The sequence below is a fragment of the Arthrobacter sp. SAFR-044 genome, from assembly GCF_059414985.1.
The window spans coordinates 1-57,671 of record NZ_JBPFDN010000016.1 but is presented as its reverse complement, the minus strand read 5'-3'; the positions used below and the strand labels follow the sequence as shown (position 1 = coordinate 57,671).

Sequence of the window (57,671 nt, the reverse complement as noted above, 5' to 3'; positions counted from 1 at the left end):
TGCTGGCTGCGGGCCTGCAGCGCAGCGGCCTGCCGGTTGTCGGAGGCGCCGGCGTGGCCACCCTCCAGGGCCTCGTGGAACCACACGTTCGGGATGCCCATGGCCAGCATCCGGGCGGCCATCTTCCGCGCCTGTACAGGGCCTACCCGGTCGTCGGAGGTCGCAGTCCAGATGAAGGTCTCCGGGTACTCCACGGCGTCCTTGAGCAGGTGGTACGGCGAGAAGGTCCTGATGTACTCCCACTGTTCGGGAACATCAGGGTCTCCGTACTCGGCAATCCACGAGTGCCCGGCGGAGAGCCTGGTGTAGCGGCGCATGTCCAGCAGCGGAACCCCGCAGGAGACGGCCCGGAACAGTTCCGGGTAGCGGGTGAGCATGTTTCCCACCAGGAGTCCGCCATTGGAGCCGCCTACGCAGCCCAGCCGCCGCGGCGAGGTGACACCGCGGGAGATGAGGTCCCGCGCCACTGCTGCGAAGTCCTCGTAGGCGCGGTGCCGGTTTTCCTTCAACGCGGCCCGATGCCAGGCCGGGCCGTATTCGCCGCCGCCCCGGATGTTCGCCACCACGTACACCCCGCCGCGTGAGTGGGGGGCCTTCCCGTCGCTGCCGTCCGAGAGCGTGGTCCGCCGCTCCAGCCAGGCCCGGCCCACGGTGCCGCTGTAGGCGGGCGTCCGCGACACCTCGAACCCGCCATAGCCGGACAGCTGGGTGGGGTTCTGCCCGTCCAAAGCCAGCCCGCGCGGCGCCACCTGGAAGTACGGGACCCGGGTGCCGTCGTCGGACACGGCGAAGTGCTGCTCCACTTCATAGTCACGGTCGGCAAAGAACGACGGCGAGGTCTTGACCACCGCGTGCCGGCTCACCACGCCGGACGTCCCGGCACTGCCGTCCTCCCCGGTGCTTGGCTCAAACGTGCCGCGTTCCAGCGTTCCGCGCATCAGCGTGGTGGGGGTGGTGAAGCCCGTGGCGATGAGCCAGAAATCATCGCCCGCGCCGCCGTCGGCCGGCCCCTCATCCTCGTCATCCACGGCGTAGGCGTTCACATCATGCAGCGGCGGGCAGGCGTCCAGGACGCTAGCCGCCCAACCGCCATCCGCGCCGGAAGGCCGGGACGGGTCCAGCACCCGGATCTCGGAGGAGACGTCCTTGAGGAGGTTGAGCACGAGGAAATCCCGGGTCCAGCTCCAGGACTGCAGGGAGGTGTGCGCATCGGGGGTGAACAGGACCGTGAGGTCGCGGCTGCCGGCGAGGTAGTCCTCGAAGTTGGCGGCAAGCAGGGACCCGGAAGGATACGTGGTGCCGTCCAGGACCCAGTCCTGCTGCGGACGGAAGAGCACCCATTCCCGGTGGGCGCTGACGTTGACGTCGGTGGGAACGTCGATCTGTACCCAGGATCCGTCCCGCAGCACAAAGTTGGTGCGGTTGAAGAAATCGATGTAGTCCACGGCGAAGGTCCGCTCAAAGCCGGGCGTGGAGTCGTGCGCTGCCACCGCCATCATGTGGTCTTCCGCCACCTCGAACAGGCGTGGCGCCGCAGCCAGGGACTCTCCGCGCTTGAGCGTCACTGCCGTCCGCGCGTAGGAGGACGCGGTCTTGGGCAGCCCGTCCGCGGTGGAGGCAACCAGCAGGGTCTCGGCATCCAGCCAGGACACGTTGCCTTTGGCGGTGGGGAGGTCAAAGCCGCCGCGCGCCGGATCAACAAAGCCGCGCGCCTCGACGTCGAACTCGCGGTAGCGGTTGGCGTCACCGCCGTCGGGGGAGAGGGCAAGCAGCGCGAGGCGGTAGGGCTCGCCGGATGCGGGGCGCAGGAACGTGGCGCCGTGGAACACCCACTCCTCGCCTTCGGTGCGGGACAGCTCGTCGACATCCAGCAGGACGTCCCATTCCGGGGAGTCCGTGCAGTAGCTTTCCCAGGTGGTCCGGCGCCACAGGCCCTTAGGGTTCTGCTGGTCGCGCCAGAAGTTGTAGTACCAGTCGCCGCGCTTGCCCACCATGGCGATCCGGTCAGTGGAGTCCAGGACTTCCAGGATGCCGGCCTCCAGCTCCGCGTAGCCGTCGTCTCCCAGCAGGTCCTCGGTGCGGGAGTTCTGCTCCTTGACCCAGGCCAGCTGTTCCTCGCCGTAGATGTCCTCCAGCCACACATTCTCGTCGACGGGTTCCGGCGCTGTTTCCCGGGCATTGGTGCCGGAGGTGTCCCGGCCGGGACCGGGAACGGACGCTTGATCAGCTGCTGTGGTGGTCATGCGCCCCATCCAAACAACATCCCCCATGGCTGGCAAGTCAAGCGGCCGGGCGCGCACTCCGCTTCCAGCCCGTACGCTGTATGGCGTGGAATTATCGCAGAGCAACCGGGCTGTCATCATCGGTGCCGGCCCCCGTGGCACCAGCGTGCTGGAGCGGCTGCTCGCCCACACTGCCGTCCCCGGCAACCAGAATGCACGGCTGCACATCGACGTCGTGGACCCCTACCCGGCAGGCCCCGGCCACGTGTGGCAACCGGGTCAGTCCCGGCTGTTACTCATGAACACCCAGTCTTTCTACCCCACCCTGGTTCCCGAGGATCCGTCCCTTCCCCCGCCGATTGCCGGCACCACGTTTGACCAGTGGCGGGCCAGGCAGCAGCGGGACCCGCTGCCGGCCCTCACAGCCGGGGAACGGGCGGAGCTGGCGGTACTGGGATCGAATGATTTTCCCAGCCGCGCCCTCTACGGCCGCTACCTGCGCTGCACACTGGAGGAATTGCTGGGCACGGCCCCCGACGGCGTCACGATCGAATTCCACGAAACGTCCGCACTGTCGGTGCGTCCCGTGGGGGACGGAATGTTCGACGTCGGCCTGGCCACCGGGGCGACCATCCGCGCCAGGTCCGTGGTGCTGGCCCTGGGGCACATCCCCTCCCGGCTGAATCCTGAACAGCGGGAGCTGCAGGCCGCCGCCGGACAACTGGACCTGCAGTACTTTCCCCCCGCCATCCCGGCGGACGTGGACTGGTCCCGGATCCCTGCCGGCGAGCCGGTCCTGGTCCGCGGCATGGGCCTGAACTTCTTCGACACCATGGGCCAGCTCACCGAAGGCCGCGGCGGCAAGTTCGTGTCCAACGGCAAAGGCCTGGAGTACGAAGCCTCCGGCCAGGAACCCCTGATCATCGCAGCCTCCCGGCGCGGAACCCCGTACCGGGCAAAGGCTGCACTGGACGGCTACTACGCTTCCTCCATCACGCTCCGCTACCTCACCGAGGCCGCCATCGAACGGCTGGCGAAGGCCGGGATCCGCCCTTCCTTCGACCACGACCTGTGGCCGCTGCTGCACCGCGACGCCCTGTGGGCCTACTACACAACACTGGTGCGCTCGCAGCCCGGCGCGGTGCCCGATGCGCCCGCGTTCCTCGCAGCGCTGGAGGAGGCCCTGCGGCCGCACGCGCACAGCGCCGCGAACTGGGAGGACAGCGTCGAGAGCGTCCTGGCCGTCCACGTAGGGCCCCGGCACCGCCTGGACCTGCCAGGGCTCGCGGCTCCACTGGCAGGGCGTTCCTTTGAGTCCCGCAGGGTGCATGATGCCGCCGTCGTGGAGTTCCTGCTTGATGATGCGCGCCGCTCGGCACTGGGCGAGGACGACCCGGTCAAGATGGCCATCGGCGCACTGCACCACGGGCGCGCCGTCCTGAAGACGGCAGTGGCCGACGGCGGCATCACCGACGAGTCATGGGTCGCCGGCCTGCGTGGCTGGTTTGAGTCGTTCGTGGAAGGCCTGGCCAGCGGACCCCCGGCGCTGCGGTCCGAGCAGCTCGCGGCCCTGGCAAGGGCCGGGGTGGTCAGCTTTGTGGGGCCGGACCCTAAATTCCGGGTGGACCGCAAGTCCGCGCTGTTCACGGCTTCCTCGCCGTGGGTGGCGGGCCCGCCGGCCACTGCGCGGACCATGGTGGAGGCGCTGGCCCCCGGCAACCGGGTCTCGGCCAACGATTCACCGGTATTGGAGCAGCTGCTGTCCGATGGGCTGGTGCGGCCCAAGCTCATGATGACCGCCGAAGGTGCCCCGGTCGAGTCCACCGGCCTGGACGTGGAACCGCACCCGTACCGCCCGGTTGCTGCCAACGGGTCGGTGACCGAGGGCCTCTTCGCGCTGGGGCTGCAGTTGTCGTCGGCCCAGTGGGGTACCGCCATCGCCGCCGAGGCTGTCCAACCCGGCGGGCCCGCGTACCGCAGCGGCCAGCGCACCCTCCGCGACGCGGACGAGATCGCGGCCGCGATCCTGCAGCGCTGACCAGACGCCCGCTCACCTTTGACAGGTAGAACAGCAACGCCCGCTCACCTTTGGCGAACGGGCGTTGCTGATGCGGCGCCAGGGTGGCAGTGCCACCGCGTGCCGTTGATTAGCCGCGCAGGCAGGCGCGGTAGGCGGCCATGGCCTGGCCGTAGTTCGCCTGGCCCCTGACGTCAGCGGGACGGGTGGGCTTGACCGGCGGAACACAGATCGGCTGCGCCGGCGTAACGGCCCCCACCAGTACGGCCACCTTCACCACGGTGCCGGACTCGACGGCGGTGAGCACCAGGGTTGCCGTACCCTCCGCCGCCCCGGCCGGGACGGCCAGGTTCACCGAGGCTGTACCGGCGGCCACCGGTACTGTGCCCAGCGGGGTGACCTTGCCCGCGGCGTCGGTGAACGAAGCCTCCAAGGCCGTGTTCACCGGGCTGCCGAGGGAGGTCAGGTCAAGTTTGGAGACGGCCAGCGTGATTGCTTCGCCGGGCTTCACCCCGTCTGGCGTGGTGTTGGTGACCGCCACCGAACGCCGTGCGAAGTCCGGAGACACAGGGCCGCTCTTCTGGAGGTAGCCGATCCACGCGTCCCGGTCCACCAGTCCGGAATCCCGGGTGTTGGTACCCTCCGTGAAGATCCGGAAGTTGTCGCCGCCGGTTGCCAGGAAGCTGAACGTGCCTACCCGGTAGGACCTGGCCGGGTCCAGCAGTTCACCGTTCACCCGAACCGAGGTGATGCGGTCCCCGGCGGCCCGGGTGCCGTCGTAGGTGTAGTTCACGTTCTTCGACAGGCCCAGCTGCAGGTACGCGCGGCTGGGAACCGTGCCGTCCGGGTTGGTCTGCCACTGCTGCTCCAGCAGGGTCTTGAACTGCGCACCGGTCAGGGACGTGGTCCACAGGTTGTTCACAAACGGCAGCACCGCATTGGCCTCGGCGTAGGTGATGGTGCCGTCCGGAGCGTAGTACAGCTCGTTGCGCAGGCCGCCGGGATTGACGACGCCGATTTCCGCGCCGCCGAGCTCAGCCGGCTGCAGGGAAGAGAGCAGGGAGTCGGCCACCAGGTTGCCCAGGGTGGATTCGCTGCCGCGGTCATCGCGCTTTGGGGTGCCGGTGGCATCGGTGGTGAAGGCCGTGGTGATGTCCTTGGTGACCGATCCGATGGGCTGGTTGCCAACCACGGCCGCGTCCGCCAGGGCCTTCTTGACGATGGCATCGACGGCGGCCACGCGCGGGTACGCGGCGACCAGGCCAGCGGCGGCGTCCGTGGTGCGTTTGACGTTACCGGCCTTGTACGCCGTCACCTCCTTGCTGGCGCTGTCCACGGTCAGCTGGATCTGGCCCACATTCTCGCCGTAGTTTCCGGTCTGCACGATGGGACGGGTCTTGCCCGCTGCGCCGGGAACGGGTGCCTCCCAGGCGTATTCCTTGTGCGTGTGGCCGGTGAAGATCGCATCCACCTCGGGAGACGTTTCGGTGACCAGCTTCGCGAACGGGCCGCCGGCTGCCACTTCCTGCTCCAGTGTGGCGCCTTCCACCACACCTGAGCCGGCGCCGTCGTGATCTTCCACGATGATCACGTCGGCCAGCTTGTCCGCCGTGATCTTTGCGGCCACCCGGTTGATGGCGTCCACCGGGTCCCCAAAGTCGAGGTCGGCGATGCCGGCCGGTGTCACCAGGGACGGGACCTCCTGGGTGACGGTGCCGATCACGGCGACCTTGACGCCGTTCAGGTCCAGCACCGTGTACTCGGGCAGCACCGGTTCGGTGGTGCCCTTCCTGTAGACGTTCGCACCCAGGTAGGGGAACTTGGCGTTGGTGCCACCCGCGACGACGCGGTCCCGCAGGTCCGCCCAGCCGCCGTCGAACTCGTGGTTGCCCACGGCAGACGCCTTCAGTTCCAGTGCATTGAGTACATCGATGGTGGGCTGGTCCTTGGCAACTGCCGAGGCGAACAGGGAAGCGCCGATGTTGTCACCGGCGGACAGGAACGCGGTGGCGCCGGGGGCGGCCGCGGCCCGCAACTTCTCGATGGTGCCGGCGAACTGGACCGTGTTGGTGTCGATCCTGCCGTGGAAGTCGTTGATGTTCAGGAGGTTGAGGTCAACGGTCGCAGGTGTGGACGCCAGGTCCAGGCCGACCACCACGGGGTCGTGGTCGCTGGCACGGAACTGGTCCGGGGCGTAGTAGTTGGTGATGTTGCTGTTGTAGCGGCTGTATTCCAGCGCCACGGATTCCACGGAGTTGATGTTCCAGATGTCGGCCCCGGTGACCACGGCATTGGCTGCCGGAGAGGCAAGAATGTGGTCCAGGGACCCCACCAGGCCGCCGAACAGGTAGGAGTGCTTGGCTGAGCCGTCGGCGTTGCGGGCCTTGTCGTCCTGGTTGACATAGCCCGCGGCGGTCAGGACGTTGATCGGGTCTTCTTTGCCGTAGGAGTTGAAGTCGCCGGCCAGGAACACCTTGTCGGTGCCCTTGGACTTCTGCAGTTCGTCGGAGAAGGCAAGCAGGGACTGCGCCTGCGCAGTGCGGGCAAGGTTCGAGGCGCCCTGGCCCTTGTCGGTGTCGTCCGGGGTAGCAGCCGAGCCCTTGGACTTGAAGTGGTTGGCGATGGCGATGAATTCCGTGCCGGCTCCGCCGCCCACAGGCTTGAAGACCTGGGCCAACGGCTTGCGGGCGCTCGCAAAGGCAACGGTGTCGTTGTGGATGACGGATTCACCTACGGGTTCGGCCACGGCCTTCTTGAAAATGAACGCGGTGCGGATCATGTCCTCGTCAGCCAGCGGCGGAGCGTTGGCGGGGGAGCGGACGTAGTCCCAGATACCAGGGCTGGGGATGTTGAGGGCTTCCACCAGCCTGGCCAGGGCAGCGTCCCGGTTCTTGCCGAACTGCGCGGAGTTCTCGACTTCCATCAGGGTCACGACGTCGGCGCCGGACCTGGTGATGGCGGAGACGATCTTGTCCTGCTGGCGCTGGAAGTTCTCGGCGTTGGCAGCCCCGCGGGCGTCACAGCCGCCGCGGACCGTGATCGGGTTGCCGTCCCGGTCCTCGTAGAACGTGCAGCCCGACAGGGTGTCCCCGGTGGTGGGGAAGTAGTTCAGGACGTTGAAGGAGGCGATCTTGACGTTGCCGCCCACGGGTGCCGGACGGAGCCTCCGTGCGGGTGGCGCCGAAACTGGCCGGCTGCACCGTGGCCTTGTTGGCGTCGGTCAGGTGGGTCAGCGGCTGCAGCTTCCAGGAGTTGTTGGCATAGCCGAGCACCACGTTGGTGGTGAACGTAGCGGGCGAGCCGACGCGGACGTGGTCCGTTGTGGTGAGGTACGGCAGGATCTCGGCCTTGGTGGCGGCGTCCTTCAGGAAGTTGGTGCTGGACCCGTCGTCGAGCTTGATGCCGCGGGCAGCGTTGTCAGCCACGGCGGCGGTGTATTCGGCGGAGCCGAACGGTGCCACAGCGGTGGGCTGGACCAGGGGAGTGGTCCCGCCGGCAAGGCCAATCTCCCCAAACTGGTTCAGGCTGTAGTTGTCGCTCACCGTCATGGGGCCCTGGGGTGCCAGCAGCATGCCTTCCAGCGATTCGCGGAAGGTTTCCGTGGCGGGGAGGGTGAAGATGGTGGGCTTGACCTCGGGGGCGGCCTCGGTGGGCTTGGTGAGGCCCTCCGCCGCCGTGACGTTGAGTTGTGTCATGCCGTAGTACTCGGCCACGGTGCCGGTGACCTGCACGTAGTCGCCGGCCTGCACCGAAGCAACGGTGGCGGGGGAGTAGACGAAGAGGCCGTCGGATGCGGCGTGGTTGGTGGCCGTCAGGTCGCCGCCGGAGCCCGCGGTCTGGAGGTAGTAGCCGTTGAGTCCACCCGTGGGGAAGGCTGCGGTGACTTTGCCCTTGGTGGTGACGGTGGCTCCGGCCAGCGGGCTTGCCGTCCCGGTGCCCTGGATCTCCGCGATGGTCCGGGCAACGGGATCCGGCGATGGTGTGGGGTCGGGAGCCGGAGCTGTGCCGCCTGACGGGGTTGGCGTGATGGCGCCAAGGAGCGTGAAGTCTGCGGCGTTGTTGTTGCTGTCCGTCCCGGCGGCCCGGTTGAGGCTCTTCACATCGGTGTTTCCGGCAGGTGCCGCGGCAGCCTGGGTTTCAAAGGTGTTGGACGTGCCGTAACCCAGGAGGTCCGCCACGCCGGCGGTTTCCACTACGGAACCGGTGGAAAGCGCGACGGCGGTGGGCTGCTTGGCGAGCACGATGGTTCCCGTTGTGCCGCTCGGGTTCAGGGTGGTGGCAAGGTCAGGCTTGGGGAGGTCGGCGCCATTGGTTCCGTTGCTGCTGCCCTGCACCAGGTAGTAGCCCTTGGCCGGGATGGAACCGGACAGCGGCGCGACGCCGGAGGGCGCACCCGTGCCGGTGGCTGAGCGGTACTGAACGGACCAGCCGTCCAGGGATACCGGGGCATCCGAAGTGTTGTACAGCTCCACGAATTTGTTCTTGTAGGCGGCGCCGCTGCTGCCGCCGCTCAGGTAGGCCTCGTTGATTACAACGGGGGAGGTGCCTGCCGCGGTTGAGACCTCCGCGGCTGTGCTGTCCGCTACCGCGGGCACAGCTGCCAGCGGAGCTGCGATGAGCCCCGCGGACAACGCTGTGCCCAGCGTCGACTTCCATTTATTCAGATGCATCCGCTCTTACTTTCATCGAGGTGTCCCGGGTGGGTGGCCCGGTGGAGTGCGCCAGGAGCAGGATCCGGACCCAGCCCGGATCCTGCTCCTGGTCAAGTGGGTGTCAGGCATATGACAACAGCACTGAATGAACGCAAAGTTGCTGGAGCGTGCATTCGGCGGGACGTTCCCCAGCGGAGCGGCCCGCACTGCGGCCCAGGCTTCCCTAGCCCGGGCCGGAAGTGCTGTTGGCGGGAGTGATGCTGCCGGCTAAAACGCAAATGTGCCGGCAGTCACAAACATTACCCGCGGGTAGCTTTGGGGCCAGGGTTTGGCGAGGGGTTACTCCAAAGAATTTACGTCCGCGCAACACGGCAGGGCGTGGGGGCGTTAAAACAAAAAACCCCTGGCGGCCGGTGCCGGCTGCCAGGGGTTCCCTTGCGGAAGGTAAGAGATTCGAACTCTTGGTACGGGGTTACCGCACACTGGTTTTCAAGACCAGCTCCTTCGGCCGCTCGGACAACCTTCCTCAGCTAGTAGTGTTTCATAGGCACTTGCCTGCAACAAAACAGGCCCGGGGAAGCGCCCGGTGCACACTGGATGCAGTCAGGATTTAAGTCAGGAACGGGAGAGGTCCATGAAAGCCGTCTATATATCGGAACCGGGCGGCCCGGAAGTGCTGGAAGTGCGGGACGTGGACGCCCCGGTGCCCGGCCAGGGCGAAGTGCTGATCGATGTGGTGGCTGCGGGGCTGAACCGGGCCGATGTCCAGCAGCGCCGGGGGTTCTACCCGCCGCCGCCCGGCGCCTCCGAGGTTCCGGGACTGGAAGTGTCAGGCCGGATTGCCGGCTTCGGGCCCGGCGTGAGCAAGCCGTTCTCGTTGGGGGACAAGGTAGTGGCCCTGCTCGCAGGCGGCGGCTATGCCCAGCAGGTGGCGGTCCCGGCTGAGCAGGTGCTGCGCGTCCCCGACGGCGTTGACCTGGTCACCGCCGCGTCGCTGCCGGAGGTGGCCGCAACGGTCTACTCCAACCTCATCATGACGGCGCAGCTGCAGCCGGGCGAAACGGTCCTCATTCACGGCGCCACCGGCGGGATCGGCACCATGGCCATCCAATTGGCCAAGGCGTTCGGCGCCAAAGTTGCCACCACGGCCGGGACTGAGGAAAAGGTCAGCACCGCCAAAGCCTTCCTCGGGGCGGATATCGCCATCAATTACAAAGAGGAAGACTTTCCGGAGAGCCTTCGGCGGCAGAATGGCGGCAAGGGGGCGGACGTCATCCTCGACGTGGTGGGGGCCAAGTACCTCCCCCAGAACGTGGACGCCCTGGCCGACTACGGGCGCCTGGTGGTGATCGGCCTGCAGGGCGGAACCAAGGGTGAACTGGACCTGGGGCTGCTGCTAAAGAAGCGGGCGGCCGTGGTGGCCACCGCCCTGCGGCCCAGGCCGGTGGCGGAAAAAGGTGCCATCATGACCGCCGTCCGGGACGCCGTGTGGCCGCTGGTGGCTGACGGCAGGATACGACCGCTCGTTGCCAAGACGTTCCCCCTTGACCAGGTGGGTGACGCCCACCGGTATTTCGACAGCGGCGATCACGTCGGCAAGGTCCTCCTGGTGATGTAGGAGCCCCACCATACATACCCGGTATTGCGCTTCGGGATGCTTCCGGTTTAGGCTTCGTATACGCGGTATGCACGGGTCTTGGGGGCCTGTGCATACCGGTAAATGACTAAGCCCGGGGGAGCCATATGTCGATTCGTCACAGCCTCCTCGCCCTGCTGCAGGACCAACCCCGCTATGGGTACCAGCTGCGGGTCGAGTTCGAGAACCGCACCGGAGCCACTTGGCCCCTGAACATCGGGCAGGTTTACACCACGCTGGACCGGCTGGAACGCGATGATTTGGTGGCCAAGGAAGGCGACGACGGCGAGGGCCACGTGGTGTACAGCATCACTCCTGCCGGCAAGGCGGAGGTGCGGAGCTGGTTCGCTGCCCCGGTGGAGCGAAACAACCCGCCCCGCAACGAGCTCGCCATCAAGCTCGCGCTCGCCGTCACCCTGCCGGGGGTGGATGTCCAGGCCATCATCCAGGCCCAGCGCGTCGCGTCCATCAGGGCCCTGCAGGACTACACCAAGGCCCGGCGCGACACGGCCGCGAACCAGCGGGCCACGGATACCGCCTGGCTGTTGGTGCTCGACTCCTTGATCTTCCAGACCGAAGCCGAAGTCCGCTGGCTGGACCTCTGCGAGGCCAGGATGGTCCAGCAAGCACAGGCCTCCGCCACAGGTCCTGCCCGGAAGGCGTCCAACGGGGCCACGGAAGACGCCTCGCTCAACGCGGACAGCCACCGGTGAGCGGGCACGGCCGCCGGTGAGCGTATAGGGTCCGCAGCGGGTCCACTATCCGTTCCCCCCTCATTCGTCGCCGCGTCGCTGCCGCTCACCGCACGGCCCGGCGCCGCGCCGCCGTCGGCCGCTGAAGCGGCGACGGGCGTTGGTAGGGTGCCCAGTAGGAAAAGTGGGAAATCTCTCAAGGAGGAGACATGGCCGGAGTGCCTGACCAACGGAAGAACGGATCCCGGGCGGAGGGCGGACTGGCCACGGACCCGAGTCTTCCCCCGCCCGCCGTGGACGAGGCCCGGCTCGAAGCCGAAGACCGGAAATGGACCCCGGCGAAGATCGCGCTCTGGGCGGCGATTGCGCTGCTGGGCGGCGTCGCCTGGTTCATGCTGGCCATCGTGCGGGGTGAGACCGTCAACGCCATCTGGTTTGTTTTCGCCTCCGTGTGCACGTACCTTATCGGTTACCGCTTCTACTCCAAGGTGATCGAACGCTACATCACCAAGCCTGACGACCGCCGTGCCACCCCCGCCGAATACAAGGCGGACGGCAAGGACTACGTCCGCACGGACCGCAACGTGCTGTTCGGCCACCACTTCGCCGCTATTGCCGGCGCCGGCCCGCTGGTGGGCCCGGTCATCGCGGCCCAGATGGGCTACCTTCCCGGCACCATCTGGATCATCGTCGGCGTGGTCCTCGCCGGCGCCGTCCAGGACTACCTGGTGATGTTCTTCTCCATGCGCCGCGGCGGCCGCTCCCTTGGCCAGATGGCCCGCGAGGAACTCGGCGTCATCGGCGGCACCGCCGCCCTGGTTGCCACCCTGCTCATCATGGTGATCATCGTGGCCATCCTGGCGCTCGTCGTCGTCAACGCCCTGGGTGAAAGCCCATGGGGTGTGTTTTCCGTGGGCATGACCATCCCCATCGCCCTCTTCATGGGCGTCTACCTCCGCTACCTCCGGCCCGGCAAGGTCATGGAAGTCTCCATCATCGGCTTCGTCCTGCTGATGGCAGCCATCATCGGCGGCGGCCTGGTGGCGCAGACCCAGTGGGGTGCAACCGTGTTCCACCTGGACAAGGTGACCATCGCCTGGGGCCTCATCATTTACGGCTTCATCGCGGCGATCCTGCCGGTGTGGCTGCTCCTGGCCCCGCGCGACTACCTCTCCACCTTCATGAAGATCGGCGTGATCGTGATGCTCGCGCTGGCCATCATCGTGGTCCGTCCCGAAGTCACCGTTCCCGCGTTCAGCGAATTCGCCAGCCGGGAAAACGGACCCGTGTTCTCCGGGGCCCTGTTCCCCTTCCTGTTCGTCACCATCGCCTGCGGCGCCCTGTCCGGTTTCCACGCCCTCATCTCGTCCGGCACCACCCCCAAACTGGTGGAGAAGGAACGGCAGACCCGCTACATCGGCTACGGCGGCATGCTGATGGAATCCTTCGTGGCCATCATGGCCCTGGTGGCAGCCATCTCGATCGACCGCGGCTTGTACTTCGCCATGAACGCCCCCGCAGCCCTCACCGGCGGAACCGTGGAAACGGCAGCCACCTGGGTCAACAGCCTGGGCCTGGCCGGGGTGAACATCAGCCCGGACCTGCTGTCCGAGACGGCCCGGAACGTGGGCGAGCAAAGCATCGTGTCCCGGACCGGCGGCGCCCCCACGCTGGCCGTGGGCCTGGCGCACATCATGCACCAGTTCGTCGGCGGCACCGCCCTCATGGGCTTCTGGTACCACTTCGCCATCATGTTCGAGGCGCTCTTCATCCTCACCGCTGTGGACGCCGGCACGCGCGTTGCCCGCTTCATGCTGCAGGACTCCATCGGCAACTTCGTTCCCAAGTTCAAGGAAGCCTCCTGGCGGCCCGGTGCCTGGCTCTGCACCGCCATCATGGTGGCAGCCTGGGGCGCGGTGCTGCTGATGGGCGTCACCGATCCGCTGGGCGGCATCAACACCCTGTTCCCGCTGTTCGGCATCGCCAACCAGCTGCTCGCCGCCATCGCGCTGGCCGTGGTCCTGGCCATCGTCGCCAAGCGCGGCACCTTCAAGTACCTCTGGATCGTCGCCCTGCCGCTGGCGTTCGCTGCGGTGGTCACCATCACGGCGAGCTACCAGAAGATCTTCTCCTCCACTCCTGCCGTGGGCTACTTCGCCAACAACGCTGCCTTCAGCAAGGCCCTGGCCGACGGCAAGAAGGAGTTCGGCACCGCGAAATCGGTCGCTGCGATGGAAGCCGTGGTCCGCAACACCGCCATCCAAGGCTGGCTGTCCGTGATCTTCGTGGTGCTCAGCATCATCGTGATTGCGACGGCGGTGCTCGCCACGGTCAAGGCGTTCCGTGACCGCTCCGAAGGAGTGGCCACCACCGACAACGAGGACCCGGCAGTCCCGTCGCGCGTCTTTGCCCCCGCCGGGCTCGTCCAGACAACCGCCGAACGGGAGCTGGCTGCCGAGTGGGAGAAAGTGCCCGCCGAGGCCCGCCTTGAACGGGCAGGGCACTGATGAGCACCGGTATCGCCCTGGTCGCCAACGGGTTCCGCGGGTTCGCCCGCTACCTGGGCGGCGTCATGGGCGCCGACGCCTACGCCAAGTACCTGGAACATCACCGGGCGGCAGGACACCAGGAAGCACCCCTGACGGAGCGTGAGTTCTGGCGGGACCGGACGGACCGCCAGGACACCAACCCGCAGGGCCGGTGCTGCTGATTGAGCTCGCAGCGGACAAGCCTGCCACAGGGTTCCCCCGGTGGGCCCTGGGCGGATGGGCCATGAGAGTATGAACGCATGAGCGATCCCAACGACACTCAGGCAGCTGAGGATCTCCCGGTAGAAGGCACTCCCGTTGATGACAGCGAGGCGCCCGTCCCGGCTCCGTCCGACGGGGACGGCAGGCCCCGGGGCAGCAGCCTTCAGGACCTGGTGGACGAGCCTGCCAAGGTGATGCGGATCGGCACCATGATCCGGCAGCTCCTCGAAGAGGTGAAGTCCGCGCCGCTGGACGACGCCGCGAGGGGGCGGCTCGCGGCCATCCACGAACGCTCCATCAAGGAGCTCGAGGACGGGCTGGCGCCGGAGCTGGTGGCGGAGCTGGACAGGATCAGCCTGCCTTTCTCCGACGAGGCAACTCCCTCCGACGCCGAGCTTCGGATCGCCCAGGCCCAGCTGGTGGGGTGGCTTGAGGGCCTGTTCCACGGGATCCAGACGGCCATCGCCGCCCAGAACGCAGCCCGGGAACATGCAGCGGCACAGCTTCAGTTGCGCCAGCTGCCGCCGGGCACCATGATTGCGCCCGGCGTCGTCATCGGTGAAAACGGCGAGCCCCAGCGTGCCCCGGCCGGCGCCCGGCAGGGTCAGCCGGCCCGGCCCGGCCAGCGTGAGGACCCGGACCACGGCCCGGGCCAGTACCTGTAGGCTCCGCTTGGGATTTTTCAGCGCCGCCAGGCAGGGGCGCAAGGACGACGTGGAATTGGGTAAAGGGTTGTGGCGCCGAGCGCACGACCGCTTCCACCGGGGACTTGACCGCTTCCACCAAGTGCTCGAGGGCGTGGAGGATGACCAGCTGTACGGCGAGCTGGTGGACATCGCCAACCAGCTTGCTGCCCTGCTGCCGCGCGTCCGTGCGGTATGCATGGAGGCGCAGCGGCGCGTTCCCAGCGACGGGCTGGACATACCGGCGGCCCTGGCGGACGTCCACAGATCCCTGTCCAAGGCCGGAAATTCACTGGCAACCACGGCCGAAGCCGCAGCAATGCTGCGGCTCGCCGTAGGTCCGGTGCCGGTGGGTGCAGCGTCCGTGCACCGCCGCGCTGAAGCCGTCTTCCAGCAGGTGGACGACGCCGAGAGGCAGCTTCACGCGGAATAGCTGCGCGGGCGCCGCTGGAATATTCCCGAATTGGAAGCCTACTTTTCAGTTAAGCGTGTGGCTGACAGGGCCGGAATCCGGAGCGCCGGGGCGGGCAGCTTTGGCAGGATGAAACCATGACTCTTTCACCTACCTTGACTTTCAACGACGGAAACACGATCCCCCAGCTCGGCTACGGTGTGTGGCAGGTTGAGGACGACGTGGCTGAAAAGGTCGTGCGCCAGGCGTTCGAGGCCGGCTTCCGGCACATCGACACGGCAAAGATCTACGGCAACGAGGCCGGCGTGGGCCGTGCCATTGCCAGCTCCGGCCTGTCTCCGGAAGAAATCTTCATCACCACCAAGCTGTGGAACGCGGACCAAGGCTACGAGTCCACCCTCGCCGCCTTCGAGGAGTCCATGGACCGGCTCGGCCTGGAAACCCTCGACCTGTACCTGATCCACTGGATGCAGCCCAAGCAGGACAAGTACGTTGACACCTGGAAGGCCCTGATTGAACTCCAGAAGCGCGGCCGGGTGAAGTCCATCGGCGTCTCCAACTTCACCGTTGAGGGCCTGCAGCGGCTCATTGACGAAACGGGTGTGGTTCCGGCCATCCACCAGATCGAACTGCACCCATACTTCAGCCAGCGCCAATTGCGTGAGTTCGGCACCTCCAAAGGCATCCTGACCCAGGCATGGTCCCCGCTGGGCCAGGGCGGGGAACTGCTGCAGGACCCGGCGGTCGCCTCCATCGCTGCCAAGCACCAGGCCACCCCGGCCCAGGTGGTTATCGCCTGGCACCTGGCGATCGGCAACGTGGTCATCCCCAAGTCGGTGACTGAGTCACGGATCAAGGAGAACTTCGCAGCACTGGAGGTCTCCCTGGATGCAGAGGATGTCGAAGCCATCAACGACCTGGACCGGACCGCCGGCGGCGAAGGCCGCATCGGAGCCGACCCGGCGGTGTCCGACTTCGCCTAATCCCCGGGAGCGGCATCGGTCCAAGCGGCCGGTGCACACTGCCAAGCCAACCTCAGCCCGTGTTGCAGGCAATTGCCAGGCAGCACGGGCTGAGGCATTTAATGTCGCCCATGCCGTGCCCGCCGGACGTGGGCCGGTCAGGCAGCGATCTGGACGTGCTTCACGGTGACGGCGTCCACCATGGCCCAGCTGTCCTCGCCATGGCAGTGGCGGCAGGCGAAGCGCTCGGCTTCTTCGAGCGTGTCAAAGACCTCGGACCGTGCCCGGCCACAGTCGGCGTCGAAGTAGGTAACGTGAAATTCCTGTACTGCTTGGTTTTCCATGGATCCAGTCTGCAACCGGGGTCTGACATTCTTTGGAACCGGCTCCGCGTGTTGTTGTTGTGGGATGTAAGCCCAAGTCGAGGATCCACCGCCTCCGCCGCGGGATTGGTACCGGATGAAGCTGTTTGGGGGCATACAGCCGAGGTTTCACGCGGCTGGTTCAGAGAGACTTTCGCCTCGCCGCGGCTCTGGCCGTTGGCCGAGTAGGGGATCCGGGCGAGCGTTTGCCATGCGGCGGGCGAGTTCCCGGTCGACCTGGGCCAGCAGCGCCCTTGCCGGTGCCGGGTCCGCTTCCGCCTCGTGCTGTAGCAGGGTGCTCTTGAGGCAAAGAAGGTCCGACGACGGCACGCCGGCCCAACTGTTGAAGGCGTGGAAGGTGCGCTGGGGTCCGGCGGTGGGAGGGTGGGGGCGCAGTCTGTGGGTCGTTTCCAAGGAACTGGTGCCTTCTCGTGGTGTCCGGCGGGCTGGCTGCATAGCCGCGTCATCAAACTACCCGCTGCAGCCGGACGACGCCAAGGGTTTCAGTCCGGTGTCTTTGGGAACAACTGTGACGTACTTCGGCGTTGAGGGCTGTTTTATCCAAGCGTTGGATGGATAGCATGGTTGGTGGGAGACGCTGGGGGCTGTCAGGCATGCGTAGGATCCGGGGTGAGGCAGGCCGCCGTGGATGATGCTGGTCAATGACTGGAGTGTTATCTCATGTGGCGTGAACCAATTAGGCAGCGGACCCGCGATCTGCTGCGTGAATTTGTGGACGGGGCGGACGAGCTGGTCCGGACCCAGGAGCAGGTGGAAGGCCTGCTTGGAGCGGTGGTGTCCCTCACAGAGGACTTGAGCCTTGAGGCTGTGCTTGACCGGGTAGTGCAGGCCGCCTGCGAGTTGGTGGGTGCGCGTTACGGCGCCCTGGGCGTCATCGGAAATGATCAGGAGCTCAGCCATTTCATCACGGTCGGCATCGATGAGGATGGTGCGCGTGTCATCGGTGATCTTCCCACTGGCCACGGTGTACTGGGGGATCTGACTCGAGAACCCAAACCGGTGCGACTGCAGGATCCGGGAGAGCATCCTTTCGCCGCCGGCTTCCCGGCCAACCGTCCGCCGACGAGGACTTTCCTGGGCGTTCCGGTCCGGGTACGGGACGAGGTGCTCGGAAACCTGTACCTGACAGAAAGGATCGACGGCCAGGATTTCACGGCCGAGGACGAGGACCTTGCCGTTGCCCTGGCCGCTGCCGCCGGCGTAGCCATCCAGAACGCAAGGCTGTATGAGAACAGCAACAGCCGCCAGCGGTGGCTGGAAGCGGGAATGGAAGTCAGCGACCGGCTGAAGGCCAGGCCGGGATCCGATATTGAAAACCTCGACATGATCGCGGAACGGGCATTGCATGCCTCCGCCTCGGCCTTGTCACTGATCGCATCGGTATCCGTGGATGGAAATGTACGGTGCCGGGCGTCGCTGGGGGTTCAAGCGATGCCCGCAGGGCAGGAACTGCCCGCTGGCCCTGTATTGGCCCAAGTACGTGCGAGTGGCGGGTCAGCAGCGTCGTCGGACCCGCTCCAGGTGTTCGACGCGTCGTCGGCCGGGAAGCTCGGGCCTGTCCTGGTGGCCGCTTTGGGAAGCGACTGTGATGGCCAGCGCGAGAGCGTGCTGATCCTGGCACGGCCGACCGGTGCAACGCCCTATATGGACGTGGACGTCGAGCAGAGTGCGGTGTTTGCTTCGCGGGTTGGCTTGACGCTTGATTTGCTGAGGGCCAACCAACTGAGGGAAGAGCACGCGCTGTTCATTGACAGGGAACGCATTGCCAGGGACTTGCACGACCTGGTGATCCAGCGGCTTTTCGCGGCAGGACTCAGCATCCAGGGCTTGCGGCGCTACACGTCCGATCCTGTCGCCCATGAACGCCGCATCGTCAAAATCACCGGCGAGCTGGACGGTTGTATCCACCAGCTCCGCGACACCATTTACTCCCTGCAAGCCCGGCAACTCGACCAGGAGATCCTAAGCGGCCGAGTCTTGCGCGCTGTCCAGGAAGCGGCCAACGCAGCCGGATTCCAACCCCGGATCCAGCTTTCGGGTCCCGTTGACGACGTTGTGGGCGACGAGGTGGCCGAACAGCTGTTGCCGGTGCTGTCGGAAAGCGTCAGCAACGCTGTCAGGCATTCGGGTTCGGAGGATATCCAGGTTGTACTTACCGCGCAGGACGGCGAGGTGGTCCTCACGGTCCGCGACCACGGGTGCGGTTTCAAAGATCCACAACGGGTAAGCGGCCTGGAGAACATGAAGAACCGTGCGGCCCGCCTTGGCGGGTCCTGCAACGTCGACAGCACGCCCGGGCAGGGCACCAGCGTGAGGTGGGCAGCACCCCTTAGTGAGTAAACGCTGCGCCGTGACCAGGAAGGAAGCCGGATTCCCGGGTGTGTCCAACCAGTCACGTGCCCTGTCAACCCGTGGCGGTGGCCGCTTCCCGCACCTTCACCGTGAGCGAGGCGAGCGCGAGCATCCCAAGCCCGGTCCATACAAGGATTCCGCTCCAGACTTCAGGGGAGAAACTAAGCGCGCCGTCGTGGATCGCCACGCCTGCGAAATAAGGACCCCAAAACACGACGGGGACGAGGCCTGCCGCGGTCATGAGCCGTGCGGGATGGCCAGGCTGTGGCCGGACCACTGCCCACACCGCGCCGACGAGGATGGAACCAGCCAGGGCCGCCGGCAGCAGCCAGGCATCCCGCAGGGCCACCATGACCTGCAGGCCCGCGGACGGGACCAGTGCCATGGCCGCGGGAACCGCAGGGTGCAGGCGCCATCGCAGCGCCAGCAAGAAGACAGGAACAAAGACCACCACCGTCGAGACGAGAAACGATGCCAGGGACACCATGACGCTTGAGGACGTTGGAACAGTCACGGCAGGCTGCGCACCGGCAGCGGTTGTGTACGTCTGGATGAGCCCATGCCGGGCGAAGACCGCGAACTCCTGCAGGATGAACGCTGCAACCATGCCGGCGAGCATCGCACTGGCGACCGCCGGTACCAGCCGCGTCCACGGCCGCACCGGTGCCTGCCACGCGGCGGAGAGCGGCGCGCCCAGGATGAGGAAGCCGCCGGTGGCCAGGCCCAGATGGGTCGGGCTGAACAGCGCGTTGATGTTCTGCTCGATCCCGAACACGGAATGCCAGGCTAAGTCTCCGGCCCCGGAAGCGAGGAACAGCACGACGCCGGACGCAGCGGCCCCATAGCCTGCGGGGACGGCGTCCCGCCACAGCACGCCGGGCGCGTGCCGGCGCCAGGTCAGGGCAGCGATCCAGACGGCACAGGCAGCGAAGCCTGAATAGAGGACCGCATGCCACGGAGTGAAGAACGTCTCGAGGCCGCGGAGGTTGTTGTGGGCCCAACCGTCCACGTAGGTCCCTATGAGGAGCCACACGCCGGCGGCCAGGGTGATGGTGTCTTCCCCGGCCGTGGTGGGGCGGTGGACTGACACCGGCGGAATCGCAAAGGCATGAGCTGCTGCGGCATCCATAGCTCCAGAGTAGGTCCCGCCTGCGCCCGGGGCGAGAGGCGCTGCTTCGCCCGTGGACGTATGCCGCTTCCCGTCAGGTGCTGCCCAGCCGGAGGACGCGTTCCTGTGCCAGCATGGCCGTGCGGCTGGCCTTGCCTGCCGCCCGCGCGGCCTGTTTCGCTTCTGCCGTGGTGGCGGCAAGCCGCTTCCGGGAGCGATCCAGGTTCTCTTCTGCGGTTTTGAGCCGGCTCCTAAGTTCAGCGGTTTCCTGTTGCAGTTCCGCGATTTCCACGCGCGCCTGATCTTCCTGCTCCTGCATCTCGCGGGCCAGTTGCGAGGCTGTCTCTTCAGCCTCCCGGGCCTCCGCGAGGACGGCCTTGGCCCGTTCCAACGCAGGCGGCGAGGCCCGCCGGGGAGCCTGCCGGACTGCCTCGAGCCGGGGTCTGGCAGGCGTTGGCTGGGGGCGCTCCGCCGGCGTCGTCCGTGTCTCCGGCACGGCGGCCTTGGGCGCCGCTGCCTTCGGTGCTGTCACCCGCCGCGCGGCCGGGCGAGGCCCGGCGGGGGGCTCGGAGGGCGCAGCCGGGAGCAACCCGGGAAGTGCCACCGCGCCGTCCAGGTCGACGTCGTTGACGCCGTCTGCGGACAGGACTTTCAGGAGCCGGCCACTGGCAACGGCGCTGGCCGCGCCCTGGTCAGCCGTCAGCGCCCGGAGGGTTTCCTCGACGTCGGATGCCATGGCGTCGCTGATGGCGCGGCCCTGCTCCCGGGCAACAGAGCGGGCAGCCTCGACGGCGTCTGCGAGCATGGTCCGCCGCTCGCGGCCCAGCTCCCGCAGGGCGCTCGCGTCCAGCGAGTCCTGGGCTGCCCGCATCCGTGCCCCAAGTTCTCCCAACCGGGCCAACACGTCCGGCCGGTGCCGGGCAAGCATGTTGAGCGCCCACGCTGCGACGGAAGGCTTTGGCAGGCCCCGGACCGCTGCCGCCAGGTCCTTGTCCCGGCCGGCACTCTCCTTGGCCGCGGCGGCCCGGGCGGCAACGAAGGCCTCCAACGGCCCCGCGTACAGCCTGTTGGCAATGTCCGCGAGGGTTTCGTCTTCCATGCCGCAATCTTAGGTGCCGTGGCAGGTCTGCCCTGCGGATTTGCGGTCCAGGAGCCGGGCCACGGAGTGCGGTGGCGGAACCGGCAAAGGCACCCTGTTACTCATCGGCCCGGAGGGGTAAGTTGCACGAATGGAGGATTCATACCAAGTCATCGTGGTGGGCGGCGGTTTTGCCGGGAAAACGGCGGCTGAGGAGTTGGGCCGGAAGGGTGTCCGGGTTCTGCTGCTTGACGCCAACAACTATCAACAGTTCCAGCCGCTCCTTTACCAGGTGGCTGCATCCCAGATCGGCGTCTCCACGGTCACGCGGCCGCTCAGATCGGAGTTCCGCGGGATCAACAGCGTCCGGGTCCTGACGGCGGAGGTGACCGCGATCGATGCGGCCAACCGCACCGTTACCACCGCGGACGGGTCCGCCTACCGCGCGCAGGCCCTGGTCATCGCCACGGGGGCGGTGCCGAACTTCTTCAACACCCCCGGCGCAGATGAGCATGCCTACCCGCTGTACTCCGTGGCGGATGCAACGCGGCTCAGCGCGGCCATCACTGCCATCCTGGACGAGGCTGACCGGGAGCCCGGCGCAGACGCCGACGTGATAGTGGTTGGCGGTGGTCCCACCGGCGTCGAGACTGCCGGCGCGCTGGCCGAAAACGTCAAGTACCTCGTGCCCAAGTACTTCACGCCGGAGCTGGCCGCCCGGTGCCACGTGCACCTGGTGGATATGGTTCCAAACGTACTTGCCGCTTTTTCGGAAAAGTCGCAGGCGTACGCGCGGGACCGCCTGACAAAACTGGGGGTGCAGCTGCACATGGGCCAGGCCGTGGCCGAAGTCCGGCCGGACGGGGTGACCCTCAAAGACGGGACGGTCATCTCCGGCCGGGTTGTCGTGTGGGCCGGCGGCCTGCAGGCAGGGCGGATCATCACCGAGTCCGGCCTGAAGCAGGGCAAGGGCGGCCGCGTGGACGTCCAGCCCGATCTGACAGCGCCCGACTTTGAAGGGGTCTACGTGCTGGGCGACTCCGCCAACATCACCGACGCCGCCGGGAACAAGCTGCCGCAGCTTGGGTCGGTAGCCCAGCAGTCGGGTAAGTGGGCGGCCCGCAACATCTACGCCGACCTTACCGGCGGTGTGCGCGAGCCCTTCCGGTACTGGGACAAGGGGTACATGGCCATGGTGGGACGGGGCGCAGCGGTCGCGGAACTGGGCCGGAAGCGCCTGCAACTGCAGGGCCCCCTGGCCTTCGTGTCATGGCTGGCGGTCCACCTGGCCCTGCTGCCCGGATTCCAGCAGAAAGTCAGGGCGCTGTTTTCCTGGGCTAACGGCTATGTCACCCACAGTCCGTCCCAGGTGGTAGTCGGTCGGCCGGATTAGCAACCCACCCGTGGTGGGCTGGGCCGCCGTCGTCAGCTCCTTTCGAAACTCACGAGACGGCCCGCCGCGGCCCAACCGGATGCCTCGTAGGGGGCCGCGGCCTCCATCTCAACCACCATGTGTAGGTACTCGGCGCCGTGGAGGAACGCCTCTTCCGCCATTGCCGCGAACAGACCCCGTTCGAAGGTCTCCTTCTCCGGCCCCTCGGGGAGTTCGGTGATGGCCACCGCGGCGAAATCGTCCCGCACCTGGATGCGTCCCTTGGCGACGGGGTGGTCGAAGACAGTGATTTCGACGGCGTCAAAGGTTTCCATGGGTGCCAGGGCCACCTGCGCGTTTTCCGGCAGCTCCACAGCAGTGTTCAGCTCGCCTGTCGGTGCCATGAGCAGTACCCGCTCCGCCACAGGGACGAGGCCACCGGGTGCAAGGCCCTTGGCAGCGTCGGCGTCGGCGTCAGAGCAAAGCAGGGTGAGGCGCGCGCCGGGCTCGCCTGACGCCTTGGCGGCAAGCTGTTCAGCGTCAGGTCCCGGCCAGCCTGCCAGGTACTCCCTGCCTTCCGTATCCTGCCCCATCCCGCCCTCGATGATGAAGCCCCCGTCCATGGGGCCCACGCTGCGTTCCTGTAGGTCCGTCCAGGCGGGAACCCAGCCGGTTGCGGGGTTGTCGTGTTGTTCCATGGGGTTTCCTAACGTCCAGCATCGGCAGGAGACGGTCCACCCGGTCCACCCGATGCGACCGGGCAGGTTCCCTGTCAACGTATCGGATGGGTTCGCGGGCCGCCAGCGGAGCGGCACCGGTGGCGCCGGGGCAGGTACCCCAGGGCAAATGTTTCAGGGCAGGCGGGCGAAGCTCATTCCCGCTGCCAGCAGTTTGTCCACCGCCAGTTTCACGCCTTCGGCCGTTCCACCGTTGGGGTGGTTGCCGTGGCAGATGACCACGTCCCCTGCCCGGGCCTTGCCCACCTCATTGGCGACGACGGCGGCAGGATAGGTTGCACCGCCGTCACCATTGATGCTGAAGCCCACCGGCTTCACGCCCAACGCGCCCAGGATGTCCGTGGCGACGTCGTCCATGTAGGCGGTGCCCGGGCGGAAGTACTTGGGGCGCTTGCCCGTGATGCTTGCCAAGGCGTCGTCGTTCGGCATGACCTCGTCATAGACTTCCCCTGCATTCCTGGTGCCTGGAATGCCGTACGCCGTGTTGCCGTTGGTGGACAGCGGCTTATGGGAAGTCCCGTGGTTGGCCACCTCGAAGAGGGGGTCTGCCGCAAGTTGCCGGGTGGCAGCGGGGTTGGCAGTGATCCACCGGGAGTTCAGGAAGAGCGTGGCCGGGATGTGGCGTTGGCGCAGCGTCTCGAGCAATGCCTGATCGTAGCCGCTACCGCCGGGGCCGCCGCAGAAATCAAGAGTGAGCGCGATTCCCTCTTGTGCTCGGGGCAGCCGCGTCAGGACTCCGGGAGCCTCCAGGCCCCAGTACCGGGCCTGGTGCTTCCCGTAGGTGTCGACAATCTGGGCGCGTGACGGTACGGGCGCTGCCGGCGTGCTGGGGGCGGGCGCGTCGCCGTCAGGGCCGGAGTGCAGGACAGTTGAGCTGACACCCGCCGCAGCATCGTCTGGGGCCGGCGTCTCCGGCGCCTTGGATGTGTGCTTCAGGCGCGGCTGCAGGTCGGGCACGGCAGCGGACATTGTCAGCACTGCCGCCAGCAGGACTACCCTGCGGCCGGGGCCATTCCCGTCCCGGCTCAAGTGCCGGGGGACATGTGGTTCCACCGCTAGTTCCTCTTCCGGGACTGTTCTGCGGCCCGTATCCGGCTTACCCTGCCCCGGTACGCGGACGTGGCAGGCGCGGGGAGGCTGCAATCTGCGGGAAATGCAGCGTCGAAGGCCTCGGCGCGCGCAACAGCAACCTGGGAGCGGGGGGTCATACCGGGAGAATACCAAGGCTCCCTTGCCGTTTCCTGAACCTTGCCCGGGGCCGGGGTGGCGGCCGTAATAAAGGGCTGCGGCAGGGACTTTCGCCCCTGTGCCTTCCGTCCAGGCTCGCGTTTACTTGTGGTTTGGGGTGGGCCAAGGGCCCGCTGCAGACCCAGTTCCATCACCTGAGCACGGAGGCAACATCCAGCAATGAACCTCAAAGACCGTTGGGGCCGCCTGGACCCGGCAACCCAGAAGTGGCTGATCGATAACCCGGGATGCCAGATACTTCCGCGAACCATCACTGCGGTGATCTCCAAGGAAACCGGGGAGAGCCTTCCCACGGGACTTCACGGCGAGGCAGCCGTTTCCCGCGAGGACCAGGACTTCATCCGATCCAAACTCAATGAGCTTCCAAAGGGCTGACCGGGCCGGAACCATGTCCTGACCCACGGTAACAAGACTGCGGGTGCACGGCGTCCAGGCTTGCGGGCAGTAGACTCAGCGCAACGCAGGCACTTGGGGGAGTGGGGGACATGACAGCAGCAGCCTTAGCGGAGGCGGCCGGGTTCAAGAGGATGGCGGTCTCGGCAGCCTGCCCGGCCCTGACCGCAGCGCCTCTCACCAGACCGTGAAGCCCATCATTCTTCTGGACATCGATGGTGTCCTGAATCCTGCCGTGTGCCCGGGCATCGGAGGGGACAGGCCGCTGCTCCGGCTCTCCAACGAAAAGCGCGCCCTGGTGCGGCGCCTTGCCCGCAGCGGACGCATCGCATGGGTGTCCACGTGGCCGGCAGACAGCGTCGCAGGGCTGGAAGCCCAGCTGGAGCTCGACGTCGAACCGCTGCGGGTCACCATGGTGTTCCGGCAGGCCGACGCAGACATGCCGACACCAAAATTGACGTCAGTTGCCCGATGGCTGTTCAGGATGGACGCCGCAGACGACGCCGACTGGGACTCAGTGGTTTGGGTCGACGATGTACTTGGACCGGACGCCAGGAAATGGGCCGACGAGCACGGCCAGCCGGTGCACCTGGAACAACCTGATCCTGACCGTGGCCTGGCGGAAGCGCACGTGGCGCGGATCGAGGCGTTCATCGCGGGCGGATGACGCGCCGATGGGACCGCGGCTACAAGGGGCGGGGCCGCGCTTTCCAAGCAATGTGGTTTTCAGTAGAGGAGAACAGCTGGTGGAGACAGGTTCCGAAGCAAGGCGGCGGTGGACCGGCGCCACTCTCTGGATCCTGCTCGTCCTCGCCTCGCTGGTCCTGGTCGGCTACGGGATCGTCCGTGGGGGCTGGTCCCTGTGGCTGCCGACGCCAGCGCAAATGGAGCAGTCCTGGACCGGCAGCCTTTACGTCTACGCCGGCTCCGCCGTTTCCCTCGCGGCCTCGGCATGGTCACATGCGCGGGGTAACCCTGTCTGGGTGACCGTCTGCGTCGGGCTGCCAGGCGTCCTCGTGGGCTGGGCGGCGCTGGTGGACCCCGACAGTCTGCTGCGCCATCTCGCTGCCGTCGTTTCCTTTCCGATGGCCTTGAGCGCAGTGGCTGAGGTCATCTGGGCCCGCGGCCGCCGGCAGCGGGGGCCGGTCCGATGAGAAAGCAGAAACCACGATGAGCCCACAGCCCCCTGAGAAGGACGCCGCGGCCATCACCAGAATCCACCACAGTGAAGCCATGAAGCTGGCCGCGGAAGAAAATCGTCAGTTCCTGATACTCCTTGAGCAACTCCGCCGCGAGCATTGGAGCGCACCCACCGACTGCACACGCTGGACGGTAAGGGACATTGCCGTCCACGTCATAGCCTCGGCCGAGGCGCAAGCGTCACCCCGGGAGTTCCTCCGCCAGGTCTGGCAGGGACGCAAGCTCACCAGGCAAATCAACGGCCATCACTGGGTTGACGGCCTGAACGAAGCCCAGCTCCGGGCCCGGACAGAGCTGGAGCCTGAAGGCATCGCAGCAAGATGGCGCAACGCGTCTGCTGCTGCGCTCAGGGCGCGGCGCCGGCTGCCGGGCGCCGTGAGGGCCCTTCCGGTGCTGCCGCTCGGCCGGATGGCCGACGTTGACTTCGGGTGGCAGCCACTGAGCTATTTGTTCGACGTCGGATTCACCCGTGACGTCTGGATGCATCGCATAGACATCTGCCGCGCCACGGGCCAGCCACTCAACCAGACGCGGGATCATGACGGCCGGATCGTCGAGGACCTTATCGCGGAATGGGCAACCCGGCATCAGGACCCGTTCTGCCTCATCCTCACGGGCCCCGCCGGAGGCAGGTTCAGCCGTCCGGCCGGCTTTGATGACAGCCTGCAAATTGATGCCATCGAATGCTGCCGGATCCTTTCGGGGCGGGGGCAGCCCACGGGAGTGCTTCAGCACCTGTTGCCACTCTGAGTAAGTGAGCTGTGAGGTGACGCACCAAAAACCCAACAGGGTCGGTTAACCAGCGAAAAACCCCCCAGAAACCTTGATTTCTAGGGGGTTTATCCCGAGCTTCCTATCAGAATCGAACTGATGACCTTTTCATTACGAGTGAAACGCTCTACCGACTGAGCTAAGGAAGCACCGCATGAAATCCCCGGTGGAACCGGGCGCTTCATGCAAGAGTCAACTGTAATAGAGTCCCCGCGCCCCGGTCAAAATGAGCTCCACGGACGCCGCCGAGGCCGTCAGCAGACCGTGTTGTCGGCCGGAAGCTTTCCACTCACCAGGTACTTGTCCACGGAGTCCTCAAGGCAGCTGTTGGCCCGGCCGTAGGCGGTGTGCCCCTCTCCCTTCCAGGTCAGCAGTGCGGCGTTCCCCAGCTGCTTGCGCAGCGATGCGGCCCAGTCAACAGGGGTGGCAGGATCGCCGGTGGTGCCGATGACCACGATGGGGGAGTCCCCGCTGTATTCCACCGGCGCGGGAGTACGCACGTTCTTGTACGGCCAGTCCGCGCACGTCGTCCCGCCGTAGGCAAAAAAGTACCCAAGGGTGGGGGAATCCTGTTCCAGCCGCTTCTCTTCAGCACGCATGCCCGCGGCGTCCGAAACCATGGGGTAGTCAAGGCAGTTGATTGCGTTGAAGGCGAAGGTCGAGTTGGAGGTGTACGAACCGTCCGACGCGCGGTCGGCGCCGAGGTCGGCGAGGCGGAGCATGAGGCTTACGTCTCCGGACATCGCGGCCTCAAGCGCCTGGGTGAGGGCTGGCCAGCTTTGGTCGTTATAAAGCGGGGTGATCAGGCCGCTGACAAACGTGGTGGCGTTGACCAGCCGGCCGTCCTTGGCGGTGCGGGGCGTCTCCTGGATGGAATCGATCAGGTCCCGGATCTGCTGTACGCCGGAGTCGGCATCGCCGCTCAGCGGACACTTGCCCTGCTTTTGGCAGCTGGCAACATAGGTGTGGAGCGCTTTTTCGAAGGCCCGGGCCTGGCCGCTGGTCAGCTCTTCGTTGGTGATGGACGGATCGAGGGCGCCATCAAGCACCATGCGGCCCACGTTGTCGGGGAACAGCGAGGCGTAGGTGGAGCCCAGGAACGTCCCGTAGGAGTACCCCAGGTAGTTCAGCTTGGTGTCGTTCACCACGGCACGGAGCACGTCCAGGTCCTTGGCAGCGCTGACGGTGTCGATATGGGCCAGGACCGGACCTGTTTGTGCCGCGCACTGGGCGGCGATGGCCTTGTTGTCCGCCAGTGCCGCCTGCAGCCCGGCATCGGTCTCGAGAGCGTAGATCTTGGCCCGGGAGGCGTCCCGTTCCGCATCAGTCATGCAGCTGACGGGGGCGGAGCGCTTCACGCCGCGCGGATCGAAACCGACAAGGTCGTAGGCATCGCGGACAGCAGCTGAAAAATGGGTTCCGGCGGCGTCCTTGACGAAGTCGTAGCCGGAGGCGCCCGGACCGCCGGGGTTGACCAGGAGGCTGCCGGTCTTCTTGCCCGTGCTTGGCGCCCGCAGCGCAGCCAGCTCGATGGTCTCGCCGCCCGGATTGGCGTAGTCCATGGGGACAGTCACTTTGGCGCACTGGAACTCCCCTTCGCAGGGCTGCCAGACGACTTCCTGCGAATAGAACTTTTCCAGACCGGCAGGAGCGGACGCCACAATTGAAGGATCAGCCTTGGCGGTGGCAGCCTCCGGCGCGTTCTTGCCGCCGCCGTTCAGGAGGCTGCACGAGGCCAGGACCATGGCCAGGGCCATGGCCCCCGCGGCACGGACGGCGACCGCCAGGGACCTGTGGCGTGCGGGCAGTGGGCGGGCAGTCATCGGGTCTCCTTGGAGGGCTGGATCAGGCTGGCCGCCATGGACTCGATGGTCAGCAGCGGGGCAACATTGGTGGTGGTGATGCGGTCGCGGGCTTTGTTGATGGCGTCCATTCGGGCCAGGGTGGCTTCCGGAGTGCTGCGGGCGGCGAACTCCTCCAGCTCACTCCTCAACTCAACGTTGACCAGTTCCACGGCGTTCCCCAACTGGATGACCAGGACATCCCGGTAAAACGACAGCAAATCGGTGAGTGTCCGGTCCAGCGAGTCCGTGATGGATCTCTTCGCACGCCGTTTCTGGTCGTCTTCGAGCTGTTTCAACTGGCTGCGCATCGCCGGGGGCAGGGTTCCGGATTCGGGCGCCCCCAGCGTGGCCAGGAGGGCGGCCTTCTCCGCGGCGTCCCGCTCCTCATTGGAGCTGTTGGCTTCTGCAGTGGCGATCTTGACCAGTTTGTCCGCCATCATGACCGCGGCCGTTACGCCGCGCAGCCCAAGCGGAAAACGGACCGTCTCCAGGCGGCGTTCCCTTGCCGCGGGATCACTCGCCAGCCGGCGGGCAATGCCCACGTGGCTTTGCGCTGTACGGGCTGCCTGCTCAGCGAGGGCAGGGTCCACGCCGTCGCGCCTGACCAGCAGGGCGGCAACATCCGAAGCTGGCGGCAACCGCAAGGCAACGCTGCGGCAGCGCGAGCGGATAGTGACCAGGACATCGGCGGGCGATGGCGCACACAGCATCCATACCGTGCGCGGCGTCGGTTCCTCGATGGCCTTGAGCAGCACGTTGGTGGTCCGTTCGGCCATGCGGTCGGCGTCCTCCACGACGATGATGCGCCACCGCCCCGACGAAGGCCGGTTTCCCGCCGTCGCAACGAGTTCACGCGCCTCATCGATGGTGATGGTGACCTTTTCGGTGCGCACGAACGTCACGTCCGAATGGGTTTCGCCCAAAATCGTGTGGCATGCCTGGCACTGGCCGCAGCCACGCAGGCCTACGTCCTCCTGGTCGCAGTTCAACGCGGCCGCGAATGCCTTGGCCGCATTGGACCGGCCGGAGCCCGGCGGCCCGGTGAAAAGCCAGGCATGAGTCAGGCCCTCACCGCTGGCGGCCTGCCGCAGTTGTTCGACGACGGCGGGCTGGCCCTGGAGGTCATCCCAGACGGTCACGAGCCACCACCGTCAGGTGCAGCTCCCGGCACTGCAGGCTGCGGCACAGCATCCTGCACGGTTGCGAGGGGAGCATCAAGCAGGGTGTCGACCCGGGCGAGGATCCGCACGGCCAGGTCATCGACCGGCAAATGGGCCGGGAGGACCAGGTACGAGGCGGGGCGGCGTGCCGCCAGGTCAAGGAAAGCGTGCCGGATGCGGGTATGGAACTCGTCCGCTTCGGATTCCAAGCGGTCTTCTGCTGCCTGCCCCGCCGTCCGGCGGCGTCGCCCCAGCTCCGGATCTACGTCCAGCAGGACGGTCAGGTGCGGCTGCAGGCCGGATGTGGCCCACTCGTTGACGGAACGCACGGCGTCCTGGCCCAGGTTGCGGCCGGCCCCTTGATAAGCCACCGAGGAGTCGATATACCGGTCCGTCAGCACAATGTCGCCACGGCCAAGCGCGGGGCGGATGACCTGGGTGGCGTGGGCAGCGCGGGAAGCCGCAAAGATCAGGGCTTCCGTGTGGGCGTCGATTTCCCCGTTGCCGTGGTCCAGCACAAGGGAGCGAAGTTTTTCGCCGACGGGAGTGCCCCCGGGTTCACGGGTCCGCAGCACGGTGTAGCCACGCGATTCCAGCGCCGCCGCAAGCCGGGCCGCCTGGGTGGACTTACCGGCACCATCGCCACCTTCGAATGCGATGAATACGCCGGCCTTCAGTTTGTTCACTTCTCAAGCCTACCGAGGCGGGGCGACATTCCGGGCCTCGGAATACCCCCTGTGCAGGACGGGTGGAAGGACCAGCGTCCACAAAGCGACATTACTTTTCGGCCCAAATGGCAGGAACAGTACGCTTTTGACCATGAGTCTTTCCGAGTACCAGGCCGCATCCCTTTCACCTGAGACAGTGGTGGTCGCGGCGGGGCGTCCGCCACGGGAAAGGGACCAGCCGGTCAACCCTCCCATTATCCTTTCCTCCACCTACTTCGGGACGGGCCCGCTCGGTGACGGCGACCGGGGCTACGGCCGCTACTCCAACCCCACCTGGGACCCGTTCGAAGAAGCGCTGGGCCAGCTTGAGGGGTCCGCGCTGCCTGGCCTGCTCTACGCGTCGGGACTGGCGGCGGTCAGTTCGGCCCTGTCCCTGATCCCCGCCGGCGGCGTGCTGGTCATGCCCAACCACAGCTACTCCGGCTCCCTGGTAATGGCCACCGAACTCGCGCAGAAAGGCTTCATCGAACTCCGGACCGTGGACATCGCCGATACCGATGCGGTCAAGGACGCACTTGCGCCCAAAGGCCCGTCGCAGAAGGCGGCCGCCATGTTGTGGCTGGAGAGCCCTACCAACCCCATGCTGGGCATCGCGGACATGGCCGCCGTCGCGGACGCCGCGCACGCAGTGGGAGCTATCGTCGTCACGGACAACACCTTCTCCACGCCCCTGGTGCAGCAGCCCCTGCTGCTGGGATCCGACGTCGTCCTGCACTCGGTGACCAAGTACCTTGCCGGGCACTCCGACGTCGTCCTCGGTGCGCTGGTTACCTCCAACCCGGACATCCGTGCCGAACTGCTGCACCACCGCATCATCCACGGCGCCATCGCCGGTCCGTTTGAGGCGTGGTTGGCACTGCGCGGGCTGCGGACCCTCGCGCTGCGGGTGGAGCGGTCCCAGGAATCGGCCATGGTCCTGGCGGAACGCCTTGCCGGGCACCCTGCCATCGAATCCATCCGGTTCCCGGGGCTCGATAACGATCCGGGCCATACCCGTGCCAAGGCGCAAATGAAGGGCTTTGGCTCCATCATCTGCATCCAGGTGGCGCCCGCGGCGGGCCTTAGCGGTGCCGACGCGGCTGACAAACTGGTGCAGGCACTGGATCTCTGGCTGCCGGCCACGTCCCTGGGCGGTGTCGAGTCCCTGATTGAACGGCGGCGCCGCCATACAGCAGAACCCGCCAGTGTCCCCGAGAACCTGGTACGGCTGAGCGTCGGGGTGGAGAGCGTCGAAGACCTCTGGGCCGACCTGAAGCAGGCGCTGGACACGCTGGACGGCTAGGCTGGGCTTGTGGACGGTCGAATAATTATCGGTTACATAGAGCAGGCAGTGTTCTTCATCCTCGGCCTGGTGGCCCTGGGGCTTGAGCTGTGGGCGTTCGTAGACTGCCTCCGCCACCGGCCCAACGCCTTCGAAGCCACCGGCAAGCGGACCAAGACGTTCTGGCTTGCCCTCACCGGCGGTGCGGCAGCCGTCGGCATCATCTCGCTGCTGGGCGCCAGTGGCGGCCTCTTTGGCACCCTTGGCCTGTTCGGCCTGGCCGCGGTTGTCGCCGCATCCGTGTACCTGGCCGATGTCCGTCCCGCAGTAAAGGACGCAGGCCGCGGCGGCAGCCGCAACATGGGCCCTTACGGCCCCTGGTGATTCACACCAGCAGAGGCTAATCCAGGGGCGCCACGGCGTCCCAGTCCACATTCAGTTCGCCCAGCCGCCATCGGGCGGGCCCGTCCTGGACCGGCCACCCGGCGCCGCGCAGGCTCCGGCACATACCCACCCAGCGCTGCCTGTTGCCAAAAGACGCAAGCGGCGCGCTCTCAATCCATGCCCTGTCCATCGCCTGCATAAAGGCGTGAACCGGTTCACCGGGGACATTCCGGTGGATCAGTGCCTTGGGAAGCCGTTCGGCCACATCAGATGGCAGGTCGAAACTGCCGAAACGCATCGAGATGCCCAGGGACAGAGGCCTGTGCCGGTCCAGCGCCACCCAAGTGACGCGTCGTCCAATTTCGTCGCAGGTGCCGTCCACGAACAAGCCATCGGGGGACAACCGCTCCTGCACCAGCCGCCAGATGCCTTGTACATCGGCTTCCTCATACTGGCGCAGGACATTGAAGGCACGGACCAGGACGGGCCGCCCGGGAACGGGCAGTTCAAAGCCGCCCACCTGGAACGCCAGGCCGGGACGTTGCAGGGGAAGCGCCGCCCGGACGCGCGCTGGCTCAATTTCTATTCCGCAGACCCGCACGTCCGGCCGGACGGCAGCGAGCCTTTCGTAGAGTTCGACGGCGGTGGCGGGCGTTGCGCCGTAGCCCAGGTCAACCACCAGCGGGTCAGTCGCCGACCGGAGGCGCCAGGCCTGCGGTCCCGTCAGCCACCGGTCCACCCGGCGCATCCGGTTGGGGTTGGTGGTGCCGCGGGTCACGTTGCCCACCGGCCGGCCCTGCCTGGCGGTGGACGTCCTCCCGGAAAGTTGCGGGGCGTTCACCCGTTCAGCCTTTTGAACCACCGGCCAACCCTATCGCTGCCTCAGCGCCGGTGTCCTGCCCCGGCCCCGACCGCCGAGGGGAGCCGTGTAACGCTGGGCGGGCGGCAACACTGCTCGGCTAGGATGAAAATCATGACTTACAAGCTGATTCTGCTGCGCCACGGCCACAGCGAATGGAACGCCAAGAACCTGTTCACCGGCTGGGTGGACGTTGACCTGAACGACCAGGGCCGCGCGGAAGCAGCGCGTGGCGGCGAGCTGCTGGTGGAAAACAACGTCCTCCCGGATGTTCTTTACACCTCCCTGCTGAAGCGGGCCATCAACACCGCCAACATCGCCCTGGACAAGGCGGACCGCGGCTGGATCCCGGTCAAGCGCGACTGGCGCCTTAACGAACGCCACTACGGTGCGCTGCAGGGCAAGGACAAGGCCCAGACGCTGGCCGAATACGGCGAAGAACAGTTCATGGAATGGCGCCGCTCCTACGACACCCCGCCGCCGTCCCTGGACGACGACAGCGAATTCAGCCAGGCCCACGACCCCCGTTACGCGGATCTTGGTGACGCCCTTCCGCGGACCGAGTGCCTGAAGGACGTCCTGGTCCGGCTGCTGCCGTACTGGGAATCGGACATCAAGGAAGACCTCAAGGCTGGCAAGACGGTCCTGGTCACGGCGCACGGCAACTCGCTCCGCGCGCTGGTCAAGCACCTGGACGGCATCAGCGATGAGGCTATCGCGGGCCTGAACATCCCCACGGGCATCCCGCTGGTGTACGACCTCGATGAAGACTTCCAGCCGATCAAGCCCGGCGGCACCTACCTCGATCCCGAGGCCGCCGAACAGGCCATCCTGGCAGTAGCCAACCAGGGCAAGAAATAAGGCGTTAACGCATACGACGGCGGCTGGTCACCTTAGGTGACCAGCCGCCGTCGGTTTATCCCGGCGAAGCGGGTTAGCTGTGCTCGGTGGCGTTGGGCTGCCACGCGCCGGTGACCAGGTACGTCACCTTCTGGGCGACGGAAACGCCGTGGTCTGCGAAGCGCTCGAAGTAGCGGCTGGCGAGGGCAACGTCCACCGTGGTGGCGGGGGACTCAGACCACTCGGGGGCCGCAATGGCCTTGAAGACGCTCAAGTGCAGGTCGTTGATGGCGGTGTTCGCCTTGAGGATGTCCCTGGCCACTTCAAGGTCGCGGCTCTCCAGCAGGACCGTCAGCTTGTCGGCGATCTCCTGGTCGAGTTCGGCCATGCGGTTGAAGGTCTCCGTCATGGACCCGGGAATCACGGTGGAGGGGTACCGGAGCCGGGCCAGCTGCGCGATGTGGCGTGCCAGGTCACCCATGCGCTCCAGGGATGCGCTCATCCGCAGGGACCCTACGATCATGCGCAGGTCGCTGGCGACAGGACCTTGCAGCGCCAGAATGTCGATGGCCCGTTCATCCAGGCTGTTCTGCAGGAAGTCGATGCGTGCATCCGCAGCGATGACGTCCTGGGCGAGGTCCACGTCCGCTACCTGGAATGAGGTAGTGGCCTTGTCCATCGCTTCGCTGACCAGCCGGGAGATCTCCACCAGCTGGTCACCAACCTGGGTGAGTTCTTCCTGAAAAACCTTACGCACGTGGGCGTCCTTTCCTTGGAACTCCCGCCGGCCGCTCCGGGGCAGCAGGAATCGTGTCGCCGTTGGGCGCTCTGACCTCTAACTTTGTCATCGCCCGGTAAACGATTATGCCCACACAGGTGAACGTTAGTTGAACCGTTCCCCCTAAGCGCCCGGAGCCGCCGGGAGGCGCCAGGCAAGAGCATAAAGTGGAGCTGTGGATCCTATGCTCATTGGTCTGGTTGCCGGCCTCATCGGCCTGGCGCTTGGCACGTTCGGCGTGCTTGCCTACCGGGTCAGCGAGAAGCAGCGCGAACTGCTGGACGTGGACGCCGGGGACCTTTCGCTGCCGGCGGGCGCCGCCGAGGTGCTCGCCGTCGTCGGACGTGCTTTCGTGGTGCTGGACGATGTTGACGGCGTGGTCCGTGCCAGCCCCGCTGCCTACGCGTACGGACTGGTCCGGGGACACACCGTGGTGCACAAGGAACTACTGGACATGACCGCAGGAGTCCGGCGGGACGGCGTCATCCTGGAAAAACAGCTTGAGCTTCCGCGGGGACCGCTGGGGCAGGGGACCATCATCGTCCAGGTGCGCGCGGCCATGCTCGGTGAGGAATACATCCTGCTCCTCGCCGATGACCGGACGGAGATCACCCGGACCGAAGAGATCCGCAACGACTTCGTGGCCAACGTCTCGCACGAACTGAAAACCCCGGTGGGCGCCATCTCCCTGCTGGCGGAGGCGCTGGAATCCTCCGCCGATGACGAAGAGGCCGTCCGCCGCTTCGCCAAGCGCATGCACAAGGAATCCGCACGGCTGGCCGCCCTGGTCCAGGACATCATCGAACTTTCCCGCCTGCAGGGCGCCAGCGTCACGCAGCAGGGCACACCCGTCGACGTCAATGCGGTCATCGCCGAGGCTGTGGACCGGTCCCAGCTTCCTGCCGAAAGCAAGAACATCAGCATCGTGGTGGGTGGCCGGACCGAAGGCAAAGTGTTTGGGGACCAGGACCTCCTGGTCACGGCGCTGCGGAACCTGATCGACAATGCCATCCGCTATTCACCGGCGAACACCCGCGTTGGCATCGGGGTACGGTCCAGGGACGGCCTGGTCTCCATTTCGGTGACCGACCAGGGGGAGGGGCTGTCCCCGGAGGACCAGGAGCGCGTCTTCGAGCGGTTCTACCGGGTGGATGCCGCCAGGTCCCGACAGACCGGCGGCACCGGCCTTGGCCTGAGCATCGTCAAGCATGTGGCATCGAACCATGGCGGCGAGGTGACGCTGTGGTCCCAGCCCGGGCAGGGATCAACCTTCACCCTCCGGCTGCCGGAGATGGAAGGGCCGGATGGCGACGACGGGCCCTCCCGGTCCGGCGCCCCGGCACTCGCGCCGGTGCAGGCGGCGCCGGAACAGTCCAGTCTTACCCAAGTACCCCGCGCCGCCGGCGCAACAGAACGAGGAGCTAGCGCTTGAGCAGGATTTTGATTGTCGAGGACGAAGAGTCGTTCAGCGACCCGTTGTCCTATTTGCTGGGCAAGGAAGGGTTCGAGGTTGAGGTGGTGGACAACGGCCTGGACGCCATCACCGAGTTCGACCGCAACGGCGCCGATCTGGTGTTGCTGGACCTGCAACTGCCCGGGCTATCCGGCACGGAGGTGTGCCGCCAGCTCCGCCAGCGGTCAAGCGTTCCCGTGATCATGCTGACCGCCAAGGACTCGGAAATCGACAAAGTGGTGGGCCTGGAACTCGGTGCCGACGACTACGTCACCAAACCCTACTCCTCCCGCGAACTGGTGGCCCGTGTCCGGGCAGTCCTGCGTCGCCAGGGCGAGCCGGAGGAACTGGTCTCAGCCACGGTCCAGGCCGGCCCCGTCCGGATGGACATCGAACGGCACGTGGTGAGCGTGGACGGCGAGCAGGTCCTGCTTCCCCTCAAGGAGTTCGAGCTGCTCGAGATGCTCCTGCGCAACTCGGGCCGGGTGCTCACGCGCGGGCAGCTGATCGACCGGGTTTGGGGCTCCGATTACGTTGGCGACACCAAGACCCTGGACGTCCATGTGAAGCGGCTCCGCGGAAAGATCGAACCGGATCCCTCGGCCCCGCGTTACCTGGTGACCGTCCGCGGCCTGGGATACAAGTTCGAGCCCTAAGGGAAGCGCTTGGTGCCATGACAAAAGGGAGGAGCCATGGGCCCCTCCCTTTTGCTGTAGCTGCCGGCCGTCGCCGGTGACCGCTTAGCGGCTGGTGGCAGTTGCCGTGGCGCTGGGTGTGGCGCTGGCGGAAGAGCTTGCTCCTGCCGAGGAGCCGGCACTGGTTGAAGAACCCGCGCTGGCTGATGAGCTGGCGCTTGCCGACGAGGAGGGCGTCGCCGAGGGGCTCGGGGTGGGTACGTAGTCCTTGTACTCCTGCAGGGTGGCGTCCAGGACGGGAACCTTGACCGTGTTGCTGACGTTGGTGCCGTCCTCGCTGATCGTGACGTCCACGAGGGAGCCCGGCTTGCCGCCGGTGGTGCTCAGGATGGCCTCATCCGACTTTTCGTTCAGCAGCGTGTAGGAGTTGGCCTTCACCGGAACCTGGGTCTGGGAGCCCTTGGCGCCCTTGACGGTGAGCTTCACGTCCTTGGAGGAGGAGTTGTAGACAGCACCGATCAGGCGGCCGGGCTCGTTTTCGCCGGTGGAAACGATGAGGATGTTCCGCAGCTGCAGGGGACCGAGGTCTGCGCGGATGCCGTCCGAGGCGGAGTACTGATGGCTGGTCTGCTGGGGCGTGATGTAACCGCAGCCCGCGGTCAGCAGGCTGGCGCCAAGGGCAGCAGCCGTCAGTGCCAGTTTGCCGCGCTGGGCCCGGTTCATCGCAGTGGAACGCACGTCACGTACTCCTCAAGAAATTTGAAGTCTTTTTCAGCCATAGCCTATCCGCAAAGACGGGCAAACGAGGATTCGGCGGCGTCATGTCCGGCCTGCGAGCGCTTACGTGATGCACTAATCCGCGCATCCGTCAAGAGGGTAGAGGGGGTCGATTGGGCCGTTTTTCCGCGTATTTTCGCGGTTCGGGCCTCTTTCTCCGGCCGGTCATATGCCTGAATCGTGATAAACTGGTCTGCGGGAAAGGGGAAATGTCCACATGGTATTTGAGGTCGGCGAGACAGTAGTTTACCCTCACCACGGTGCTGCGAAGATTGAAGAAATCAAGATGCGCACCATCAAGGGCGAAGAGAAGATGTATCTCAAGCTCAAGGTGGCTCAGGGTGATCTGACCATTGAAGTTCCAGCAGAGAACGTTGACCTTGTTGGGGTCCGGGACGTAGTGGGCAAGGAAGGCCTGGAGCACGTGTTCGATGTGCTCCGTGCCGAGTTCACCGAGGAGCCCACCAACTGGTCACGCAGGTACAAGGCAAATCTGGAGAAGCTTGCTTCCGGTGACGTCATCAAGGTGGCAGAGGTTGTTCGCGACCTGTGGCGCCGGGATCACGACCGGGGCCTTTCCGCAGGCGAAAAGCGAATGCTGGCCAAGGCCCGCCAGATTCTGATTTCAGAACTGGCGCTGGCTGAGAAGACCGACGAGGAGAAGGCTGCAAGCGTTCTCGACGAGGTCCTGGCTTCCTAAGAATTTAGCCCCGGCTGCACGCAAGTGCGGCCGGGGCTTTTTTGTGCCCACCCGGGCGGTGTCCAAAGCGCCCAACGCAAGTGGCGGCGTCGTAGGCTAGTCCGCATGAGTGAATCACCCACGCGCCTGGTCACAGCAGTCATCGTGGTTGCCGCAGGTTCCGGGCAGCGCCTTGGCTACGGCATGCCCAAGGCGGCCGTGCCGCTGGGCGGAGAACCGATCCTGATGCATGCCCTGCGGGGCATTGTCGCGTCCGGCGTGGCAAGCCAGGTATGCGTGGCGCTGCCCGCCGGTGACCAGGGCTTGCGGCAGCTTTGCGACGGGTTCCGGGAGGAACTTGCCGACGGCGGTCCCCTCCTGACGGTGGTCGACGGCGGATCCACCAGGGCCGCGTCCGTGCGCGCCGGAATCGCCGCCCTCATGGAAGGCATCGAGGCCGTCCTGGTCCATGACGCCGCACGGGCCCTGACGCCCGAGTCCGTTTTCCACCGCGTCGCCGACTCCCTTGTTGCCGGCGCGGCCGCCGTCATTCCCGTGCTCCCCGTTGTGGACACGGTCAAGACCGTGGCGCGCACAACCGGCGACGACACTGCGTTTGCACCCGAGGTTGTTACGGGCACGGCCCGCCGCGAGGAACTGCGGTCCGTGCAGACCCCGCAGGGCTTCGCCATCGGCACCTTGCTGCAGGCACATGAGGCGGCGCAGGGCCTGGACGAGCAGCAGGCGGCAGCCGTCACGGACGATGCCATGCTCGTGGAGATGCTTGGAACGGCAGTGCACGCAGTCCGAGGGTCCACCCAGTCCCTCAAAATCACCACGCCCCTGGACCTGATCTTCGCCGAAGGGCTCCTTGAGGGCCCGCTCGGCGCCCGCTGGGTGGAAGGATGAGCGCGGACATGGTCCTTCCCCGCACAGGAGTGGGAATTGACGTCCATGCCTACGCGCCCGAGGACTCGCCCCGCCCGCTGTGGCTCGGCGGACTCCTGTGGCCGGGCGAACGCGGCCTCGCGGGGCACTCGGACGGGGACGCCGTCGCCCACGCCGCCGCTGATGCCCTGTTCTCGGCCGCCGGCATCGGCGACCTTGGCACCCACTTCGGTACGGACCGCCCGGAATTCGCCGGGGCGTCCGGTGCCACTCTGCTCGCCGAGGCCGCACGGATCGTCAGGGCAGCCGGGTTCGAGATCGGCAACGTGGCCGTGCAGTTCGTGGCCAACCGGCCCAAGTTCGGGCCCCGGCGGGAGGAATCGCAAAGGGTCCTGAGCGAGGCAGCAGGCGCCCATGTCGGCGTTACGGCAACTACCAGTGACGGCTTGGGATTCACTGGACGCGGGGAGGGTATCTCCGCGGTAGCCACCGCCCTGGTGTATCCGCAGTCCGCCGGGCCCGTCAGGTAGCCTGGCCCATCAGTTAGTCTGGAGCGGTGACCCTGCGCTTCTATGACACTGCCTCCGCCGAAGTCCGGAACTTCGTCCCCCTCGTCGAGGGCAAGGTCAGCCTCTACTACTGCGGCGCCACGGTCCAGGGGATGCCGCACGTGGGCCACATCCGGTCAGCCATCGCCTTCGACCAGCTCACCCGCTGGCTGCAGTACCGGGGCCTGCGCGTCACTGTGGTCCGCAACGTGACGGACATCGACGACAAGATCCTCGCCAAATCCGAGGCTTCCTTTGCGCCGGACTTCACCCCGGAAACGGGGGAGGTGGCCCGCGAGGAGTGGTGGGCGCTGGCATACCGCTACGAGCGGGAGTTCCTGAAGGCCTACGACACCCTCGGCGTCTCCCGCCCCACCTACGAACCCCGGGCCACCGGGCACATTCCGGAGATGCACGCCCTGATCCAGCAGCTGATCGACCGCGGCCACGCCTACCCGGCGCTGGACGACTCGGGCGACGTGTACTTCGACGTCCGCTCCTGGGACAAGTACGGCGCGTTGACCCGCCAGAACATCGATGACATGCAGGCAGCGCCCGACGCCGATCCCCGCGGCAAGAAGGACCCCCGCGACTTTGCGCTGTGGAAGGGTTCCAAAGAAGGAGAGCCCGACACGGCCAGCTGGTCCTCGCCCTGGGGTGCCGGGCGGCCCGGCTGGCACCTCGAGTGCTCCGCCATGGTCACCAAGTACCTCGGCACCGCCTTCGACATCCATGGCGGCGGCCTTGACCTGCGGTTCCCGCACCACGAAAACGAGATGGCGCAGTCGCAGGCAGCGGGACACCCGTTCGCCAACTTCTGGATGCATAACGGCATGGTGACCTACCAGGGCGAAAAGATGTCCAAGTCCATCGGCAACACCATCAGCCCCGCCGAAATGCTGGAACTCGCCCCACCGCGCGTGGTCCGCTACTACCTGGGCCAGGCCCACTACCGGTCCGTCCTGGACTACCGTCCCACGTCCCTGCAGGAGGCCGCCGCCGCCGTCGAACGCATTGACGGATTCCTGGCCAAGGCTGCGGCACGCCTCGACGGCGCCGCGGGCATCGTGGACGGCGCCCCCGGTTCCTCTTTCGCTGGTGTCGACGCATTCTGCGAAGCAATGGACGACGACCTCAACGTCCCCCGCGCCCTGGCCGCCCTGCACGAAACTGTCAGGGCGGGCAACACAGCCCTCGCCGAGGGAGACGACGACGCCGCACGGAACGCGATGCACGCAGTCCTCCTCATGACCGAGGTCCTGGGCCTGAACGCCGTGGCAGGCTCCGCGGCGGTGAGCACGCGTGAAGCCGAGGCGCTGGGCGTCCTGGTGGAAGCACAGCTGGCGGCCCGCGCAACTGCCCGTGCCGACAAGGACTGGGCGAGGTCCGACGCCATCCGGGACACGCTTAACCAGGCAGGTGTCGTAGTGGAGGACGGCCCGGACGGCGCCACCTGGAGCCTCAAACGGGACTGAGCGGGCCGCTGCGCCCGATTTTTTTCGGGTCAGTAGACTGGTATGCAGATTCAGTCAGCACAATCAAGGGTGGAACATCATGGCCAACAATGGTCGCCGATCGGTTAAAGCGAAGAAGGGCCCAACCGTCGGAACCGGTGGCCATGGCCGCAAGGCCCTCGAGGGCAAGGGTCCCACGCCCAAGGCCGAGGACCGTGTGTACCACAAGGCGCACAAGGCCAGGCAACTTTCCGAACGGTCCGCAGCAAAGCGCGGGACCGGTGCCCGCAGTGCCGGCGCCGCCAAGTCCGGTCCCAAGGGCCGCGCCACCGAGGAAGTAGTCACGGGGCGCAACTCCGTGGTCGAGGCACTCCGCGCCGGCATCCCGGCGAAGGCCCTCCACGTCGCCATCCGCATCGAAATGGATGACCGGGTCAAGGAATCCCTGAAGCTCGCCGCCGAACGGGGTATTCCGCTGCTGGAAACGGGCAAACCTGAGCTGGACCGGATGACGGATGACGCCGTCCACCAGGGCCTGGTGCTGCAGATCCCGCCCTACGAGTACCAGGACGCCTACGAACTGGCCGAGGAAACCGTGGACAAGTGGAAGAAGGGGCACATTGCCAACGCGCCGCTCTTCGTGGCCTTGGACGGCATCACGGACCCCCGGAACCTGGGTGCGATCATCCGCTCCGTCTCCGCCTTCAGCGGCCACGGCGTCATCGTGCCCGAACGCCGTTCCGTCGGCGTTACCGCCTCGGCCTGGAAAACCAGCGCCGGTGCCGCCGTCCGCGTGCCCGTGGCCCGAGCCTCCAACCTGAACAACGCGCTGAAGCAGTTCAAGAACATGGGCATCTACGTCCTGGGGCTCGACGGCGACGGCGACGTTTCGCTGCCTGACCTCACCCTGGCCACCGAACCGGTGTGCATCGTGGTGGGCTCGGAAGGGAAGGGCCTGAGCCGCCTCGTCCGGGAAAACTGCGACCAGACCGTCTCCATCCCCATCGACTCCGCCATGGAGTCCCTGAACGCCTCGATGGCCGTGGGCATCTCGCTGTACGAGGTTTCCCGCCAGCGAGCGGCGCGATAGCTCCGCCAACCCGTAACCTGCGGGGGTTCCTGGCGCCACAACGGGCGTATTGGCTTGTCAAGTGCCGTTGGCCGCTACTATTTAGGTGATGGTCATGCCGCTTTTCGACACCGAATCCACCATGGACGCCTCCTCTGCCGTTCCCCTCGGTGTCAGCGTCCCGCGCGCTGATTCGGGCGGTACCCGCCACCATGCCGGTGGACGCGCCAATGTTGCCTGCTTTGCCCCTGCCGTGGCCAGCCTGGACATCGTCTACTGCCCTCCCGGGGGCCAATGGCGGGTCCAGAGCCTGCCCAACGTCAGCAAGGGGGTCCACCACGGCATCGTGGAGGACCTGCCGTACGGGTCGCGCTACGGCTTCCGCCCGACGTCGGACGCCAAGCCACTGCCCCCGGTCCTTCCGGCAGGCAACGGCTCCGCCGGCCAGCCCCTGCTGCTGGACCCGTACGGCAGGGGAGTGGACCAGCGCGACGGCTTCCTCACCAGCGTCCGGACCGCCGTCGACTTCGCCTGGGAAGCTGACGAACCGCTGCATCTTCCCTGGCGGAACACCATCATCTATGAAGCGCATGTCCGCGGCCAGAGCATGCTCCACCCCGACGTGCCGGAAGAATTGAGGGGCACCTACGCCGGCCTGGCACACCCCGCCGTTGTGGAACACCTCACAGGCCTGGGCATCACTTCCGTCCAGCTCCTGCCCGTCCACTTCCACATTGATGAGCCGCATCTGCAAGACCTGGGGCTCAGCAACTACTGGGGGTACAACACGGCCGCATTCTTTGCCCCGCACCCCGGGTACGCCACCCGGGCGGCCCAGGAAGCGGGCGCGCAGGCGGTCCAGGACGAATTCAAGGCGATGGTCAAGGCGCTGCACGCCGCCGGGCTGGAGGTCATCCTCGATGTGGTGTACAACCACACGGCCGAGGGCGGAGTGGATGGACCCCTCCTAAGCTTCAAGGGCCTGGGGGAGGACACGTACTACCGGGTGGACGGCTACGGCAAGTACGTCGACACCACCGGCTGCGGCAACACGCTGAACTTCGCTGAGCCGCGGGTAGTCCAGCTGGTGACTGACTCGATGCGGTACTGGGTGGATGAATTCCACATCGACGGCTTCCGCTTCGACCTGGCCGTCTCGATGTGCCGGAACGCGGCGAACGAATTCGACCCCCGGCACCCATTCCTCACTGCCGTCGCCGCCGATCCTGTCCTGTCCGCGGCAAAACTGATCGCCGAACCATGGGACATTGGCTACGGCGGCTGGCAGACGGGCCGGTTCCCCCGGGGATGGGTGGACTGGAACGACCACTTCCGCGACGCGGTCCGGACCTTCTGGGTGGCGGACAGGGCGGCCATTGATTCCGGCGGGCACGGCGGGCCCATGGCCAAACTCGCCGATGCCCTCTCCGGCTCTGCGGGCCTCTTCCAGGCGTCCGGCCGCTCGCGCCTGGCGTCGGTCAATTTTGTCACCGCCCATGACGGCTTCACCATGAACGACCTCGTGTCCTATGACCGCAAGCACAACGAGGACAACGGCGAAGAGAACAGGGACGGGCACGGGGACAACCGGAGCTACAACCACGGCGTGGAGGGTCCTACCGAGAACAGCGTGATCCTGGCACAGCGCGCGCAGTCGCGGCGCAACCTGATGGCGTCGCTGATGGTTTCGCTCGGAGTTCCCATGATCACGGCGGGCGATGAGATGGCAAGGACCCAGCACGGGAACAACAACGCCTACTGCCAGGACAACGCCGTTACCTGGCTGGACTGGACACTGACGCCGGCGGCGCACGAGATGCTGCGCAGCACCAAACGGTACATCCGGCTGCGCAAGGAGTTCCTGGCCGCCCAGCCGCACGACTTCCCGGTCCGGGACGAGCAATCCTATCTCTACTGGTTCGACCAGGACGGCCAGCCCATGTCTGCCGACCGCTGGAACGATCCGCGCCACCGCGTCATGCAGCTCCTGCTGGGTGACGACGGCGGTGACCTGGCAGGCCTCGTGGTGGTAAACGGGGGCGCCACGGACGCGCAGGTCATCCTGCCGGACGCCGGAAGGCAGGCCCCCAGCCTGTTCGAGCTCCGGCTGACCACCTCGCCGCGCCACAAAGAACGGCAGGGCATCCAGGTGGCCTCGGGCGAAACCGACCTTGCGGAAGCCAACTCGATCAGCATCTACCGCACCTGAAACAAGCACCATCAACGATCAGCACAACCAGCCGGCAGGTACCCCAAATGCGCAACCGCTCCATCATTCCCTTGCTCATCACCACATTGGTGGTGCTGGCCATGGTGGCGTTCGGCGGGGCCGGGATACTGGGCCAGCAGACGGAAAGTGCGACGCCGGGAACGGCTTCCAGCCAAACGTCCACTCCGGGCGGCGCGGCTGCGTCCGGGCCGGCGAAGCAGCCTGCGCCGCACCGGGCGGCCAACCCGTCCAGCCTGGCGGAGATCAGGGAATCCGCGCTCCCGGTGGAGGGCCGCCGGGTGCTGGCGCTGATCCGCGAGGGCGGCCCCTTCCAGTACGGCCAGGATGACCAGGTGTTCGGCAACTTCGAGCGCGTCCTGCCGGTCCGGGACCGCGGCTACTACCGCGAATACACGGTCCCCACCCCTGGGGAATTGGACCGGGGTGCGCGGCGCATCGTGGCAGGAAACGGCGGCGAGAAGTATTACACCGGGGACCATTACGGAACGTTCAAGTACATAGTGGAAGGCAGCTAGCACAAGCATGAGAATCTTCTCCGGCGACACCTGGACCCTCGAAGAACTGCAGGAACAGGTGGCCGATGCCGGGCGCCGCAGCGTGGTGGTCCCGCCGGCGGACAGCAAGCGCGCCGTCCTGGAAACCTTTGGTGAGGTCCTGGACTTCCCCGAGCACTACGGCGTGAACCTCGACGCACTGAACGACTCGCTCCACGACTTCGCGGACAGCGTCACCGAGAACGGGAACCCGCCGGTGACGGTCCTGTGGCAGGTGGCCGCGCCCTTCCGCAGCGACCGGTCGTTCGGGATCATCTGCGAAATCCTGCAGGACGCAGAACGGTATGCAGGCAAGGACCTGGCCGTCACCGCTGTGTTGCTCTAAACCAGCCTCCCTCGGAGGGCAGCCTCCCCTGGAAGGCAGTGGCACAGCTAGGTTTTCGGGCGTTCCTCGTGTGACACGTAGGTGTCCAACAACGCGGAGGCCCTGCCGCCGTCGTCCTCCGCCGCAAGGCCCTTCCGCATGCTCTCCGCCTTTTGCCGCCCGGCCGGGAACGGCGGAAGCAGCGGGATCTCAGGGTCGGTCAGGACCTCAATCACCACCGGGCAGTCGGCGGCGAAGGCCTGGTCCCAGGCGTCGCCCACCAGTTCCGGGTCCTCCACGCGGATTCCCTTAAGCCCCAGCAGGTCCGCGTAGCCGGCGAAGGGAAAATCGGGCAGTTCCTGGCTGGCGGCAAACCGCGGCTCGGCCTCCGATTCACGCTGCTCCCATGTGACCTCGGTCAGCTCCCGGTTGTTGAAGACGCACACCACGAACCGTGGGTCCTGCCACTGCCGCCAGCGGTGCGCCACGGTTACCAGCTCCGCGATGCCCGCCATCTGCATGGCGCCGTCCCCGGCGAGGGCCACCAGTGGCCGGTCCGGGTGTGCCAGCTTGGCGGCAATTCCGTAGGGAATGGAGCAGCCCATGCTTGCCAGCGTTCCGGACAGATGCGCGGGGACTCCCGTGGGCAGCACCAGCTGGCGGGCGTACCAGTAGACACAGCTTCCGACGTCGACACTCACCTGGGCGTTGCCGGGCAGGCGGCCGTTGAGCTCCCGGACCACCCGCTCCGGGTTGACGGGGGCAGCGGGCACGGCCGCCCGGTCGGCCGCGAGGATACGCCAGTTGCTGACCTCCCCTTCAACATCCGAGCGCCACTGGGTGCGCGGCCGGGGCTCCAGCCTCTGGTTCAAGGCGTCCAGGGCTGATGCCGCGTCGCCGGCCAGGCCTACCTCCACCGGGTAGCGGTTGCCGATCTTCTTTTCATCGATATCGATTTGCACGGCACGGGCGGCCCCGGGCGGCGGATAGAACTCCGTCCAGGGATCATTGGAGCCCACGATGAGGAGGGCGTCGCAGTTGCCCAGCAGGTGCGCACTGGCGGTGGTGCCCAGATGTCCCATGGTTCCCACGGCAAAGGGCAGGTTCTCGTCCACATACGGCTTGCCCAGGAGACTGGTGGCGATGCCGGCCCCAAGCTTCTCCGCCACGGCAACCACTTCCTTGGCGGCGTGCCTGGCTCCCTGGCCCACCAGCAGCGCCACGCGTTCCGCGGAGTTAAGGAGGGCGGCGGCAGCGGCCAGGTCCTCCTCGCGCGGGCTCTTGGCCGCGGCGCTCCAGGACGGAGCGGTGACCACGATGCCATGCTGCTGCTCCAGCTCAGGTGCGGGCGCGGACTGGACATCGTGCGGGATGATGACCACGCAGGGGGAGGAAGTGGCCTTCGCCGTCCGGAAGGCACGGTCCAGCACCATCGGCACCTGCTCCGGCGCGCTGATGAGCTGCACGAACTCTGCTGCGACGTCCTTGAACAACGCAGGCAGGTCGATTTCCTGCATGTAGGCGGACCCCAGCACGGTGCGGCTCTGCTGCCCCACGATGGCCACTACCGGCACGCCGTCCAACTTTGCGTCGTACAACCCGTTGAGCAGGTGGACGGCGCCGGGGCCCTGGGTGGACGTCACCACCCCCACCCCGCCGGTGTATTTCGCATGGCCCACGGCCATGAACGCCGCCGATTCCTCATGCCGGGCCTGGACGAACTCAACCTGCCCCTCCGCGCGGCCCTCAGTCCGGCGGAGGGCGCCCATGAAGCCGTTGATGCCATCCCCGCTGTAGCCGAAGACCCGGTTCACACCCCACGTGGTGAGGCGCTCCACAATCACATCGGCCACCGTACGTTCGGTCATTGAACCCTCCTGGTCGGGTACTGCTGCCTGCCAGGAGCCGTACCCATGAGGCCGGTGGCTAAGCGTTGACGATCAGTCCGAGCTCAGCCTTGGAGGCCAGGGCGTCATGCCGGGGCAGGACGCGGACTGTGTAGCCGAACGGTCCGGAGCGGTCGATGACCAGGGAACCGCTGAACAGGTGGCGCCCGTTACCCAGGTCCTCCTTTACCTGGAGCTCCATCATGGTGATGTCGGCCAGGGCGTCGTTCTCCTCGGCCCTGCCGTAGGCCACCTCAACGCAGACATCCTCCGGAGTGAGCGCGTTCAGCGCCACGTAGGCGTTGACCTGCAGCGTGTCGCCGATCTGCGGATCCTCGGATACGCCCACCGAATCCACGTGCTCCACGTGGACCTGGGGCCAGGCGCCGCGCACCCTGGCCGTCCAGGACGCCAGCGCGCGGGCCTGGGCGTAGGAGTTGGCGGTGGCGCTGCGGCCCGCTTCCGCTGCCGGGCGGTACAGGATGTTCACGTAGTCGCGGAGCATCCGCTCCGCGGAGACGGCCGGCCCGAGGTGCGAGAGGGTGTGCTTGATCATCGACACCCAGTGGGTGGGCACCTTCTCGCTCCGCGTGGTCGAGGGGCCGGCAGCGCCTGCACCTTCGGACACCGTGCTGCCGTAGAAGCGCGGGGCCACCTGCGTTTCCAGGAGCTCGTACAGCGCTGCGGCCTCGATGTCGTCCCGTTCCTCGGGGGAAGCGTCGTTGTTGGCCGTGGGAATCGCCCAGCCGTTCTCGCCGTCGTACATCTCATCCCACCATCCGTCCAGGACGGACAGGTTCAGCGATCCGTTCAGGGCCGCCTTCATGCCGGACGTGCCGCAGGCCTCAAGCGGACGCAGCGGGTTGTTCAGCCACACGTCGCAGCCCGGGAACAGGGTCCGGGCCATGGCGATGTCATAGTTCGGCAGGAACGCGATCCGGTGCCGTACTTCCGGATCGTCGGTGAAGCGCACCAGGTCCTGGATCATCTTCTTCCCGGCGTCATCCGCGGGGTGGGACTTCCCGGCGATGACCAGCTGGATGGGGTGCTCCTTGTGCAGGAGCAGTGCCTTCAGCCGCGCCGGTTCGCGCAGCATCAGCGTGAGCCGCTTATAGGTGGGCACGCGGCGGGCAAAGCCGATGGTGAGGACATCCGGGTCCAGGACGTTGTCGGTCCAGCCGAGCTCGGCGTCAGCCGCGCCGCGCTTCTTCCAGGCTGCGCGCAGCCTGCGGCGGACGTCCTCCACGAGGGCAGCGCGCATCTCGCGGCGCAGAGCCCAGACATCGGCGTCGCTGACGTTGTAGGCCAGGTCCCATTTGCCCAGCGCTTCGGCCTCGCTGCCGAACTGGTCGCGGGCCAGCTTGGAAATGCGGCTGTCCACCCAAGTGGGCACGTGCACGCCGTTGGTGACGGAGGTGATGGGCACCTCGGAGTGGTCGAAGCCTGGCCAGAGGGCGGAGAACATGCCGCGTGACACTTCACCGTGGAGTTTGGCCACGCCGTTGGCGCGCTGGGCGAGGCGCAGGCCCATGACCGCCATGTTGAAGACGGCCGGGTTTCCGTCCGCGTAATTTTCCCTGCCCAGTTCCAGGATCCTGTCCACCGGCACCTCGGGAGCCAGTCCCGCCTGGAAGAAGTGGCTGATCTGGTTGATTTCGAACCTGTCGATGCCGGCCGGCACCGGCGTGTGCGTGGTGAACACAGTGGAGGCGCGCCCGGCGGCCAGTGCTTCATCGAAGGTCAGGGCCTGTTCCCCGGACATCAGTTCCTGGATGCGTTCGATCCCAAGGAACCCCGCGTGGCCTTCGTTGGTGTGGAAGACCTCGGGCGCGGCGCAGCCTGTCAGCTTCTGGAAGGCGCGCAGGGCCTTGACCCCGCCCATCCCGAGCAGGAGTTCCTGCTGCAGCCGGTGGTCGCCGCCGCCGCCGTACAGCCGGTCCGTGATGCTGCGGGCGGCGTCGTCATTGCCCGGCACGTTGGAGTCCAAAAGGAGCAGGGGGACGCGTCCGACGTCGGCACGCCAGATGTGTGCCAGCAGCCGCCTGCCGTTGGGCAGGGGGAGGGAGATTTGCACGGCCTTGCCGTTGCCGTCGGGGGACGGCTCCCGGAGCAGGGTCAGCGGCAGGCCGTCAGGGTCCAGGACTGGGTAGGTCTCCTGCTGCCACGCGTCACGGGACAGTGATTGCTTGAAATAGCCCGCCTGGTACAGCAGGCCCACGCCGATCAGGGGCACGCCCAGGTCCGAGGCAGCCTTCAGGTGGTCGCCGGCAAGGATGCCCAGGCCGCCGGAATACTGGGGGAGGACCTCGGTAATGCCGAACTCGGGCGAGAAGTACGCAATGGAGGCGGGCGCATCCGGGCCCAGGCCCTGGTACCAGCGCGGCTCCTGGAGGTACCGGTCAAGGTCCTGCTCCGCGGCGCGCACCCGTTCCACTACCGACTGGTCGGCGGCGAGCTGCTGGAATTCCTCCCGGCTGACCATGCCCAGGAACCCGATGGGGTCCTGCCCGCTTTCCTCCCACAGGCGCGGGTTCAGCCCGGCGAAAAGCTCGCGGGTGGGGCGGTGCCAGGACCACCGCAAATTGCTGGCCAGCCTGGCCAAAGGCCGAATGGGTTCGGGGAGGACTGTACGGACCGTAAACCTGCGGATTGCCTTCACCTGCGTCACACTAACCGACAACATGCGCTGCCGGAACCAGCTTTCGGTTTCTTTTGGGTAAATGACAGGGGCATGAAGAAATTAGGCCGCGGCACGGCGTTTTTAGTGAGCAGGCTTAGCAATCCGGGTCATTTCTCGCTAACGTCGAGCCTGTGACGACTAACTCAGGAACCAGTGCCGCATCCACCAAAATGCCCCAGCGCAGTATCACCGAGGACCTGCGGTTCGGGCGTTTTCCGATTACCGCCGTGCAGCCCGTCGTCGAGGGCGGCAAGTTTCCGGCCAAGGCCCTGCCCGGTGAAGCCATCGTGGTGGGCGCCACTGCCTTCCGGGAAGGGCATGACCAGCTCGGCGTCAGCGCCGTGCTCCTCGACCCCTCCGGTGCCGAGCGCCAGCGCGTGCGGCTTGCGCCGCCCCGCGGGGAACGGGGCATGGGCACGGACCGCTGGGAAGGCGTGCTCACGCCGTCGGAGACGGGGAACTGGTCCTTTGTCATCGAAGCCTGGCACGACCGCTACGGCACCTGGCACCACAATGCCGAGGTAAAGATCGATGCCGGCGTCGACGTCGAACTCATGCTTGCCGAAGGTGCCAAACTGCTGCGCGAAGCATCCGGGGAGGACTTCCGCAGCGACTGGGACAAAGGCGTCCTCCGGGGCGCGGCCGACAAACTGGCTGACCAATCCCTCAGCACGGAGGAGCGGCTGGCCGCCGGATTCGGGCACGACGTCGCCGGCGTTGTGGCACACCAGCCCATCCGGGAACTTGTCACCGTATCCGAGAAGTACCCCCTCCTGGTGGAGCGCGACCGGGCCGGTCGGGGCGCCTGGTACGAGTTCTTCCCGCGGTCCGAGGGTGCAGTCAAGAACCACGACACCGGCGAGTGGACGTCGGGCAACTTCCGGACCGCGGCAAAGCGGTTGGACGCCGTGGCAGCAATGGGCTTCGATGTCCTCTACATGCCGCCCATCCACCCCATCGGCGTGCAGTTCCGCAAGGGACCCAACAACACCCTGGTGGCCGGTCCCAACGATCCCGGCTCACCCTGGGCCATCGGAGCGAAGGAAGGCGGCCACGACGCCATCCACCCCGACCTCGGATCGTTCGAGGACTTCGACGCCTTCGTGGCCCGCGCCAACGAACTGGGCCTGGAAGTAGCCCTGGACCTCGCGCTCCAGGCGGCCCCGGACCACCCGTGGGTGCAGTCCCATCCGGAATGGTTCACCACGCGGGTGGACGGCAGTATTGCGTACGCGGAAAACCCGCCAAAGAAGTACCAGGACATCTATCCGCTCAATTTCGATAACGACCCGGAAGGGCTTTCCCGGGAAATCCTGCGAATTGTGCTGCTGTGGGTCAGCCACGGCGTAAAGATTTTCCGGGTGGATAACCCGCATACCAAACCAGTGTGGTTCTGGGAATGGCTTATCGCGGAAGTCGAAAAAGCAGCACCTGGCGTAGTTTTCCTGGCCGAAGCCTTTACCCGCCCCGCCATGATGCACGCGCTGGGCCGGGCAGGCTTCCAGCAGTCCTACACCTACTTCACGTGGCGCAACACCAAGAAGGAAATCGAGACCTATTTCGAGGAAGTCAGCCACGAATCCCCGGCGTTCTTCCGCCCCAACTTCTTCGTGAATACTCCGGACATCCTCACGGAGTACCTGCAGTACGGCGGACCGGCGGCGTTCCGGATCAGGGCCGTCCTGGCCTCCACCGGAAGCCCGCTGTGGGGCGTCTATGCCGGCTACGAACTGTACGAGCACGTGGCCCGGCCCGGCGCCGAGGAGTACATCGACAACGAGAAGTTCGAGTACAAGCACCGTGACTGGGACGCCGCAGCCGAGTCAGGGCGTTCGCTGGCCCCGTACATCACCCGGCTGAACCACATCCGGCGCGACCACCCTGCGCTGCTGGACCTGCAGAACCTGACGGTCCACCAAAGCACTGACGCCTCCACCGTGGTCTACTCGAAGCACAAGACCCTCCCTGACGGGTCCAAGGACACCATCATTGTGGTGGTCAACGTGGACCCGCACGTCACCAAGGAATGCAGCGTGGCCCTGGACCTGGCGGCCCTGGAGCTGGACCCGCAGGACATCACGCCGGGCGGCGGCTTCTATGTGGACGACCTCATCACCGGCCAAAGCTGGGAGTGGGGCGAATACAACTACGTGCGGCTTGATCCGCATGTGGAGCCCGCGCACATCCTGAGCGTGAGGAGAATGCATCAGTGAGTTTTAACCCGCAAAGTTCCGGCCACTTCACTCCCAAGAGCACGTTCGAGCTAAATGCGCCTGGCCTTCAGCATGACCCTTTGTGGTACCGGAAGGCAGTGTTCTACGAAGTACTTGTCAGGGCTTTTGCGGATGCCAACGGCGATGGGTCCGGGGATTTCTCCGGACTCATCGACCGGTTGGACTACCTGCAGTGGCTGGGCGTGGATTGCCTCTGGCTGCCACCGTTCTTCCAGTCGCCGCTGCGGGACGGCGGCTACGACATCTCCGACTACAACTCGGTCCTGGACGAGTTCGGCACCATCAGCGACTTCAAGCGGCTCGTAGCAGAAGCCCATGCCCGCGGCGTCCGGGTGATCATCGACCTCCCCCTGAACCACACCTCTGACCAGCACCCGTGGTTCCAGGAATCGCGGAAGGAACCTGACGGGCCCTTCGGTGACTTCTACGTCTGGAGTGACACCGACGAAAAGTACCAGGACGCCCGCATCATCTTCGTTGACACCGAGGAATCGAACTGGACCTTCGATCCCATCCGCCGGCAGTTCTTCTGGCACCGGTTCTTCAGCCACCAGCCGGACCTGAATTTCGAAAACCCCAAGGTGATCGACGCCGTCTTCGACGTGGTCCGGTTCTGGCTGGACCAGGGGATTGACGGTTTCCGGGCGGATGCCATTCCCTACCTCTACGAGGAGGAGGGCACCAACTGCGAAAACCTTCCGGCCACCCACGAGTTCCTCCGCAGGCTGCGGGAAATGGTGGATGAAAGCTACCCCGGCCGCGTGATCATCGCCGAAGCAAACCAGCCGCCCAACGAGGTGGTGGAATACTTCGGCACCGTTGATGAACCCGAGTGCCACATGGCGTTCCACTTCCCCATCATGCCCCGCCTGTACTACGCGCTGCGCGACCAAAAGGCTGCGCCCATCATCGAAACCATGCGCGACACCCCGGACATCCCCGAGGGCGCACAGTGGGGCACGTTCCTCCGCAACCACGACGAGCTGACCCTGGAAATGGTCACCGCCGATGAGCGTGCGGCCATGCTGGGCTGGTACGCCCCGGACCCGCGCATGCGCGCCAACATCGGCATCCGCCGCCGGCTGGCACCCCTGCTCGATAACTCACGGGCCGAAATCGAACTGATCAACGCGCTCCTGCTCTCGCTTCCGGGCAGCCCGTTCCTCTATTACGGGGATGAGATCGGCATGGGCGACAACATCTGGCTCGAGGACCGCGACGCCGTCCGCACCCCCATGCAGTGGAACCCGGACCGGAACGCAGGTTTCTCCCACGCCGATCCCGGCAAGCTGTACCTGCCGCCCATCCAGTCCCTGGTGTACAACTACGCCATGGCCAACGTGGAGGCTGAAGCTGCCCATTCCGGGTCCCTGCTGCGCTGGACCCGGCAGATCCTCAGTGTCCGCAAGAACCACCCGGCGTTCGGGCTCGGCGGCTTCAAGCATGTGGAAGCAGACCACGACGCCGTCCTGGCGTACCTGCGTGAGCTGCCGGACAGCAATCCGGCCGGCGCCAACGGGGAAATCATCCTGTGCGCCTTCAACCTCTCCCAGCACCCGGTCGCAGCCACCCTGCGGATCCCCGAATATGCCGGAAGGGGACTCCGCGACGTGTTTGGCGGACAGGTCTTCCCCGGCATCGGCGACGACGGGACCCTCACCCTGACCCTCGGAAGCCACGATTTCTTCTGGCTTCGGATGCGCTCGGCGGGGTCCAACCCATCGTCGCCCTACACCCAGGCCATGCCAATCCTGTCGATAGAGAACTGAGATGAACCAGCCAATCCTCACTCCCGCCCTTACCGCGCTGCTCAAGGAATGGCTGCCGCAGCAGCGTTGGTTCCCGGTCAAAACCCCCGACTTCGCCATCTCCCAGGCCGGCAGCCTGGGGCTGGCGGACCCCAGCGGACACGCGGCGCTGGCCGTGTTCCTCCTCAACGTCGCCACCCAGCGGCCCGACGGCGGTCAGCGCACCGCCGTCGTCCAGGTTCCCTTGAGCTTCCGGCCGGCGCCGGCCGGGGGCATGGAGCGTGCCCTGGTGGGCGAGGCGGCCGGAATGGATCCCACCCGCCCTTGGGTTTACGACGCCGTTCACGACCCCGACTTCGTGGGCGCCTGGCTGGAGCTCATCCGGCAGGAGGGGAAAGCGGACAGCGGCACCGCGACGGGCTTCCGCGTGGAGGGGCTGTACCGCCTGCCCACCGCGAAGGGCGTTGTGAAGGTGCTCTCCGGTGAGCAGTCCAACAGTTCCGTCATTGTGGACGACGGCGAGTCGGCGGCCATGGTGAAATTCTTCCGCGTCCTTTCGGACGGGACCAACCCGGAAATTGAAGTGGGGGCTGCCCTAACCAAGGCAGGAACTTCGGAAGTCCCTGCCACCCTTGGCTGGGTCAGGGGTGAGTGGCTGGGGCACGGCAACCATGCCTCCTCCGGCTCCGGCCACGGTACCCGGTACGTCCAGGGCGAGCTTGCGGTGGCCCATGAATTCCTCGCCGGTGGCCGTGATGCCTGGCGGCTGGCGGTGGACGCCGCCCGCTCGGGCACTGACTTCACAGCAGAGGCCAGGGCCCTTGGCGCCGCGACCGCCACGGTGCACAAGCGCCTGGCGGAGGCTCTGGGGCAGTCGGCCGGCCCTGGACCCGGCAAGGGACCAGGACCTGCTGTTGCCCAACGTGTCCGGACCGCCTGGGCAGAAGCGCGTGCCGCCGTCGGACCTTACGACGACGCCCTGGACGCCCTGCTCGCGAACCTGGACAAGGCCCCCGCCGGGCCGCTGCAGCGGATTCATGGCGACCTCCACCTGGGCCAGATCCTCCAGGTCACAGGCCAGTCCGGCGACGAGTCGCGCTGGGCCATCCTGGACTTCGAGGGCGAGCCCCTGAGGCCCATCGCCGAACGTAACGTCCCGGACGTGCCCCTGCGCGACGTCGTCGGGATGCTGCGGTCCTTCGACTACGCCGCTGGAGCAGCCCAGCGCGAGCAGGAGGGTGCGCAGGTCCCGGACAGCTGGGTTGACGACTGTGCCGATGCCTTCCTGGCAGGGTATGCCGGGGTCATTCCCGGAACGGTGGACCGAACCTCACCGCTGTTTGTGGCATTGTGGCTGGACAAGGCACTGTACGAAGTTGTTTATGAAATGCGAAACAGGCCCGACTGGGTGGCGATTCCAGTAAACGCCTCCAGGCGGCTCCTGGGCAGCAACGGTGCCGGCGACTCCGCCGGTGCAGCATCGGAAGGTAACGAAATGACAGGCTCAGCACGAACTGACCGCCCGGGGGTGCCCCTGCACGTGGATGAAGGCACCCTGGGCAGGATCGCCAACGGTGAACACCACGCCCCCCACTCCGTCCTGGGCGCCCACCTGGACGACTACGGGCATGTCACCATCCGCACCGTGAAGCACCTCGCCGAAGCAGTCACCGTGGTCACGCAGGCCGGTGAAGTTCCCATGGAACACGAGGCCCACGGCGTATGGGTTGCCGTCCTGGAACCGCTGGAGCAGGGACACGTTCCCGACTACCGGCTCGCGGTTACCTACCCCGGCAAGGACCCGGTGACCATTGACGAGCCCTACCGCTACCTGCCCACAGTGGGCGAAGTGGACCTCCACCTCATCGGTGAAGGCCGGCACGAGAAACTGTGGCAGGTGCTCGGCGCGCACGTCAGGCATTACAAGTCAACGCTGGGGGACGTCAACGGTGTCTCCTTCGCCGTGTGGGCCCCCAACGCCCAAGCCGTCCGCATCAAGGGCGACTTCAACGCCTGGGACGGACGGGAAAACTCCATGCGTTCACTGGGATCCTCCGGTGTTTGGGAAGTCTTCATTCCCGGCGTGGCCGCAGGGGCCTGCTACAAGTTCGAGATCCTGACCCGCGGCGGCTACTGGGTTGAAAAGGCCGACCCGCTGGCATTCGGCACCGAGGTGCCCCCGCTGACTGCCTCCAGGGTGGTGGAGCCGTCCTACGCCTTCAAGGACGATGAATGGATGGAAACGCGTGCCAAGCGCGACCCCCACAACTCGGCCATGAGCGTCTACGAAGTGCACCTCGGGTCGTGGCGCCTGGGCCTGGGCTACCGCGAACTCGCCCAGGAACTGGTGGAGTACGTCAAATGGCTCGGGTTCACGCACGTGGAATTCATGCCCGTAGCGGAGCACCCGTTCGGCGGTTCCTGGGGCTACCAGGTCACGTCCTACTTCGCACCCACCTCCCGTTTCGGGCACCCTGACGAGTTCCGCTACTTGGTGGACTCCCTGCACCAGGCCGGGATCGGGGTCCTGCTGGACTGGGTACCCGCGCACTTCCCGAAGGATTCCTGGGCGCTGGCCAGGTTCGACGGCGAGCCCCTCTACGAACACTCCGACCCGGCCCTTGGGGAACATCCCGACTGGGGCACCCTGATCTTCGACTTCGGCCGCACCGAGGTCCGGAACTTCCTTGTGGCCAACGCACTGTATTGGCTGGAGGAATTCCACATCGATGGCCTGCGCGTGGACGCGGTCGCCTCCATGCTCTACCTCGACTACTCACGCCAGGAAGGCCAGTGGCGGCCCAACCGCTTTGGCGGCAGGGAGAACCTCGAAGCCATCTCCTTCCTGCAGGAAGTGAACGCCACCGTCTACAAGACCCACCCCGGTGCCGTCATGATCGCGGAAGAATCCACGGCGTTCCCGGGCGTTACCGCTCCCACGAGCCACGGCGGCCTGGGCTTCGGCCTGAAGTGGAACATGGGCTGGATGCATGATTCCCTCAAGTACATCTCCGAGGACCCCTACAACCGCAGGTGGCACCACGGCACGGTGACGTTCTCCCTGGTCTATGCCTTCACGGAGAACTTCCTGCTGCCCATCAGCCACGATGAAGTTGTCCACGGCAAGGGCTCGATGCTCCGCAAGATGCCCGGTGACCGCTGGCAGCAGCTGGCCAACCTTCGCGCCTTCTTTGCCTACCAGTGGGCGCATCCGGGCAAGCAGCTCATCTTCATGGGCACCGAGTTTGGCCAGGAAGCCGAGTGGTCCGAACAGCACGGCCTGGACTGGTGGCTCGCGGACATCCCTGCCCACAAGGGACTCCAGCTGCTGACCAAGGACCTCAACGAGCTGTACGCAGCTACTCCGGCCCTGTATTCGCAGGACAACGTCCCTGCCGGCTTCCAGTGGATCAATGGAGGAGACGCGGACCGAAACGTCCTGTCCTTCATCAGGTGGGACGCCGACGGCAATCCGATTGTCTGCGCCATCAACTTCTCCGGTGCCCCGCATGTGGGCTACACCCTGGGAGTCCCCACGGCCGGGGCCTGGACCGAGGTCCTGAACACCGACCACACCACGTACGGGGGATCCGGTGTGCTGAACGACGGCGCATTGAAGGCAACAGACGAAGGACAGGACGGCCAGCCGGCGACGCTGACTGTCACGCTGCCTCCGCTCGGCGCGGCCTACTTCAAGCCGGGAGCATCAACGGCCGGCTGATCTCACCGCCCGTGTCCACGAAGGCGCGGAATCCGCGGGATTCCGGGCCTTTCGGCTGCCGGCGGCGGGTTACTTTGGGGTGGACTGGCGATCCCGGAAGAGTGGTGGTACAGTTTATTTCCGCGCTGCTCCACGGAGTCAGACGGAAAACCGATCCCCCAAGCTTACGCTGAGGATGGTCGCGGATGCCGGTTTGACACGCACGAAGCCAGCGGGTAAGTTTGAAAAGTTGCTCCGGAGCGATCCTGAACGAGGGTTTGGGTGGTGCCGGGTGTGTCTGTTGTTTGAG

44 protein-coding genes, 2 tRNA genes and 1 pseudogene (1 of these 47 running past the window's edge) are annotated in these 57,671 nt (G+C 66.3%); 30 read left to right on the top strand and 17 right to left on the bottom strand.

The features are described from left to right. Positions 1 to 2,243, bottom strand: partial view of a prolyl oligopeptidase family serine peptidase gene (locus ACR65J_RS19140; RefSeq protein ID WP_440172028.1) — the 5' portion only. 28 nt of this gene lie to the left of the window's left edge; 2,243 of the gene's 2,271 nt are visible here — the first part of the coding sequence; the start codon lies at positions 2,241 to 2,243; its stop codon lies off the left edge, out of view. A gap of 85 nt (positions 2,244 to 2,328) precedes the next feature. Here ACR65J_RS19140 and ACR65J_RS19135 point away from each other — a divergent pair, with 85 nt between their 5' ends. After that, a complete protein-coding gene (locus ACR65J_RS19135; RefSeq protein WP_440172026.1) occupies positions 2,329 to 4,260 on the top strand; it encodes an FAD/NAD(P)-binding protein in 1,932 nt (643 codons plus the stop codon). A 109-nt stretch (positions 4,261 to 4,369) separates the two neighbouring features. Here ACR65J_RS19135 and ACR65J_RS19130 read toward each other — a convergent pair. Then, positions 4,370 to 8,909, bottom strand: a pseudogene (locus ACR65J_RS19130) (ExeM/NucH family extracellular endonuclease). A gap of 420 nt (positions 8,910 to 9,329) precedes the next feature. Beyond that, a tRNA-Ser gene (locus ACR65J_RS19125) sits at positions 9,330 to 9,417 on the bottom strand. A 108-nt stretch (positions 9,418 to 9,525) separates the two neighbouring features. Between ACR65J_RS19125 and ACR65J_RS19120 the strand changes: the two genes are divergently transcribed. The 7 genes from ACR65J_RS19120 to ACR65J_RS19090 all read left to right on the top strand — a co-directional run bounded on the left by ACR65J_RS19120 (position 9,526) and on the right by ACR65J_RS19090 (position 16,047). After that, positions 9,526 to 10,509 (top strand): NAD(P)H-quinone oxidoreductase, encoded by a 984-nt coding sequence (locus ACR65J_RS19120; protein ID WP_440172024.1) that lies wholly within the window; start codon positions 9,526 to 9,528, stop codon positions 10,507 to 10,509. 125 nt (positions 10,510 to 10,634) lie between these two features. Next, a complete protein-coding gene (locus ACR65J_RS19115; RefSeq protein WP_440172022.1) occupies positions 10,635 to 11,240 on the top strand; it encodes a PadR family transcriptional regulator in 606 nt (201 codons plus the stop codon). 188 nt (positions 11,241 to 11,428) lie between these two features. Continuing rightward, on the top strand, positions 11,429 to 13,726 hold the full coding sequence (locus tag ACR65J_RS19110; RefSeq protein ID WP_440172020.1) for a carbon starvation CstA family protein: 2,298 nt from the start codon (positions 11,429 to 11,431) through the stop codon (positions 13,724 to 13,726). After that, a complete protein-coding gene (locus ACR65J_RS19105) occupies positions 13,726 to 13,929 on the top strand; it encodes a YbdD/YjiX family protein (RefSeq protein WP_440172018.1) in 204 nt (67 codons plus the stop codon). The genes ACR65J_RS19110 and ACR65J_RS19105 overlap by 1 nt, the downstream gene beginning before the upstream one ends. Positions 13,930 to 14,007: 78 nt before the next feature. Beyond that, positions 14,008 to 14,634, top strand: a complete 627-nt coding sequence (locus ACR65J_RS19100) for a bacterial proteasome activator family protein (RefSeq protein WP_440172016.1) — start codon at positions 14,008 to 14,010, stop codon at positions 14,632 to 14,634. Between the two features lie 7 nt (positions 14,635 to 14,641). Continuing rightward, entirely contained in the window at positions 14,642 to 15,085 is a 444-nt protein-coding gene (locus ACR65J_RS19095) for a hypothetical protein (protein WP_440172014.1), read from the top strand. 116 nt (positions 15,086 to 15,201) lie between these two features. Next, a complete protein-coding gene (locus ACR65J_RS19090; protein ID WP_440172012.1) occupies positions 15,202 to 16,047 on the top strand; it encodes an aldo/keto reductase in 846 nt (281 codons plus the stop codon). Positions 16,048 to 16,184: 137 nt separating this feature from the next. Here ACR65J_RS19090 and ACR65J_RS19085 read toward each other — a convergent pair whose 3' ends face one another. Next, positions 16,185 to 16,370 carry a hypothetical protein gene (locus ACR65J_RS19085; protein ID WP_440172010.1) on the bottom strand — a complete coding sequence of 62 codons (186 nt, stop codon included), beginning with the start codon at positions 16,368 to 16,370 and terminating at the stop codon, positions 16,185 to 16,187. 699 nt (positions 16,371 to 17,069) lie between these two features. Between ACR65J_RS19085 and ACR65J_RS19080 the strand changes: the two genes are divergently transcribed. After that, positions 17,070 to 18,749: a GAF domain-containing sensor histidine kinase gene (locus tag ACR65J_RS19080; RefSeq protein ID WP_440172008.1), complete on the top strand. Its 1,680-nt coding sequence runs from the start codon at positions 17,070 to 17,072 to the stop codon at positions 18,747 to 18,749. Between the two features lie 64 nt (positions 18,750 to 18,813). Here the strand turns inward: ACR65J_RS19080 and ACR65J_RS19075 are convergent, their stop codons facing one another. Both ACR65J_RS19075 and ACR65J_RS19070 read right to left on the bottom strand, forming a co-directional pair. Beyond that, entirely contained in the window at positions 18,814 to 19,890 is a 1,077-nt protein-coding gene (locus ACR65J_RS19075; RefSeq protein ID WP_440172006.1) for a hypothetical protein, read from the bottom strand. A gap of 73 nt (positions 19,891 to 19,963) precedes the next feature. Next, entirely contained in the window at positions 19,964 to 20,968 is a 1,005-nt protein-coding gene (locus tag ACR65J_RS19070; RefSeq protein ID WP_440172004.1) for a hypothetical protein, read from the bottom strand. Positions 20,969 to 21,098: 130 nt separating this feature from the next. On the opposite strand from ACR65J_RS19070, the gene ACR65J_RS19065 reads away from it, so the two are divergent. Further along, a complete protein-coding gene (locus tag ACR65J_RS19065) occupies positions 21,099 to 22,340 on the top strand; it encodes an NAD(P)/FAD-dependent oxidoreductase (RefSeq protein WP_440172002.1) in 1,242 nt (413 codons plus the stop codon). Between the two features lie 32 nt (positions 22,341 to 22,372). On the opposite strand, the gene ACR65J_RS19060 is transcribed toward ACR65J_RS19065, so the two are convergent. Together ACR65J_RS19060 and ACR65J_RS19055 are read right to left on the bottom strand one after the other, a co-directional pair. Further along, entirely contained in the window at positions 22,373 to 23,017 is a 645-nt protein-coding gene (locus ACR65J_RS19060; RefSeq protein ID WP_440172000.1) for a hypothetical protein, read from the bottom strand. Positions 23,018 to 23,170: 153 nt separating this feature from the next. Beyond that, entirely contained in the window at positions 23,171 to 24,109 is a 939-nt protein-coding gene (locus ACR65J_RS19055; protein WP_440171998.1) for a polysaccharide deacetylase family protein, read from the bottom strand. Between the two features lie 354 nt (positions 24,110 to 24,463). Between ACR65J_RS19055 and ACR65J_RS19050 the strand changes: the two genes are divergently transcribed. The 4 genes from ACR65J_RS19050 (at position 24,464) to ACR65J_RS19035 (ending at position 26,647) form a co-directional block, all read left to right on the top strand. Then, positions 24,464 to 24,679 (top strand): hypothetical protein, encoded by a 216-nt coding sequence (locus tag ACR65J_RS19050; RefSeq protein ID WP_440171997.1) that lies wholly within the window; start codon positions 24,464 to 24,466, stop codon positions 24,677 to 24,679. Positions 24,680 to 24,884: 205 nt separating this feature from the next. Continuing rightward, entirely contained in the window at positions 24,885 to 25,364 is a 480-nt protein-coding gene (locus ACR65J_RS19045) for an HAD domain-containing protein (RefSeq protein ID WP_440171995.1), read from the top strand. Positions 25,365 to 25,443: 79 nt separating this feature from the next. Next, a complete protein-coding gene (locus ACR65J_RS19040; RefSeq protein ID WP_440171993.1) occupies positions 25,444 to 25,851 on the top strand; it encodes a hypothetical protein in 408 nt (135 codons plus the stop codon). Between the two features lie 16 nt (positions 25,852 to 25,867). Next, a complete protein-coding gene (locus tag ACR65J_RS19035; RefSeq protein WP_440171991.1) occupies positions 25,868 to 26,647 on the top strand; it encodes a maleylpyruvate isomerase family mycothiol-dependent enzyme in 780 nt (259 codons plus the stop codon). 97 nt (positions 26,648 to 26,744) lie between these two features. Here ACR65J_RS19035 and ACR65J_RS19030 read toward each other — a convergent pair. From ACR65J_RS19030 to tmk, 4 genes are all read right to left on the bottom strand, one after another. Further along, positions 26,745 to 26,817, bottom strand: a tRNA-Thr gene (locus tag ACR65J_RS19030). A gap of 105 nt (positions 26,818 to 26,922) precedes the next feature. Beyond that, positions 26,923 to 28,491 (bottom strand): alpha/beta hydrolase, encoded by a 1,569-nt coding sequence (locus tag ACR65J_RS19025; protein WP_440171989.1) that lies wholly within the window; start codon positions 28,489 to 28,491, stop codon positions 26,923 to 26,925. Further along, on the bottom strand, positions 28,488 to 29,651 hold the full coding sequence (locus ACR65J_RS19020) for a DNA polymerase III subunit delta' (RefSeq protein WP_440171987.1): 1,164 nt from the start codon (positions 29,649 to 29,651) through the stop codon (positions 28,488 to 28,490). The genes ACR65J_RS19025 and ACR65J_RS19020 overlap by 4 nt, the downstream gene beginning before the upstream one ends. Then, complete coding sequence (gene tmk, locus ACR65J_RS19015; protein WP_440171985.1) at positions 29,648 to 30,358, bottom strand: dTMP kinase; 711 nt, start codon at positions 30,356 to 30,358, stop codon at positions 29,648 to 29,650. The genes ACR65J_RS19020 and tmk overlap by 4 nt, the downstream gene beginning before the upstream one ends. A 133-nt stretch (positions 30,359 to 30,491) precedes the next feature. Here tmk and ACR65J_RS19010 point away from each other — a divergent pair, with 133 nt between their 5' ends. Together ACR65J_RS19010 and ACR65J_RS19005 are read left to right on the top strand one after the other, a co-directional pair. Next, positions 30,492 to 31,682, top strand: coding sequence for a trans-sulfuration enzyme family protein (locus ACR65J_RS19010; RefSeq protein WP_440171983.1), 1,191 nt, complete (start codon positions 30,492 to 30,494; stop codon positions 31,680 to 31,682). Positions 31,683 to 31,691: 9 nt separating this feature from the next. Continuing rightward, positions 31,692 to 32,045 carry a DUF2516 family protein gene (locus ACR65J_RS19005; RefSeq protein WP_440171981.1) on the top strand — a complete coding sequence of 118 codons (354 nt, stop codon included), beginning with the start codon at positions 31,692 to 31,694 and terminating at the stop codon, positions 32,043 to 32,045. Positions 32,046 to 32,061: 16 nt separating this feature from the next. Here ACR65J_RS19005 and ACR65J_RS19000 read toward each other — a convergent pair whose 3' ends face one another. Beyond that, complete coding sequence (locus tag ACR65J_RS19000; RefSeq protein WP_440171979.1) at positions 32,062 to 32,907, bottom strand: class I SAM-dependent methyltransferase; 846 nt, start codon at positions 32,905 to 32,907, stop codon at positions 32,062 to 32,064. A gap of 111 nt (positions 32,908 to 33,018) precedes the next feature. Here ACR65J_RS19000 and ACR65J_RS18995 point away from each other — a divergent pair, with 111 nt between their 5' ends. Next, positions 33,019 to 33,765 (top strand): phosphoglyceromutase, encoded by a 747-nt coding sequence (locus tag ACR65J_RS18995; RefSeq protein ID WP_440171978.1) that lies wholly within the window; start codon positions 33,019 to 33,021, stop codon positions 33,763 to 33,765. Between the two features lie 73 nt (positions 33,766 to 33,838). On the opposite strand, the gene phoU is transcribed toward ACR65J_RS18995, so the two are convergent. Beyond that, positions 33,839 to 34,501 carry a phosphate signaling complex protein PhoU gene (gene phoU, locus ACR65J_RS18990; protein WP_440171976.1) on the bottom strand — a complete coding sequence of 221 codons (663 nt, stop codon included), beginning with the start codon at positions 34,499 to 34,501 and terminating at the stop codon, positions 33,839 to 33,841. A gap of 205 nt (positions 34,502 to 34,706) precedes the next feature. Between phoU and ACR65J_RS18985 the strand changes: the two genes are divergently transcribed. Further along, a complete protein-coding gene (locus tag ACR65J_RS18985; RefSeq protein WP_440172088.1) occupies positions 34,707 to 35,954 on the top strand; it encodes a sensor histidine kinase in 1,248 nt (415 codons plus the stop codon). Next, a complete protein-coding gene (locus ACR65J_RS18980) occupies positions 35,951 to 36,631 on the top strand; it encodes a response regulator (protein ID WP_043452089.1) in 681 nt (226 codons plus the stop codon). The genes ACR65J_RS18985 and ACR65J_RS18980 overlap by 4 nt, the downstream gene beginning before the upstream one ends. Positions 36,632 to 36,715: 84 nt before the next feature. Here the strand turns inward: ACR65J_RS18980 and ACR65J_RS18975 are convergent, their stop codons facing one another. After that, positions 36,716 to 37,333, bottom strand: a complete 618-nt coding sequence (locus tag ACR65J_RS18975) for a hypothetical protein (RefSeq protein ID WP_440172086.1) — start codon at positions 37,331 to 37,333, stop codon at positions 36,716 to 36,718. Between the two features lie 271 nt (positions 37,334 to 37,604). On the opposite strand from ACR65J_RS18975, the gene ACR65J_RS18970 reads away from it, so the two are divergent. The 8 genes from ACR65J_RS18970 (at position 37,605) to ACR65J_RS18935 (ending at position 45,134) form a co-directional block, all read left to right on the top strand. Further along, entirely contained in the window at positions 37,605 to 38,087 is a 483-nt protein-coding gene (locus ACR65J_RS18970) for a CarD family transcriptional regulator (protein ID WP_011690592.1), read from the top strand. Positions 38,088 to 38,192: 105 nt separating this feature from the next. Beyond that, positions 38,193 to 38,975, top strand: a complete 783-nt coding sequence (gene ispD / locus ACR65J_RS18965; RefSeq protein WP_440171974.1) for a 2-C-methyl-D-erythritol 4-phosphate cytidylyltransferase — start codon at positions 38,193 to 38,195, stop codon at positions 38,973 to 38,975. A gap of 8 nt (positions 38,976 to 38,983) precedes the next feature. Continuing rightward, positions 38,984 to 39,484, top strand: a complete 501-nt coding sequence (gene ispF / locus ACR65J_RS18960; protein WP_440171972.1) for a 2-C-methyl-D-erythritol 2,4-cyclodiphosphate synthase — start codon at positions 38,984 to 38,986, stop codon at positions 39,482 to 39,484. Between the two features lie 26 nt (positions 39,485 to 39,510). Then, positions 39,511 to 40,977: a cysteine--tRNA ligase gene (gene cysS / locus ACR65J_RS18955; RefSeq protein ID WP_440171970.1), complete on the top strand. Its 1,467-nt coding sequence runs from the start codon at positions 39,511 to 39,513 to the stop codon at positions 40,975 to 40,977. Positions 40,978 to 41,056: 79 nt separating this feature from the next. Then, positions 41,057 to 42,046, top strand: a complete 990-nt coding sequence (rlmB, locus tag ACR65J_RS18950) for a 23S rRNA (guanosine(2251)-2'-O)-methyltransferase RlmB (protein ID WP_440171968.1) — start codon at positions 41,057 to 41,059, stop codon at positions 42,044 to 42,046. A gap of 88 nt (positions 42,047 to 42,134) precedes the next feature. Next, a complete protein-coding gene (gene glgX / locus ACR65J_RS18945; protein ID WP_440171966.1) occupies positions 42,135 to 44,234 on the top strand; it encodes a glycogen debranching protein GlgX in 2,100 nt (699 codons plus the stop codon). Positions 44,235 to 44,281: 47 nt separating this feature from the next. Beyond that, entirely contained in the window at positions 44,282 to 44,770 is a 489-nt protein-coding gene (locus ACR65J_RS18940; protein ID WP_440171964.1) for a guanyl-specific ribonuclease, read from the top strand. A gap of 7 nt (positions 44,771 to 44,777) precedes the next feature. Next, positions 44,778 to 45,134 (top strand): barstar family protein, encoded by a 357-nt coding sequence (locus ACR65J_RS18935; protein WP_440171962.1) that lies wholly within the window; start codon positions 44,778 to 44,780, stop codon positions 45,132 to 45,134. A gap of 47 nt (positions 45,135 to 45,181) precedes the next feature. Here ACR65J_RS18935 and ACR65J_RS18930 read toward each other — a convergent pair whose 3' ends face one another. Together ACR65J_RS18930 and glgP are read right to left on the bottom strand one after the other, a co-directional pair. Further along, positions 45,182 to 46,981 (bottom strand): thiamine pyrophosphate-requiring protein, encoded by a 1,800-nt coding sequence (locus ACR65J_RS18930; protein ID WP_440171960.1) that lies wholly within the window; start codon positions 46,979 to 46,981, stop codon positions 45,182 to 45,184. 58 nt (positions 46,982 to 47,039) lie between these two features. Next, complete coding sequence (gene glgP, locus ACR65J_RS18925) at positions 47,040 to 49,658, bottom strand: alpha-glucan family phosphorylase (RefSeq protein ID WP_440171958.1); 2,619 nt, start codon at positions 49,656 to 49,658, stop codon at positions 47,040 to 47,042. A gap of 191 nt (positions 49,659 to 49,849) precedes the next feature. Between glgP and ACR65J_RS18920 the strand changes: the two genes are divergently transcribed. Genes ACR65J_RS18920 through ACR65J_RS18910 form a run of 3 tightly spaced genes read left to right on the top strand, consistent with a single transcriptional unit; the run spans position 49,850 to position 57,382 of the window. Further along, on the top strand, positions 49,850 to 51,892 hold the full coding sequence (locus ACR65J_RS18920; protein ID WP_440172084.1) for an alpha-1,4-glucan--maltose-1-phosphate maltosyltransferase: 2,043 nt from the start codon (positions 49,850 to 49,852) through the stop codon (positions 51,890 to 51,892). After that, positions 51,889 to 53,682 (top strand): maltose alpha-D-glucosyltransferase, encoded by a 1,794-nt coding sequence (treS, locus tag ACR65J_RS18915; protein ID WP_440171956.1) that lies wholly within the window; start codon positions 51,889 to 51,891, stop codon positions 53,680 to 53,682. The genes ACR65J_RS18920 and treS overlap by 4 nt, the downstream gene beginning before the upstream one ends. Position 53,683: 1 nt before the next feature. After that, positions 53,684 to 57,382 (top strand): 1,4-alpha-glucan branching enzyme, encoded by a 3,699-nt coding sequence (locus tag ACR65J_RS18910; RefSeq protein WP_440171954.1) that lies wholly within the window; start codon positions 53,684 to 53,686, stop codon positions 57,380 to 57,382. Positions 57,383 to 57,671 lie beyond the last annotated feature (289 nt).

Excerpts from the sequence above, each read along its gene's own strand:
- ACR65J_RS19120 (WP_440172024.1), top strand. The coding sequence starts at position 9,526 with ATGAAAGCCGTCTATATATCGGAACCGGGCGGCCCGGAAGTGCTGGAA.
- ACR65J_RS19115 (WP_440172022.1), top strand. The coding sequence starts at position 10,635 with ATGTCGATTCGTCACAGCCTCCTCGCCCTGCTGCAGGACCAACCCCGC.
- ACR65J_RS19110 (WP_440172020.1), top strand. The coding sequence starts at position 11,429 with ATGGCCGGAGTGCCTGACCAACGGAAGAACGGATCCCGGGCGGAGGGC.
- ACR65J_RS19105 (WP_440172018.1), top strand. The coding sequence starts at position 13,726 with ATGAGCACCGGTATCGCCCTGGTCGCCAACGGGTTCCGCGGGTTCGCC.
- ACR65J_RS19100 (WP_440172016.1), top strand. The coding sequence starts at position 14,008 with ATGAGCGATCCCAACGACACTCAGGCAGCTGAGGATCTCCCGGTAGAA.
- ACR65J_RS19090 (WP_440172012.1), top strand. The coding sequence starts at position 15,202 with ATGACTCTTTCACCTACCTTGACTTTCAACGACGGAAACACGATCCCC.
- ACR65J_RS19085 (WP_440172010.1), bottom strand. The coding sequence starts at position 16,370 with ATGGAAAACCAAGCAGTACAGGAATTTCACGTTACCTACTTCGACGCC.
- ACR65J_RS19080 (WP_440172008.1), top strand. The coding sequence starts at position 17,070 with ATGTGGCGTGAACCAATTAGGCAGCGGACCCGCGATCTGCTGCGTGAA.
- ACR65J_RS19075 (WP_440172006.1), bottom strand. The coding sequence starts at position 19,890 with ATGGATGCCGCAGCAGCTCATGCCTTTGCGATTCCGCCGGTGTCAGTC.
- ACR65J_RS19070 (WP_440172004.1), bottom strand. The coding sequence starts at position 20,968 with ATGGAAGACGAAACCCTCGCGGACATTGCCAACAGGCTGTACGCGGGG.
- ACR65J_RS19065 (WP_440172002.1), top strand. The coding sequence starts at position 21,099 with ATGGAGGATTCATACCAAGTCATCGTGGTGGGCGGCGGTTTTGCCGGG.
- ACR65J_RS19060 (WP_440172000.1), bottom strand. The coding sequence starts at position 23,017 with ATGGAACAACACGACAACCCCGCAACCGGCTGGGTTCCCGCCTGGACG.
- ACR65J_RS19050 (WP_440171997.1), top strand. The coding sequence starts at position 24,464 with ATGAACCTCAAAGACCGTTGGGGCCGCCTGGACCCGGCAACCCAGAAG.
- ACR65J_RS19035 (WP_440171991.1), top strand. The coding sequence starts at position 25,868 with ATGAGCCCACAGCCCCCTGAGAAGGACGCCGCGGCCATCACCAGAATC.
- ACR65J_RS19025 (WP_440171989.1), bottom strand. The coding sequence starts at position 28,491 with ATGACTGCCCGCCCACTGCCCGCACGCCACAGGTCCCTGGCGGTCGCC.
- ACR65J_RS19010 (WP_440171983.1), top strand. The coding sequence starts at position 30,492 with ATGAGTCTTTCCGAGTACCAGGCCGCATCCCTTTCACCTGAGACAGTG.
- ACR65J_RS18995 (WP_440171978.1), top strand. The coding sequence starts at position 33,019 with ATGACTTACAAGCTGATTCTGCTGCGCCACGGCCACAGCGAATGGAAC.
- ACR65J_RS18985 (WP_440172088.1), top strand. The coding sequence starts at position 34,707 with ATGCTCATTGGTCTGGTTGCCGGCCTCATCGGCCTGGCGCTTGGCACG.
- ACR65J_RS18975 (WP_440172086.1), bottom strand. The coding sequence starts at position 37,333 with ATGAACCGGGCCCAGCGCGGCAAACTGGCACTGACGGCTGCTGCCCTT.
- ACR65J_RS18970 (WP_011690592.1), top strand. The coding sequence starts at position 37,605 with ATGGTATTTGAGGTCGGCGAGACAGTAGTTTACCCTCACCACGGTGCT.
- ispD (WP_440171974.1), top strand. The coding sequence starts at position 38,193 with ATGAGTGAATCACCCACGCGCCTGGTCACAGCAGTCATCGTGGTTGCC.
- ispF (WP_440171972.1), top strand. The coding sequence starts at position 38,984 with ATGGTCCTTCCCCGCACAGGAGTGGGAATTGACGTCCATGCCTACGCG.
- rlmB (WP_440171968.1), top strand. The coding sequence starts at position 41,057 with ATGGCCAACAATGGTCGCCGATCGGTTAAAGCGAAGAAGGGCCCAACC.
- glgX (WP_440171966.1), top strand. The coding sequence starts at position 42,135 with ATGGTCATGCCGCTTTTCGACACCGAATCCACCATGGACGCCTCCTCT.
- ACR65J_RS18940 (WP_440171964.1), top strand. The coding sequence starts at position 44,282 with ATGCGCAACCGCTCCATCATTCCCTTGCTCATCACCACATTGGTGGTG.
- ACR65J_RS18935 (WP_440171962.1), top strand. The coding sequence starts at position 44,778 with ATGAGAATCTTCTCCGGCGACACCTGGACCCTCGAAGAACTGCAGGAA.
- ACR65J_RS18930 (WP_440171960.1), bottom strand. The coding sequence starts at position 46,981 with ATGACCGAACGTACGGTGGCCGATGTGATTGTGGAGCGCCTCACCACG.
- ACR65J_RS18920 (WP_440172084.1), top strand. The coding sequence starts at position 49,850 with ATGCCCCAGCGCAGTATCACCGAGGACCTGCGGTTCGGGCGTTTTCCG.
- ACR65J_RS18910 (WP_440171954.1), top strand. The coding sequence starts at position 53,684 with ATGAACCAGCCAATCCTCACTCCCGCCCTTACCGCGCTGCTCAAGGAA.